This window comes from Brucella pituitosa, from assembly GCF_965577835.1.
Lineage (GTDB): Bacteria > Pseudomonadota > Alphaproteobacteria > Rhizobiales > Rhizobiaceae > Brucella > Brucella pituitosa.
The window spans coordinates 1,698,541-1,756,211 of sequence record NZ_OZ264092.1 but is presented as its reverse complement, the minus strand read 5'-3'; the positions used below and the strand labels follow the sequence as shown (position 1 = coordinate 1,756,211).

The following is a 57,671-nucleotide window of genomic DNA, read 5'->3' as shown; positions in this document are numbered from 1 at the left end:
CCGCTCGATTTGCCTGAAGGCGAATTCGCAAGTCTCGTGCCGAATGCCAGATTGCAGCAGCAGTTCCAGTTTATTCTTGAAGTCGAAAAACTGAAGCAGGTGATACGACGGACACCTCTTCTGGATGGCTCGCGGCGCGAAAATGATGCCGAGCACACCTGGGAGCTGGTGCTGATGGCGATGGTCTTGCAGGAACATGCGAATGAGAACGTTGACCCGCTGCGTGTGCTCAAGATGCTGATCATCCATGACATCGTTGAGATCGATGCAGGCGATACCTTCATCTATGACGACGCGGGAGCGCTTGATCAGGAAGAGCGCGAAATACAGGCAGCCAGCCGGATATTTGGCATTCTGCCCGACGATCAGGCGTTGGAGTTCCGCGCCCTGTGGGATGAGTTCGAGGCACGCAAAACGGCAGAAGCGCAGTTCGCCCGCGCGATGGATAGGCTACAGCCGCTCCTCCATAACTTCTTCACCAGTGGCGGAACCTGGCACACGCCGGGCGTAAACGCATCAGACGTACTGGATAGAAAAGCGCCTATTTCGCAGGCATCGGACACACTTTGGGAAGCCGCTCAGCGGATAATCGCAGAAGGCGTAGAACGCGGATATCTCAAACAGGGTTGAACTAAACTTTTTAGTTTTGGCTGGATATCGCGAAGCTCTGGTTGCCTTCTCGGACGACCGGAAGGGGCTGCTACGTCCCTAATATTAGTGATTAATAATATTAGAAAGCCTCCAAATAGTTTTTATCAAAATAGGACAATATTGTTGTCCTTTTCTCTTTTCTTTTATTGCGTGAAGCGCTACTCAAGCGTTCATAAACGCCTCTTTATAGAGGGATAAAAGCAAGAAAGGTGATTTCGTGACTAGGGAAAATCTACTTGAAAGTGCGCTCGTTCGTCTTGATGAAGCCGCAAGCCATATCAATATCGATCCGGATGTTATCGAAAAGCTGAAATACGCCCGCGAAACCATGAAAGTGCGGTTGATGATCCGCATGGACGACGGCTCGCGTAAATCCTTTCTTGCATGGCGTTGCCGCTATGACGACACCCGCGGACCAACCAAGGGCGGCATCCGTTATCACCCCGAATCAACGGCTGAAGAAGTCGAAACCCTCGCTTTCTGGATGACCTTCAAATGCGCCGTCATGAACCTGCCTTACGGCGGCGGCAAGGGTGCAATCCAGGTTGATCCACGCAAGCTTTCCAAGGCTGAGCTTGAGCGTCTCTCACGCGCCTATATTCAGGCTTTCTCCGGCATTATCGGCCCGGATCGCGATATTCCAGCACCGGATGTCTATACCAATTCCATGATCATGGGCTGGATGGCAGACGAATATTCGCAGATCGTCGGCCAGTCTTCGCCTGCGGTTATCACCGGCAAGCCATTGGCGCTAGGCGGCTCGCTGGGCCGTAACGATGCAACTGCACGCGGCGGCTTCTATCTGGTTCGCCATTTGGCTCACGACCTCGGCCTCGCTGCACAGCTCCGCGTCACAGTTCAGGGTTTCGGCAATGCCGGTCAGTTCTTTGCGAAGCTTATGGCCAGCGACGGCCACAAGATTGTAGCCGTATCGGATTCGTCGGGTGCTGTTTATTGCGCGAATGGTCTTGATCTCGATCTGCTGCTGGCTGCAAAAGAACAGGGTAAGTCGGTTGTTTCCACCGCCGGCAACAAGGGCCATGAGGCGATCAGCGCTGATGAACTGCTTGCTGTTGATTGCGATGTTCTGGCGCCAAGCGCCATGGAAAACATGATCCATGTCGACAATGCTGCATCCATCAAGAGCAAACTGATTGTTGAGCTCGCAAACGGTCCTGTGACGCCAGAAGCCGACAAAATCCTTGAGGAAAAGGGCGTTATCGTTCTGCCGGATATTCTGGCCAATGCCGGTGGCGTGACGGTTTCCTATTTTGAATGGGTTCAGAACCGCCAGGGCTATTACTGGACGCTTGAAGAAATCCATGAACGCCTGAAAACCATCATGGAACGCGAAGGCCGTGCCATCTGGAACCATGCCAAGCAGCACAAGGTTACTGTCCGCTCAGCAGCTTATGTGCATGCGCTGGAACGCCTTGCACAGGCCATCGAAGCCCACGGTACGCAGAACTATTTCTCTGCTTGATTGCGTATTTTGAAACTGCCCTCCTGTCAGATAGCTGACAGGAGGGCATTTCATCGGCAAGCGTCTTTTGCCAGACGGCTATGGTCCCGTCCCTTAACATAACAATCGTATAATACTTGGCCGTAAGGCTCTTTGAATGACGTCTTGCCGTCCCTATATCCTGTGAAATCACGATACAGCGAGGAACGGGATGAATATCGGGCAGGCCGCCAAAGCATCGGGCATATCGGCGAAGATGATCCGCCATTATGAAACCATCGGGCTTATCGAGGCTGCCGACAGAACCAGCTCGGGCTATCGCGTCTATACGCAGAATGATGTCGAAACGCTGCGTTTCATCCGATCAAGCCGCGATCTCGGATTTCAGGTCGAACAGATCAAGGAACTGCTGGCGCTCTGGCGCGACCGCAACCGCGCGTCTGCCGATGTGAAGAAGGTCGCACTTCAGCATGTCGAAGACCTCGAAGCAAAGATGAAGCAGTTACAGAACATGGCCGAGACGCTGCGCCACCTCGCCCATAATTGCCAGGGCAATAACCGTCCCGACTGTCCGATTATTCAGGAACTGGCCACCCATAGCGTACAAAAGCCTGTGCGCCCCGCGCCTCGGAAGGGCGAGTTGCTGCACGGAAAAGTTTAAAACGCTCTTTGGACAAGAGACATATCAAAAAGGCAAAACGCCGGGAATTTCCCGGCGTTTTTGTTTGATGTGCTCTGTCGGTTTATTTTTACGCGCATCTTGTTCCGAAAACCGCTTCACACTTTTCGGGATGCGCTTTATTTCGGCAGTGTATAGGCAATCACGTAGTCGCCCGGCTTGGTGCCGACAGAACCATGACCACCTGCAACCATCAGCACGAATTGCTGATCATCGACCGTATAAGTCATAGGTGTGGATTGCCCGCCTGCAGGAAGACGTGCTTCCCACAGAACCTCACCATTGGTGAGATTATAGGCGCGGAGATAATCATCCACCGCAGCACCCAGGAAGGCTACGCCACCTGCCGTAATCATCGGCCCGCCAATACCCGGCACACCAACCTTGAATGGCAGTGGGACCGGAGCCATGTCGCGGATGGTGCCATTGCGGTGTTTGTAAACCGTCTTACCAGTTCGCAGATCAACACCGGCAACATAGCCCCATGGTGGCGACTGACACGGAATGCCGAGCGGGCTTAAGAATGGTCCCATGAAGACGCCATAAGGCGCGCCGTCATTGCGGTTCAGCCCCTGTTCGCTGCCCTTCTCGTCCTGACCTTTCGGCGGAATATCCGCACGCGGCACAAGGCGGGAAGTGAAGGCTAGATAGGTCGGCATGCCGAACATCACCTGACGCACCGGATCGACTGCTACACTGCCCCAGTTGAAGACGCCGAAGTTGCCCGGATAGACAATCGTTCCTTTGAGCGAAGGCGGCGTATAGCGCCCTTCATAGAAATGCTTGTGGAATGAGATGCGGCAGGCCAGCTGATCAAACAGTGTGACGCCCCACATGTCGCTTTCTTTAAGCGGTGGCGGGCTGAATGTCAGATCGGAGATCGGCTGTGTTGGTGATGTATGATCTTCCGGAATTGCGCCTGTCGGGGCTGCAATCTCACTGATCGGAATGATCGGCTCGCCCGTGCGGCGATCAAGCACATAGATATCACCCTGCTTGGTCGGCCCAACCAGCGCGGGAACACCGTTGATGTCAAGAAGGACCGGCTGGGCTGGAACATCCATATCCCAAAGGTCGTGATGCACTGTCTGGCGCACCCATTTGATCTGCCCCGTATTCACATCGAGCGCGACGATGGAAGAGGAATATTTTTCGACATTCTCGCTACGGCCCATACCGAGCTGATCAGGCACCTGATTGCCGAGCGGGATATAAACAAGGTTGAGCTTGTCATCAACGCTGAAGACAGACCAGCTGTTAGGCGAATTGGTCGTGTAGTGCTCACCTTCGGGCAGCGGCGTCGTAACGTCCGGATTGCCCGAATCCCAGTTCCAAAGCAGCTCACCCGTGCGGATATCGAACGCGCGGATAACACCCGACTGTTCTTCAGTCGAATAGTTGTCATTGACTGCACCGCCGACGATAATCTTGTCGCCGACGACTGCCGGTGGCGAGGTCGAGTAATAATAGCCCGCCGGGTTATATTTCATCCCATGGCTGAGATCGAGCGTACCACCATTGGCAAAGTCAGTGCATATTTCGCCGGTAGCAGTATCAAGCGCGATCAGACGGGCATCCGAAGTCGGCAGATAAACGCGCTCAGAGCATTTAGCACCAGCACTCGCGGTTGTATCCTTCCAGTAGCTTACGCCACGGCAGGTCTGATGCTGACGGTCTGTATTGAAACCAACCTTCGGGTCGAACTTCCACTTTTCCTTGCCCGTAGCCGCATCAAGCGCAATCGCCCAATTATGCGGCGTGCAAAGGAAAAGCGAGTCGCCAATTTTGAGCGGTGTCACCTGATAGGTGGTTTCACCCACATCCTGTGGCTGCTTCACATCGCCGGTCTGATATTGCCAGGCGACCTGAAGCTTGGCGACATTTTCAGGCGTTATCTGAGCAAGCGGCGAATAGCGCTGTCCGTAAGGCGTCCGCCCATATTGATGCCACTCGCCATCAGGCACATTGCCACCAAGATCAGGCGTTGCAGCGACCTTTTCCGTCGGCAGGTCGCCCTTGATGTTGGTCGGGTCCTGCGTCATCGAATAGCCCGCCACAACGAGCGCTGCGAGCGTCGCAATGGTCAATGGCAATCCCCCGCCATTAAGCGGTTTCCGGATCCATGGTGTCAGCAGCCACAGGCCAAGCAGCACAATGATGCCGCCAGTGGAACCCAGTCGCCACCAATCAAAGCTGACTTCATAAACGGCCCAGCCAAGCGTTCCGAGAATGACCAGCGCATAAATCCAGAGCGCCAGAGCATTTCGTTTGAGAAGGAAGAAGCCTGTCAGCAGAAAACCGACAGCGATGATGATGAAGGCCCAGCTGCCACCCAGCGTGGCGAGATAAATCCCGGCTACACCGAGCGCAAGACCAATCAGTATCAATACAATAGACGTAAGAGAAACAAGCAAGACATTACCCCCTTCAAGTAGTGACTGCAGTCCCGCCGTGCATGACTGTTAATCTATTGAAAGCTGCACGGATTAAACCGAATTCGAGGTATTCCTGATTTGGGTGGAAGTGTCGCAGCAAATCCTTTGCCACGCAACACCAGCTGCCTGTTCATCCACATAGGCTGTAAAATGAAAAATCCAGAGGCGCGTATCTAAAAATTCACATTAATGAATCGGCAGCCTTTACGACTGCCGATGTAACTACTCCAATATTTCTTTTATCAACTCGCCATCGGACTCTTAAAGCCTTTCAATCGCAGAGCATTGCTCAAGACGAAGATGCTTGAAAGCGCCATGGCTCCTGCAGCCAAAACAGGCGACAGCAACGTGCCGGTGAACGGATAAAGGATACCGGCTGCAACCGGGATCAGCGCCACATTATAGGCAAAGGCCCAGAACAGGTTTTCGCTGATATTGCGGATCGTTGCCTTCGAGATCGCAATCGCATTCACCACACCACGCAGATCACCCGACATCAGCACAACGTCTGCACTTTCAATCGCAATATCCGTGCCCGTACCAATGGCAATGCCGACATCGGCCGCAGCAAGGGCTGGCGCATCGTTGATGCCATCACCAACAAAGGCAATACGCTTGCCACCTGCCGAGAGGCGCTTCAAGGCTTCGACCTTGCCGTCAGGCAATACTTCGGCCACCACCTCATCAATGCCCAGACGCTTGGCAATGGCTTGCGCCGTGCGACGGTTGTCGCCCGTAATCATAGCCACTTTCAAACCCTGTTCATGCATCGCAGCAATGGCTGCAGGCGTGGTTTCCTTCATTGGATCGGCAACGGTGATGATCGCGGCAAGCTTGCCATCAATTGCTGCATAAAGCGGTGTCTGGCCTTCATCGCCAAGGCGACTTGCATCATCGGCAAAAACAGCCACGTCAAAGCCAAGCTTTGCCATATAACGATCGGCACCGATCGCAACTTCATGACCGGCAACACTGGCTTTCAGGCCAAAGCCCGGGACAGATTCAAAGGCTGAGACATCGGCAAGCTTAAGGCCTTTTTCCTTTGCTGCGGTAACAATGGCATCGGCAATCGGATGCTCAGAACGAGCCTCAACAGCCGCAACCAGCGCCAGGGCTTCATCCTTGTCAACACCATCGACAACAGCAAAATGTGCAAGTGCAGGTTTGCCTTGTGTGAGTGTGCCGGTCTTATCGACAGCGATCACCGAGGCATCACGCAGCGTTTGCAGTGCATCGCCACGACGGAACAGCACACCGAACTCGGCTGCACGACCCGTTCCGACCATGATCGAGGTCGGCGTTGCAAGGCCCATGGCACATGGGCATGCGATGATGACCACGGCGATGGCATTGACCAGCGCAAAGCCCATCATGCCTGTGCCACCGATCACCAGCCAGACCACGAAGGTCAGTGCCGCAGCCGCCAGAACCGCAGGCACAAACCAGCCCGTCACCTTATCGACTTTTGCCTGAATAGGCAGCTTGTCGGCCTGTGCATCCTCGACCATGCGCACAATCTGCGAGATCACCATATCGCGGCCAACCTTGGTCGCGCGGAACGTGAAAGCGCCAGTCTTGTTGATCGTACCACCGACGACTTCTGCGCCTTCTTCCTTGGCGACAGGTACTGGCTCGCCGGTAATCATCGATTCATCCACATAGGACGCCCCCTCAATCACCTCGCCATCCACGGGCACCTTTTCGCCCGGACGCACCTGCACGATATCGCCGACCAGCACATCGTCGAGCGGCACATCGACCGTCTCACCATCGCGCACGACGCGCGCAGATTTTGCCTGCAAACCGACCAGACGACTGATTGCAGCCGAGGTGCGACCCTTGGCACGCGCCTCCAGATAACGACCGATCAGGATCAGCGTGACAATGACTGCCGCTGCCTCGAAGTAAACATTCACTGTGCCTTCGGGCAGAATATCAGACCAGAAGGTTGCAACGACCGAGAAGCCCCATGCAGCTGCCGTTCCGACCACCACCAGAGAATTCATGTCCGGTGTGCCACGCAGCAATGCGGGAATGCCTTTCTTGAAAAAGCGCATTCCGGGGCCGAACAGCACCAGTGTGGTGAGAACGAACTGGAAATACCAGCTGTTCTGCATTCCGATTGTGTTCATGACGAACATGTGCATAGCGGGAACGATATGCGATCCCATTTCAAGAATGAAAACCGGCAGCGTCAGAACTGCGGCAAGGATCACGTTCTTCTTCAGCTCGAGCGCTTCGGCATCGCGCTTGTCAGATTGCGTTTCCTGCTTCGCATCGCTGCGCACTTCATCAAGCGAACGAGCCTCATAGCCTGCAGTTTTGACAGCCTTGATAAGGTCGCTGAGTGGCACCTGACCCGCAAGCTCTACATGTGCACGCTCGGTCGCAAGATTGACACTGGCGCGGGTAACACCCGGAACGGCGTTCAATGCCTTTTCAACTTTGCTGACACAGGACGCACAGGTCATGCCTTCGATAGCGAGATCGGCGCTCCTGGATGGTACGTCGTAACCGGCCTTGCGGATGGCATCGATGACCGCAGGCATATCGGGGGCTGCTTTAAAGGTTACATCAGCGCGTTCGGTCGCAAGATTGACCAGAACCTTTTCAACGCCCGGCACTTTCGCAACGGCTTTCTCAATGGAAGACACACAGGACGCGCAGCTCATGCCCTCAACGGGAATGGCAAAACTTGTGTTTTCGGGTTTGACTGGCTTGTTCATGGCAATCCCTTTCAGCCCCTGTTGTGAGGAGCGATATTACGAGTTGCACAATAAATAACCCTTCCCACCGTTGGAAGGTCAAGCCTTAATATGGAATGATTTTCAGACTGCCATTTCGTTCTGTGGCTGCATCGTCGCGAGGATCGATCCGCAACGGGTCTGGATGAATTCCAGCACGTCGGCTGCAGGCATCGGGCGTCCCATGAGGAAGCCCTGCACTTCACCGAAATTCTGTTTACGCAGACATTCAAGCTGTTGTGTTGTTTCAACCCCTTCGGCGGTTGTGACAATCTTGAAGCCCGCTCCAAGCGTTGCGACAGCCTGAATAATCGCCAGATCACGGCTATCAATTTCAATGCCGGAAACGAAGCTCCGGTCAACCTTGATCTTGTCAAAAGGAAAAGAACGCAGATAGCTCAGAGATGAATAACCGGTGCCAAAATCATCCATGGCAATGCGTACACCCAATCGGCGTAACTCGAACAGCAGCTCAGTATTGTGCTTGCTGTTTTGCAGAAAGACCGATTCCGTAATTTCCAGCTCGAGACGATCCGGTGAAAGCCGCGCTGTAAGCAATGCGTCCTTCACGGAATCAAGCAGCGTGCATTGATTGAACTGGACCGGAGAAAGATTGACCGAGACCTTGATGTCGTCGGGCCATGAAGCTGCCTCCCGACATGCCTCGCCAAGAACCCAATCACCGATGGGGCCGATTAGTCCTGCCTCTTCGGCAATCGGAATAAATTCAACCGGGGAGACCATGCCCAATACGGGATGATACCAACGTAGCAAGGCTTCAAAACCGGATATACGTCCGGTTTCAAGATTGAATATCGGCTGATAATGCAACTCGAACTGCTGCGCTGCCAAAGCCAGCCGCAAGTCGGTCGTCATGGCATGACGTTTCTCAACGGCAAGGCGCAGGGAATGCTGATAAAAGCAGAAGGTCCGTCTGCCATCTGCCTTGGCCGCATAAAGTGCAAGATCGACATTCCGCATCAACACATCGGGATCGTCACCATGCATAGGCGCCTGCGCAATACCGATGCTACATGTCACAAATTCCGAGATATCGCCCAGATCGAATGGATCCTGAAATGCCGAAAGGAGACGGTCGGCAAACATGGCAATCTGTTCAACCGTATCGCAGTGATAAATGATGGCGAATTCATCGCCTCCAAGCCGCGCGATAAACTGATCACTGATGATATTCTTGAGACGAACCGCAACCTGTTGGAGAAGCAGATCGCCAATCTGGTGACCTCTGCTGTCGTTGATGGTCTTGAAATGATCAATGTCGAGATAAAACAGCGCGAATGCAGGAGCGCGGTCTCTCTTTTTCAACACCCCGGCCATATGCTGCGAGAAATAGGCACGGTTAGGCAAATCCGTCAGACTGTCATGCATGGCAACATGGGCCATGCGTTCCTCAATCTGCCGCTGCTCTGTTGTATCCTCTATCAATCCAATGAGATAACGCGGCTGATCGCCCTCTATCGGAGGGATCGAGCGTTTTATAATCCGCATCCGGCGCGGCTTACCATCCGCGCAACGGATATCGCGTTCAACCGTCAATACATTGCCGCGGCGCATGGCCCGACGATCCTGCTGGGTCAGAAGCTTTGCTTCCTCAATCGGAAAGATTTCTGCGTCAATCGAACCGATAACTCGATCAATATCGTGCCCGCTGATGCTGGACGCCGCCTGATTGTAGAGGAGGTAACGCCCCTGATCCTTCATGTCCTTGACGAACACGCCAAGCGGCAAATTATTGATGAGACTGTCGAGCAGGGACTGCACATGATTTGCCTGCCGGTTAGCTTCTTCCAGCTCGGTAATATCCTGCACAATTGCCAGGATCGCCTGCTTTCCATCAAAAATAACCTGACGCCCGTAAGTCAGAACATCGATGGTCTGGCCGTTGGCTTTCAAATGCTGCCAGCGCTCGGGGCGTTCCAGATCACTCCTGTCGCGCACTGCGGCAAACATTCTGTCACGTTCGGTCTGTGGGCGGATGTCCAGCACCGTCATGCCGGGTATTTCGTCAACGGAATAACCATAGAGCCCATGGGCCGCTTCATTCATGACAATGAAATGCAGCGTTTCAGGATCATAGACCCACATCGGCGTCGGATGGGTTGTAAAAAGAACGCGGAAATCTTCTTCGGAGGTGCGCGTCATGGCACCATCCGAGCGAGCCTGACCGGCTTCCCGCTTCCTCATCATTGTCCCCTCATCAGACTAATCCTGACTGGATGTTCTCTGTTCTCGTGTCTGGAGAATCAGACCAAACTGTCTGTAGCAGGACGAAACAATCCCGTGGATAGCTTACTGCGTATAATTTTAACAAATTATATACAAATTATAGGAATCGCTAAATTAGCACCTGTGATTTTGAATTTTTGAGAGCTTTGCTCTGTCTCTTGACCGGCCTGCCGTTCCGGCCTATGCCTTAAAGCGCAAAATTCGTTGGGGTGCCTTCGAAGCAATATCAGGAAAAGTGCTTAGCGGTTTTCCGTCCGATATTGCGACACAAAAGGCTGAGAGACGCTGATCGCGTTAACCCATTGAACCTGATCCGGGTAATACCTGCGTAGGGAACGGAGTTTGACGCGTCGCGACCGAGGGAGTTCCCTCATCGGAGTTCAAGCTCCAAACAGGTTCATGACGTCTCATTTTTCCGTTCGGAATGAGAGACGTCATGATGGACCAAAAAAACAGTTTCTCCCGAACTACACCAAACAGCAGTGCGGCATCCGTGCCCATATGCGTGACTATTGCGGGCTCTGACAGCAGCGGAGGCGCGGGCATTCAGGCCGATCTGAAAACATTCTCGGCACTCGGCGTCTATGGCGCCAGCGTCATTGCCGCCGTCACGGTGCAGAATACACGTGCTGTAACAGCGGTGCATGATGTGCCACCGGAAATTGTCGCCGGACAAATCGATGCGGTTTTCAGCGATCTCAATGTCGCTGCGGTCAAGATTGGCATGGTCTCGGTTCCCCGGACCATTCAGGCAATTGCGCGAGGCCTCGAGCATTTTTCCGGCCCTATCGTTCTTGATCCGGTGATGATCGCCAAATCAGGTGATCGCTTGTTGAGTGAAGATGCTATTTCGATCCTGCGCGAAAAGCTGATCCCGCTTGCAGCCATTTTAACCCCCAACAGACCGGAAGCTGCCTGCCTTCTCGATGGACCAATGGCAAGCAATGAAGACGAGGCAGAGGAACAGGGCCGTGCTTTGCTAAAGCTTGGCGCCAAAGCCGTCTTGATGAAAGGCGGACATGCGGAAGGCGCAATCTGTACGGACCTTTTGATCCGCAGTGACCAGCCAACGATCCGGCTTGAAGCACCGCGCATCTACACGCAAAACACGCATGGAACGGGTTGTACACTATCTTCCGCAATTACAGCCGGACTTGGTAAGTATCTCCCTCTTGAGCAAGCACTCCGCGAGGCCCACGCCTATCTGCAAGGGGCGATCCAGAACGCAGACAAGCTTAAAGTCGGCAGCGGGCATGGTCCTGTGCATCACTTCCATAATTTGTGGGAGACAGTCTGATGCGTGTCTCCATCATTGGCGCAGGTGTTGCTGGCCTTGCCTGCGCTACAGAATTCAGCGATCAGGGACATGCAGTCACTATCATTGCCAAAAGCACTGAGATCGGTTCCGACAGCTGCTCCTGGTTTGCCGGTGGAATGCTCGCCCCATGGTGCGAAGGCGAAAGTGCGGAAGAACCAGTCGTGCGGCTTGGGAAGCAAGCAATTGACTGGTGGGAACGGCATGTTTCAACCGTCCACCGCAAGGGAACGCTCGTCATATCCCACACACGCGATGCAACCGAACTTCGCCGCTTTGCCCGTCGGACGGAGGCCTTTGATACCATTGATCAGGAACAGATCGAGGCGCTGGAACCGGACCTCGCAGGCCGTTTCCGGCAGGGGCTCTTCTTTGCTGAAGAAGGCCACCTCAACCCACGCAACACGCTGATTGAACTTGCCGAGAATCTTCAGAAAAAAGGCGTGGTATTTCATATGGGACAGGATGCGAAAGACGTAAAGATCGACACCGATATCACCGTCGATGCGCGTGGTCTTGCGGCGCGTGATCAGTTGCAGGATCTGCGCGGCGTGAAGGGCGAAATGCTTATTGTTCGCTCCCGCGACATCAATCTTTCGCGCCCTGTGCGCCTACTGCATCCACGCATTCCGCTTTATATCGTGCCGCGTGGCGACGGCATCCACATGATCGGCGCAACCATGATCGAAAGCGATGAGCGGGGCGGCATCAGCATCCGCTCGACGCTGGAAATGCTGAGCGCCGCCTATGCGCTGCATCCGGCATTTGGCGAGGCGGAAATTCTGGAAACCGGTGTCGATGCCCGCCCGGCCTTCCCCAACAATCTGCCGCGTGTGCGCAAACGTGGCCAAACCATCTATGTCAATGGGCTTTATCGGCACGGCTTTCTGCTCTCGCCTGCGGTCGCACGCATGGCGGTTGCGGCTGCAACTGAAGCCGAACATAGGCCTGAATTTTTAGAGGAACTGGCATGACCATCGTTTTAAACGGCGCGGTCTTTGAAACCACGAGCACCAATCTTTCAGCCCTGCTTGCAGAAATCGAACTTGATGAAGCGGTGGTGGCAACCGCGCTCAATGGCGAATTCATCCCAGGCGACGAACGCGAAGCCACCCTGATCGGTGAAGGCGACCGCATCGAAGTGCTCGCACCCATGCAGGGAGGCTAGGATGCTGGAATTTTACGGAAAAACATTTGAAAGCCGCCTGCTATTGGGAACGGCACAATATCCATCCCCCTCTATTCTTGCTGACAGCGTTCGCTCGTCAAAGACTGAAATCGTGACGGTTTCGCTTCGGCGCGAGAGCGGCAACATGCGTGCGGGTCAGGATTTCTGGACGCTCATCAAAGATTTGGGTGTTTCGGTTTTGCCCAATACTGCCGGGTGCCATACCGCACGCGAAGCTGTGACCACGGCAAAAATGGCGCGTGACGTTTTCGGCACCAACTGGATCAAGCTTGAAGTCATCGGCGATCACGACACGTTGCAGCCCGATCCTTTCGGGCTGGTCGAAGCAGCACGAATTCTCTGCGATGAAGGCTTTGAGGTCTTTCCCTATATGAATGACGATCTTGTAGTTGCGGAAAAGCTGCTCGAAGCAGGCTGCAAGGTGTTGATGCCATGGGGCGCACCGATTGGTTCAGGTCGCGGCCTCAACAATCCTTATGCGCTTAAAACCATGCGCGCGCATTTCCCCGATATTCCACTGGTCGTGGATGCCGGTATTGGCGTGCCATCGCACGCTGCAACCGCAATGGAACTTGGCTTTGATGCCGTGCTGATCAACACCGCCGTTGCCAAAGCGGGCGATCCTTGCGCTATCGCCCGCGCTTTTGCGCTCGCTGTTGAAGCTGGTCGTATCGCCTATGAAGCCGATCCGATTGAGGCCCGCGACATGGCAGCCCCCTCCACTCCCCTCATCGGAAAGGCGTTTTTGTAATGCTCCTCGATCCGTTCTACCCGATCTTTGACAGCGCCAGTTGGTGTGAGCGCATGGTACCGCTTGGCATCAAACTCGTGCAGCTGCGCATCAAGGATAAGAACGACACGCAACTGCGCGCAGAAATCCGCGCAGCACGCGAAATTTGCGCGCAATATGATTGCCAGCTCATCGTCAATGACTACTGGAAACTGGCTATTGAGGAAGGCTGCGACTTCATACATCTCGGTCAGGAAGACCTTGATGACGCCGATCTCGATGCTATCCGTGCGGGCGGCTTGAAGCTCGGTGTATCCAGCCATGATGAGGCGGAGCTTGATCGCGCATTAGCGCTAAAGCCAGCCTATATCGCGCTCGGTCCGGTCTATCCCACCATTCTCAAAAAGATGAAATGGCATGAACAAGGACTGGACCGCGTCAGTCAATGGAAAGCCAAACTTGGCGATATTCCGCTTGTTGGCATTGGCGGTATGAATGTGGAGCGCGCGCCGGGCGTCTTTAAAGCCGGAGCTGACATAATTTCAGTCGTCACTGACATCACTCTCAACCCCGATCCCGAAGCCCGAGTACGGCAATGGATCGAAGTTACTCGACCTTACGTAAAACAGACCCAAACGGTTTAACCGGAGGAATTATGAAAAAACTAGCTCTTGCTGCGCTTTTCAGCGCCACGGCTTCGTTTGCCCTGATGTCAGCTCAGGCAGCTCACGCGAACGATAAATTCAAACTCATACTCGACTGGTATGTGAACCCGGATCATGGGCCGATCATCGTGGCCGACAAACTCGGTTACTTCAAGGATGCGGGTCTTGATGTGGAAATCATCGCCCCTGCGGATGCATCCGTACCACCCAAAATGGTTGCGGCTGGACAGGCTGATCTGGCAATCTCCTATCAGCAGCAGGTGCATCTCGATGTTCATGCCGATATTCCCCTGATCCGCGTCGGCACTCTGGTCGATTCTCCACTCAATTGCCTGATGGTGCGTGACGATGGTTCGGTCAATTCAATTCCCGACCTCAAAGGCAAGAAGATCGGCTTCTCGGTCGCTGGTGTTGAAGAAACGGTGCTTGGCACCATTCTCAAAAAGCACGATATTCAGTTGTCCGATGTTGAACTCATCAATGTGAATTTCTCGCTCGCGCCATCGCTGATGTCGAAGCAGGTTGATGCCGTGATGGGTGCCTATCGCAATGTTGAACTCAACCAGATGGCGGTTGAAGGGGTCGCGGGCAAATGCTTCTTCGTCGAGGAAGAAGGCGTGCCGGTCTATGACGAGCTGGTTTATGTCGCCAATTCCAACAAGCTTGATGCGAGCGAAAAAGAGCGGATTTCGCGCTTCCTCGCAGCCACCGAAAAGGCCGCGCAATATATCGTCAATCATCCAGAGCAAAGCTACGACCTGTTTGCGTCTTACAGTTCTGAACTCAAAGACGAGCTGAACCAGCGCGCGTGGAAAGACACGGTTGCGCGTTTCTCGCGCTCGCCTGCAAGCCTCGATTATGGACGCTGGAGCCGCTACGAGGCCTATCTCAAGGAAAATGGTCTTGTGCCTTCGATCCTGCCTGTCGAAAAATTAGCCATTGATGTGAATGCAGAAGGTGACAAACCATGAGTGCCACGCTTTATTCATCCGAACTGTTCACCCGCCTGCGTGCTGCAACACTTGATGACTGGACGCCCTATATTGATCATGAATTCGTGCGCGGATTAGGCGATGGCACATTGCCGAAATCGGCGTTCCTGCATTATCTCAAACAGGATTATGTCTATCTGCATCACTATGCCCGCGCCTTTGCGCTCGGTGTCGTGAAGGCAGGCAGTCTTCAGGAAACACGGCTTTGCGCCGAAATCATGCATGGGCTTGCGGTTACGGAATTGCCACTGCATATCGGCATCTGCGCCCGCGAAGGCATCAGTGAAGACGAGCTTTACAACACAAAAGAAGAGCCGGAGAACCTCGCCTATACGCGTTATGTACTCGATTGCGGGCAGGCTGGCGATTTTCTCGATCTGCTGACCGCACTGGTTCCCTGCGCACATGGCTATGGCGAAATCGGGGTTAATCTCGCAGCCACGGCAAAAGCCGGTACGCCTTATCAGGAGTGGATCGACACCTATGCGGGCGCTGATTATCAGGAGATGTGCCACACGGTTGGCAAGCTCTTTGATCAGGCCGCGAAAGATCGCATTGGTACGGATTTCGAGAGCAGCCCACGCTGGCCAAAGCTCTGCCAGATTTTTGCAACGGCCAGCAGGCTCGAAGCGAACTTCTGGAGCATGGGTCTCAAAGAAGCATGACGAGCATCGCTCCTCGCTCGCGCAAAAAACGCATCGCCGACGGGTTTCTGTCGGCGGTTGCTGTGCTGGCACTGTGGCAGGCTGTGGTGAGCATCTGGCAAATGCCGCGCTTCATCCTGCCCGGCCCGCTCGACGTCGTGCAATCGCTCATTACCAATGCGCAGCTGATTGCCGACAATGCCGTCGTGACATTTGGCGAAGTGCTGGGCGGGCTTTTTTTCGGCTCTGCCATTGGCGTGCTGACAGCCATCGGCCTGATGATGTCGCCTCTTGCACAACGGCTGGTCATGCCAGTGATGGTGTTCTCTCAGGCTATCCCGATATTTGCGCTTGCGCCCATCCTGACACTCTGGCTCGGCTACGGCCCTGCATCCAAAATCGCTGTCACCATTCTGATGATCTTCTTTCCGGTCGTCTCGACCTTTCTGGATGGAATGCAGCGTACCGATCAGACGCTGATCAATGCCGCCGAAAATCTCGGTGCGAAACGGATGCAAATTCTGTTTCGCATTCGCATCCCGGCAGCTTTCCCGTCACTTGCCTCGGGTTTAAGCTTGGCTGCCGTCTATGCACCCATCGGCGCCGTGGTCGGCGAATGGGTGGGCGCATCCAAAGGGCTTGGCTATCTGATGCTGCTCGCCAATGGGCGCGCCAAGGTCGATCTGATGTTCGCAAGCCTTTTCGTTCTGGCAGCTTTCACTATGCTCTTGCATGCAACGATCTCACATTTTGCGCGCAAGCTCGCCGCGTGGCCTCGAAAGCTGTAAGGCAGCATTTTTGCCACACTCAATAGATTGAAATAAAATTTCTGCATTTTGCCACTTGGCAAATAGATTTGCTCATTTATTGTGCAGCCATCTGAAACACTGGCAAGAGGTATGAGATGCGTGCTTATCCATTTCCGTCGGTGCCCGGTGTTAATGCGGGCGCTTCCAAGCTTTAAGTCTTTGGCCCGTGTTGCAGGCTAAGGCCTGACCGCCCTCCCTAAAAGGGCACATTCCTAACAACTCCCAAATTTGCCGCAGCTATTTTCAGCTGTTTGTTTTGTCTTCGTTTTCACGCATTGTCCGGCGCATAACCGCATCGCACCTTTGCTGAAAATGATTTTAAAGGAACCAGAATCCGTCTTCGCGGCCTGGTATTATTCACATGACTCGGTTTCGTATAGATTTCCGGGGACCTGCCTTCCGCAATGTCCTCGGCTACACATTTGGCCACTGGCGAAGTCAGCCTCTGCGGCTGACGCTGATTATCATCAGCATGCTGCTTGCAACGGCCGCAGATGTTCTCACACCGCTTTATTCCGGGCGGCTCGTTGACGCCCTTTCTCTTGGCAAGGACAGCGCATGGAATGGTGCGGTTCATGCGCTGATTATCCTGCTTGCACTGGGTGCACTGGCGCTGATCACACGTCAGCTGACCTTCTATGTCATCACCGACTTCACGCTGAAGATCATGAGCGACATGGCAGCCAGTTCGTTTCGCAAGCTACAGCGGTTTTCGACCGACTGGCATGCAAATGCTTTTGCCGGATCAACCGTGCGCAAAGTCTCGCGCGGCATGTGGGCGCTCGATCTGCTCAATGACACGCTGCTCATTGCTTTGCTGCCATCAATCCTGATGCTGCTTGGCTCGGTAGCGCTGCTCTCATGGTACTGGCCAATGATGGGCTTGCTGGTTGCAATCGGCTCGGTGCTTTTCATCGTCTGCACGATCGTGATTTCACTGGGCTTCGTTGCGCCCGCAGCAACGCTCGCCAATAGCTGGGACACACGTATGGGCGGCGCTTTGGCCGATGCCATTTCGTGCAATGCCGTTGTTAAGGCATTCGGTGCGGAAGGTCGTGAAGATGGACGTCTCGCAAAGGTCGTCACCAAGTGGCGCGGTCGTACACGCCGCACATGGCTGATCGGCACGCTGAACGGCTTCATTCAGGGGGTAAACCTGCTGGTGATGCGTGGCGTGGTCATTGCCTTTGCGCTCTATCTGTGGAGCCAGGGCAAGGCAACGGCCGGTGATATCACCTTCGTTCTGACTGCTTTCTTCATGTTGCAGGGCTATCTGCGCGACGTTGGCATGCATATCCGCAACCTGCAGCGTTCGGTTAACGATATGGAAGAACTGGTTCAGATTGAAGCCGAGCCTTATGGCATTGCCGACAGGCCGGGTGCTGGTGCAATCAAGATTGGAAATGGTGAGATCACGTTCGATCACGTCACGTTCCATTACGGCAGTCACGACACAGCTCTTTATCGCGACTTCTCGGTCAGGATCGAGGCTGGTGAACGGGTTGGTCTGGTCGGTCATTCGGGTTCGGGCAAGACGACATTCGTCAAGCTCATCCAGCGTCTTTATGATGTCAGTGGCGGCGCCATCAAGATTGACGGTCAGAACATTGCCGAAGTCACGCAAGGGTCGCTGCGTTCGCAGATTGCTATCGTGCAGCAGGAACCGATCCTGTTTCACCGGACGCTGGCTGAGAACATTGCTTATGCTCGCCCCGGCGCAACTCAGGCCGAGATCGAGCATGCAGCAATGCTTGCCAGTGCGCATGACTTCATCATGCGTCTGCCAAAGGGCTATGCGACGCTCGTTGGCGAACGTGGTGTGAAGCTTTCGGGTGGCGAACGTCAGCGTGTGGCGATTGCCCGTGCGTTTCTGGCAGATGCACCAATCCTTATTCTGGATGAGGCAACGTCGAGCCTTGATTCAGAATCGGAAGTGCTGATCCAGCAGGCCATGGAGCGGCTGATGATCGGTCGTACAACACTTGTCATTGCACACCGGCTTTCGACGGTTCGTGCGCTTGATCGGTTGCTGGTCTTCGACAAGGGCAAGATTTTGGAAGAAGGCGATCATGATGCGCTTATCCGTAAGCCGGGCGGCATCTATCGCCGCATGTTCGAACGGCAGGCGCTGGAACTGACCAAGGGACTGGAAGATGTTCTTCCGTCATAGTAAGAGATGAAACGGGGCCGGGATTACCGGCCCCTTTTTTATTCTGCTGCCTTGCCGGAAGACTGGCGAATAATCAGCTTATATTCGACATGGCGCGACGGCGATGCATCGCCACTCTCGATCTGCTGCAAAAGCATATCCACGGCATCACGGGTCATCTCGCGTATGGGCTGACGAACGGTCGTAATCTGCGGGGAGACCATGCTGGCGATAGCACTGTCATCGAAGCCGACAATGGTCAGATCGCCGGGCACGTCCAGCTTATAATCATAGGCAATCTGCAAAACAGCAGCCGCCATATCATCATTGGAAGCGAAAATGGCCGTTGGCCGCTTTTGCAGCTCCATCAGTTTTCTGCCTGCCGTCAATCCGCTGGCGAAACTGAACCCGCCCCCAACCTCATAATCGGGATTATGCTCAATGCCCGCATCGTCAAGCATCCGGCGATAGCCCTCAAGACGCAATTGCGCAGAACGATGCGTCAGATCACCAATGACAATGGCAATCCTTGTGTGGCCTTGCTTGAGAAGATAATCCATCAGGTCAACGGTGGCGGCGGCGTCATCGATTGCCACACTGTCCGTCGGATGCACGTTAAAATCACCCGCCACCCGTGAAAATGGCATGGCGGAAGCAATCAATTCCTGCAAGATCTCTGGATCATCAGACATGGGTGGCGTGACGATTATGCCATCAAGCCCGGAAGCATGGGCCGTTTCAATCAAGGATCCACGAATATCGGCGCGATTTTCGACCGGAAAGATCAAAAGCCGATAGCGGGTGCCGCGCAGGCGATCAAGCGCACCGTTCTGCAATTCCGTGACATAGCTGTGGCTCGGATTTTCAAAGAAAAGCCCAATGAGATGCGAGCGTCTTTCAACCAGATTGCGCGCTGCCGCATTCGGGCGATAGCGCAACTCGGCCCCCGCTTCTCTCACACGCTCGCGGATCGTGTCGCGCACATTGGGTTCGTCATTATAAACCCGTGATACTGTCTTGATAGACACGCCAGCAAGACGCGCCACATCATGTATTGTCGCTCTTTTATTGGATGCGGCCATGGCCGATATGTACTCTCTCCCCGGTATTCCCGATAATTTAACTAGCTGCTTTGCCTATCGAGGCAAAGCCCTAAAGCGCGACGCGCTTTAACTATTTGTTTTATCGCATTATCCTACGCAAATAGCTCACGTGCTTTTTGGTTCAAATGCTTTAAATAGAACATATCTTGGAGCGGGTGAGAAAGCGCTTTTCACGGCCATTGTCGAGCGAGAACATACCGCCTCGCCCCGGCACGACATCGATGATGAGTTCGGTATGCTTCCAGGCTTCGTATTGCGAGCCGCTGATGTAAAATGGCGCACCACCGATCTCGCCAAGCTTCACATCTGCATCAGACAAAAGCAAATCGCCCTGCGGGTAACACATCGGCGAAGAACCGTCGCAGCAACCACCGGACTGATGAAACATGATCGGCCCATACTCGGCCTGCAATTCCTTTATGAGCTCAAGCGCTGCATCAGTCGCAGTAACCTGCTGTTCTTGTGCGAGCTGGGTCATGGTTTCCTCCTCCCATAGAGCGCGTTTCGATCTGATTGAATCAGATCGGCGCTCTAAACGCTTTTATTCAAAGCATAATCTTATCGATCCTCGTTTCACTCCGGTCGGATTATGCTCTAAAAAAGCCGCCGCATCACTACGGCGGCTCTATTTGAACTATGAACCGATTACTGCGTGAGGTCCATCACGACACGGCCTTCAATCTGACCGGCGCGCATTTCATCAAAAATTGCATTGATGTTGTCGATCTTGTCTGTGCGGATGGTCGCCTTAACCTTGCCGTCGGCGGCAAAATCGATGGATTCCTGCAAATCGAGACGCGTACCGACAATGGAGCCGCGCACGGTGACGCCGTTCAACACCATATTGAAAATCGACAGTGGAAATTCGCCCGCCGGAAGGCCATTGAGCGCAATCGTGCCACCGCGCGCAGCCATGCCGATTGCCTGTTCAAAAGCCTTCGGCGAAACGGCCGTGACAAGCACGCCCTGTGCACCGCCATCAGTTTCTTTTTTGATATAAGCAGCCGGATCATTATGCGTCTTCGCATTGACTGTAACGGTCGCACCAAGCCTGCGGGCAAGGTCGAGCTTCTTGTCATCGATATCGACGGCGGCGACATTGAGCCCCATCGCTTTGGCATATTGCACCGCCATATGGCCAAGACCACCAATGCCGGAAATCACCACCCAATCGCCCGGCTTCGTGTCCGTGACCTTAAGGCCTTTATAGACCGTCACACCGGCACAGAGGATAGGTGCAATCTCATTGAACTCGATGTTCTTCGGCAGATGCCCAACGAAATTGGGGTCGGCGACCACATAGTCAGCAAAGCCGCCATTGACGGAATAGCCAGTATTCAGTTGCTCTTCGCAGAGTGTTTCCCAGCCGCCAAGGCAATGCACGCAATGACCACAAGCCGTGTAGAGCCATGGAATGCCGACGCGGTCGCCTTCCTTGACGTGTTTGACCCCTTTACCCACTGCAGAAACAAAGCCAACGCCTTCATGTCCAGGGATAAATGGAGGGTTAGGCTTTACAGGCCAATCGCCTTCGGCGGCATGAAGATCAGTGTGACAGACGCCGGATGCCTGAATGGCCACCTGTATCTGACCGTCGCCCGGCTGCGGAATTGGGACTTCGTCAATTGTCAGTGGTTTGCCGAACTCGCGGACAACAGCCGCTTTCATTGTCTTTGCCATTGGAAGTTCCTTCTGTTTTTGGGCGGGCCGGCAGGAGTATAGATCCTGCCGACCCACCCCTTTCCTGGGAGGAAACAGGGGGGGACAGCCTCAGATCGATAGTGCAAGTGAGGCCGTACTGTACCGATGAAACTGCGAGGAGAGGGGGCGGCCCGAGGCGCGAAAGCCACGAACCGCCTTTGCTTTTTAGAAGAAGCCGAGCTTCTTCGGGCTGTAACTCACCAGCATGTTTTTGGTCTGCTGGTAGTGGTCGAGCATCTTGAGGTGGTTTTCACGACCGATACCCGACTGCTTATAGCCACCGAACGCCGCATGGGCCGGATAGGCGTGGTAGCAGTTTGTCCAGACGCGGCCTGCCTGAATGGCACGACCAAAGCGATAAGCGCGCGTGCCGTCACGCGTCCATACACCTGCGCCAAGACCATAAAGTGTGTCATTTGCAATCGCGAGCGCTTCGGCATCGTCCTTAAAGGTCGTGACCGAAACAACAGGGCCAAAGATTTCCTCCTGGAAAATCCGCATCTTGTTGGTGCCCTTGAAGACAGTTGGCTTGACGTAATAGCCTCCCGCCAGATCACCAGCCAATTCATTGCGCCCACCGCCGGTCAGCACTTCTGCGCCTTCCTGTTTGCCGATATCGATATAGCTCAGGATTTTTTCGAGCTGTTCGCTGGATGCCTGCGCACCGATCATGGTTGCCGGATCAAGAGGATCGCCCTGTACAATAGCTTCCACGCGCTTCAATGCACGTTCCATGAACTCGTCATAGATCTTTTCATGGATCAGCGCGCGGCTTGGACAGGTGCAGACTTCCCCCTGATTGAGCGCAAACATGACAAAGCCTTCAATGGCCTTGTCGAAGAAATCGTCATCTTCTGCCGTGACGTCAGAGAAGAAGATATTTGGCGATTTGCCGCCCAGTTCCAGCGTTACCGGGATGAGGTTCTGGCTGGCATATTGCATGATGAGACGACCAGTCGTCGTTTCACCGGTAAAGGCGATCTTGGCAATGCGTGGGCTCGATGCCAGCGGCTTGCCAGCTTCCAGACCAAAACCATTGACCACGTTGAGCACGCCTGCAGGCAGCAGATCACCTATGATCTCCATCAGTACAAGAATGGATGCAGGTGTCTGTTCAGCAGGCTTCAGCACAACGCAGTTACCGGCAGCAAGGGCTGGTGCCAGTTTCCATACTGCCATCAGCAGCGGGAAGTTCCAGGGGATGATCTGGCCGACAACACCGAGCGGTTCGTGGAAATGATACGCAACCGTATCGTGGTCGATTTCCGAAATACCACCTTCCTGCGCACGGATTGCACCGGCAAAATAACGGAAGTGGTCAATAGCAAGTGGCAGATCGGCATTTGTGGTTTCGCGGATCGGCTTGCCGTTGTCCCATGTTTCAGCGGCTGCGAGTTTCGGCAGATTTGCTTCCATCCGGTCTGCAATCTTATTGAGGATCACAGCGCGTTCGGCAGGGCTGGTTCTGCCCCATGCATCCTTGGCAGCGTGTGCCGCATCAAGTGCCGCATCAACATCAGCTGCATCAGAACGCGCGACTTCGCACAGAACCTGACCATTGACCGGGGATGTGTTTTCGAAATAGCGGCCAGACTTGGGTTCAACCCATTTGCCGCCAATGAAATTGCCATAGCGCTTGGCAAACTCCGGCTTTACGGAGCGATGAAATTCTACCTTGTTCATGACATTCCTCCCAAAGACAACGCCGCTCCTACGGCGTTTCTTGATCCAAGATGGCGCGGCTCTTGGGAGGAGTCATCCACACCAATGACTATACAGTATTAATGTGTCTCAATAATGAGACAGTTTGGAAAACCGAATGCAAAATCTAGTTCGGACGAATGATTTTCAGCCGATTGAGCTTGCGGTGAAGCGTGGCGCGGCTGATACCGAGAAGCTTGGCAGCGGAAGAAACATTGCCGTCTGAACGCGCAATGGCCCGCAGGATAACGCTTCTTTCAGACTCCGCCATGTCCTCTCGCGGATCGGCATGCCAACCCAACAGGTCAGCAGCCGGGAGTGCTGTCGAAAGCGCTTCATCGGTAAGACCGAGTGAAAGCCTTGCAGCTCGTGTCGCACCAACCACCAGATCATCCTTGTCGACAGCGATCAGCGCGCCACCAGTGCGATCAGCACTTGGAGCCAGCATGATGCGTGCTTGCGGAAAAGCCTGACGGAAATTTTCAGCCTCTATCCGGCGAGCTGCATCAATAACCGCCACGGAAATCAGCTGAACAAAGGCTTCAGTCAGATCGCTGCGGCATGAGGAGACATCGAGTGCAGCCATCAATCGACCCTGATGATCGTGGATCGGTGCAACCGTACAGGAAAGGCCTATGTTTCGAGTATGAAAATGCTGATCGCGGTGGATGGTCAGCGCCCGTTGTTCGGCGATACAGGTCCCAATTCCGTTGGTGCCTTCGACAGCTTCACTCCACACGGCACCGGTCCACAGACCCCATTCGTAGAATGTATCGTCATCGCCCGCAGCACCTCGTCGCTCGACCGGCACGCCGTTGCTGTCAGCCAGAAGCACACAGCAACCAACGCCACCAACCGCCATATAAAGACGATCCATGCTCGCTTGCGCTATGTTGACCACACGCTCCATACGCTGGCGTACATTGCGAAACTCGCCGTCAGAGAGCGTTTGAACTGAACCAAGCTCTGCCGGGTCCAGCCCATGCAGCTGCGCAGAACGTCGCCATGACGCGACGAGAGCCGAGCGGGCCGCACCACCCGTATCGATAGCGGAATGGATGCGGTCAGCATGAATTCTGTCTTGCGGTGCACCCATGTTTTCCTCCCAGAAAGGCTGGAAACCGCCTGCTGGAAGGATAATGACTTTTTATATCGAGGGTTGCAAGTGAGGGATTAAGCAGCCTTCACCGGCTTCAGAAAAGCTTGCAGCGCAGAGACCTCAGAGCTATTCAAACGAAGGCCAAGCTTTGTACGGCGCCACAGAATATCTTCTGCCGTATGTGCCCATTCATTTTCAATGAGATAGCGCACTTCTGCCTCATAGAGATCGGCACCAAAATGCCGTCCGAGATCAGCAAGCGAACTGGTCTCACCGAGCAAAGCGCGTGCCCGTGTCCCATAGAGCCGGAACAGACGACGGGCATGGATAGGAGAAAGGAACGGATAAGCCGCTTTCAGCTTTTCAAGCTCACGATCAAAGGCTACTTCCTGAAAATCACCACCCGGCAAAGGTGCGGCATGGGTCCAAGGAGCACCTTTTTTGCCCAGGTGATGCTCAATCTTCTCAAGCATGTGCTCAGCCAGCCTGCGTGCGGTCGTCAGCTTGCCACCAAACACATTGATCAGCGGTGCTGCACCCTGCGACGCATCTTCTTTCAACACGTAATCGCGGGTTGCTTCCTGCGCCTTGCTCGCACCGTCATCATAAAGCGGACGCACGCCGGAATAGGTCCATACAATATCCTCGAGGCGCACCGACTCCTTGAAATATTCACTGGCACAAGCGCAAAGATAATCGGTTTCCTTGTCGCTGATCGCGACCTTGGCCGGATCTCCCTGATAATCCTGATCGGTTGTACCGATCAGCGTAAAATCGTCCTCATAGGGAATGGCGAAGATGATACGTCCGTCATTATTCTGGAAGAAATAGGACCGCGGATCAGAGAATTTTTTGCGCACCACAATATGGCTGCCCTGAACCAGGCGCACATTATGCAGTTGGCGATCACCCTCAACACCTTGCAAAACCTTGTCGGCCCATGGACCTGCTGCATTGACGAGAAGCCGGGCACGAACCTCTTCACGCGCACCCGTGTCAATGTTTTCCAGCGTTACCGTCCAAGCTTCATGGTCACGGCGAGCGGATACGACTTTGGTGCGTGTGCGGATCATTGCACCACGATCTGCTGCGTCACGCGCGGTTAGCGCAGTGAAACGAGCATCATCCACCCAGCAATCGGAATATTCGAAAGCCTTGGTGAAAAGCGGCTTCAAGGGCGCAGCAGAAGGGTCGGTTCGCATATCGAGCGTGCGCGTCGCAGGCAGTTTCTTGCGGCCACCGAGATGATCGTACAGAAACAAGCCAAGGCGCAAAAGCCAGGCCGGACGCACACCACCCTTATGAAAAGGCAGCACAAATCGCATCGGATGGATGAGATGCGGCGCGTTGGCCCACAGCACTTCCCGCTCCATCAGCGCCTCACGCACTAGACGGAATTCGTAATGCTCCAAATAGCGCAAACCGCCATGAATGAGTTTGGTGGCCCGCGACGAGGTGCCGCTTGCCAAATCGTTCATCTCGGCAAGACCTACGGAGAAACCACGTCCCACCGCATCTCTTGCAATGCCGCATCCATTGATGCCGCCACCGATTACGAAAATGTCAAATATTTTATTCTGCACCATGGCGAACCCTGAAGACCTTCTCCAACCACCAAAGCGAATATAATTCATTTCATACGAAAGCAAAACGAAAATGAAACGAAACTGCGATTCTTTCTGTCCATTAGAACCTCATAGGCCCTACAGGGCGCACAGACGTTGCTGTAACAGTTTAAATTCGCTGCATAATTTTACCTTGATCCGATTTCGGCTTAAAGAATTAAGCAGCAGGCAAGTCAACCGCCGTTTCAATGAGCTCAACCTCATTCTCCCGGCATAAATCGCGCAGTTGCTGCGACGGACAGCGATCAGTGATGAAAGTATGGACCTGCGATATATGACCCAGACGCACCGGTGCTGTTCGTTCCAGCTTGGTTGAGTCGGACACGAGAATCACGTGCCGTGCATTGGCGATGATGGCCTGAGCGACCTTCACTTCGCGGAAATCGAAATCGAGCAGTGCACCATCTTCATCCATCGCTGAGGCGCCAATGACTGCGTAGTCGACCTTAAACTGACGGATGAAGTCAACCGCAGCTTCACCGACAATACCGCCATCAGAGGCGCGCACGACACCGCCAGCAATAACCACCTCTATTTCAGGATAGACACGCAGCGTATTGGCGACATTGATATTGTTGGTGATGACCATCAGATGATTATGGTCAATGAGCGCGTGGCTGACCGCCTCGGTCGTCGTGCCAATATTGATAAAAAGCGATGCACCATCGGGGATCATTTCAGCAGCAGCCCGCCCGATCAGCTCCTTCTCATACGCTGCGATCCGGCGGCGCGCCTCATATTCCATGTTCTCGACGCCAGATGGATAGAGTGCACCGCCATGAATGCGCCGCAGCAAGCGCGCCTTGCAGAGATCATTCAGATCCTTGCGCACGGTTTGCGGCGTCACATCGAATGCGGCTGCCAGATCATCGACCAGCACCTGCCCCTGTCGGCGGGCGATATCCAGAATTGCATTGTGGCGAGGAGTAAGCTGCATTTTGTGTCCGGCAATGAATTGTTCTAACCAGAGCGAGTCGCATTTAATCGTACCCACCGCGCACGCTCTGTCTCTTTATTTTCGGGTATGTCGTTATCGGAAAACCGGTGCCCACTTTTCCGCAACATGCCTTAAGTTCGTAATTTCGCTGTTTTGCAAGAGAAAGCAACCGCTTGATGACAAATCAATTGGAAAGTGACGCCATCCGCCTGTGATTTTCGCGTTACATTTGAAGCCTGCCAGCGTCCTCAGCCCCTTCACCCTCCGACGAGGCGCTTCTGACAAGATCAAGCGATATAAACTTTCGTGTAGAAGCAAAACTAAGGTAATAATGACTGATCCTGGAACATCCAAACGATAGCTTTAAATCTTAATAATAACCAACACCTTACACATTGTATGTACAAAATATCATAACATTCATATTCATAGATTTTAAAATTTTTATAATATCAGAATAATCCTTTTCGTACGTAAAATGGAAACAACAAAATAAATGATACTGGCGCTTTTATCATAATAAAAAAATAAGAGACCAACTAAAACTCGAAAGACTGTAGCGGGAGGCCATCGCGTTTACTCTCGCTCAGAAAAGAATGAGAGACCCCTCAAAGGATACCCACTCTCATTCTTTAGGGGCAGGTGAAAATCTGCCCCTACCCTTCTATTTAAACGCAGAACAAGCTCTGCGTTATACATGGCATACAGGGCTCCGAAAGCTATGAAGCGCCGGCTGAGCTTGTCAGTCCGGCGCTTCATAGTTTCCAGAATATATATGTATGCATGCGAATAACTTCATTCCTCGCTGAATTTATTGCCGTACATTTTATGCAGCTTGCAAGCGACCTCAGTGCGGTTAGCAGCACCGATCTTTCTCATAATGTTATGTACATGCGCCTTTACCGTGCCTTCACTCATACCAAGTTCGAATGCAATAATCTTATTGGACTTACCCACCCGGATCGCGTGAACAACTTCGATCTCGCGTACCGTCAATAGCTCGCCCAACACATCATCGTTCAAATCCTGCGACGGCGGCTTCATCAGCATCGAAGCCGGCACATACATACCACCTGCCAGGGCAAGATGAATTGCTTCCACACAGATCTTGATGTCAACCGATGTCGGAATATAGCCGCGTGCTCCTATTTCCATCGCACGCAAAACCTGCGACCACTCTTCGCGTTCGGCAAGAAGCACAAGCGGTATCGGATGCCATGCTTTGACCGCAGCCTCTACCTCATCGGAAAAAAATGGATCGGCGAGGCGCTTTGAGCCGATATGCATGAGGATAACGATTGCACCATTCAATGACATGTTCTTATCGATAGATGCATAGCTGACGACCGGAAGTTTAAGTCCGTTCATCATTAGTCCGTTGAAAAGACACTCCCGCTCCAGATTGCTTTTACAAACGAGCATCAGATGTGGTTCGTTCTGCAAAGGCAAACCGGTCGAGTGTCCCGCTTCTCTTGTTCGCCCACCTACAGCAATAGAAACTCCGTCACTACTGCCATCAGGTGCTGCCCATAAGTATTGTTCTCTGACTTCCAACATTGCTTAGTTTCCCCTGTTACTCAGGTTTGCATTCAACGCAAAACACTAGTCATGCCAAAAACTGCGCTAGTTTATTAGGATTTTTATTGCCAACCCCGATGAAGACTGGTCTAAATATTGCTATCGTCAAATAAACGTGTCATTAACTTATGTTAGCAATTTATAAAAAAATGTAGTCGCCATAAGAACGACTTCGGGAACAGAAAGTTACAAATTCTATAACTTTCGTTGGGCATAGGCAGAAGATGCATAGTGGTAACCAGAACACCACCGCCCTGATGATCGACGGATTGGTTAGTTTATTGGAATCCCCTCCAATTCTGGCCAAATTGAACACGCAGGAAAGAGAAGCGTTGCAGTCTCTCGTCATTTCCGAGAGCAGTTACGCTGCCGATACCGTCATCATTGATCAGGGCGCTTGTATCAGAAGCGTTCACCTGGTCCGTTCAGGCTGGGGATGCGTTTATCGCGACCTTTCGAGTGGCGAGCGTCAGATCATCGATTTTCCCATGCGATGTGACTTTGTTGGGCTGAGAACCGCGGACGGTTACAGCTACAATACGATCAAGACGATCACACCGATGTCTGTTTATGAAATACCGCTGACGTCGCTGGAGAAGACAGTCCGGCAGATTCCCAAGCTGAGCATGATCTTCATTGAACTTCTCTCGCGTCAGCGCTCAATGCTCATTGAACATCTGACGAATGTCGGCTGCCGAAGCGCTTTTGTCCGCACCGCGCATCTTTTGCTGGAGCTTTCGGATCGCGTCAAATCCTGCGGAATGGGTGAGCCGGACTCATTTTATTGCCCACTCACACAGTATCAGCTCGCAGATGCCCTCGGCCTGACCCCCATTCACCTCAATCGCATGATGCGTGAGTTACGAGAAGAAGGGCTCGTTTTGTTCAGATCTTACAAGGTTGAAATTCTCGACAGGCAAAGACTGGTCGAAATTGCTGAATATGATGGAGAATTTATGCGAATGTCAGTCTTTGGCAGAACGAAGTAACGTCGCCTGCTGACAAATACGGATAATTTTATAACATCGTGGGGAGAAAATGGTCGGAGCGAGAGGATTCGAACCTCCGACCCCCTGATCCCAAATCAGGTGCGCTACCAGGCTGCGCTACGCTCCGTGACCATCTGATCGTGACTCTCACAAGCCCGACCGTGAAGCGGCTTATAGCGCTGCCGTTTTCAAGTCGCAAGGGGCGTGTCGGGCTTTTTTTCAATCATTTGAGTGCATATCCCGATTAGCTGGCTTATCAGTTCCAGAGAGGGCCTTTTACACCCTGTTTTTAAGCAAAAACCGGTGCCGCTCCTGCACCATAGGCGACAAAATCGGGATTTGCGAAGCTTTGCACTGTGCCATCGGACCGTTGGCCATAAGTCAGTGGACGCGCATCAAACGTGGTGGTCATCCCACCAGCGGCGCGAAGCACTGCGTCACCTGCCGCTGTATCCCACTCCATCGTCGGGCCAAATCGCGGATATAAATCAGCCTCGCCGCGCGCAATCATACAAAACTTGAGTGAAGACCCCACAGAAACACTATCGCCGATCTGGTTAGCTTTCAGAAACTGCTCTGTTTCCGTTGTAATATGGGAACGACTACACACTACGATGCGCTTGGGTGGAGCAATGCGCGCCTTAATCGATCGCTGGCTTTTAGCGGCATGATCGGCTGTCGTCACGATTTCAACAGCACCATCAGGGCTCCCCACATAAAGGAGATTGCGCACCGGTGCATAGACCAGACCAACCACGGGCGCACCGTCTTCTATCAGCGCGATATTCACTGTGAAGTCGCCATTGCGCAGCAGAAACTCCCGCGTTCCATCAAGCGGATCGATCAGGAAGAACCGCCGGCCCAGATGAGCAGGCAATCGACCGGCAGCCGCTTCTTCTTCCGCAACAACCGGAATATCAGGAGCAACAGAGGCGAGAGCCGACAGGATTACGGCTTCTGCGGCGTGGTCAGCTTCCGTAACCGGCGACTGATCTTTCTTAGAATGAACCGCGCAACCGTTAGCATAATGCTTCATGATCACGCGCCCCGCCTCAAGCGTTGCGTCCTGCAAAGCGGCAAGAAGTGTCTGACCGTCAGGATCGGCTTTTGGTGAGGCGGATATTTTCATTTTCTCAAATCGACCAGGTATCACTGCCATAGCTGCCGATAACACCACGTTCGGCCAGATACTTTTCTACTTCCGCGACAAGTTCGTCAATGTCACGGCCTGCGGTGTTGAGATGCAGCTCTGGCGAAAGCGGTGCTTCATAGGGTGAATCTATGCCGGTGAAAGCCTTGATCTCACCGCGAAGCGCTTGCGCATAAAGCCCTTTCGGATCACGCGCCATGCATTCTTCAATCGGCGTATCGACAAAGATTTCGATGAATTCACCCTCTGGCAGACGAGATCGCACGCGGTCCCGTTCGGAACGGAACGGCGAAATGAACGAGACCAGCGTAATCAACCCGGCATCAGCCATTAGCCCCGCCACCTCGCCAACACGACGAATATTCTCGGCCCGGTCCTCATCAGAGAAGCCAAGATCGCTGTTGAGACCATGACGCACATTATCGCCATCCAGCAGATAGGTGTGCTTACCCAGCGCATGAAGCCGCTGTTCCAGCCTGTTGGCGATGGTGGATTTGCCAGAAGCGGACAGACCTGTGAACCAGAGCACGGCCGGTTTCTGGAATTTTTGCGATGCCCGTGCCTGCTTATCGAGATCGAAAGCCTGCAAATGCACATTGGTTGCCTGACGCAACGTGCTATCGATCATACCAGCGCCGACGGTTGCATTGGTGAGACGATCAATCAGCACGAAAGCGCCGGTCACGCGGTTGTCCGAATAGGGATCAAACACGATCTGATCCGCCGTCTGAAGATGGCAGAGCCCCACTTCATTGAGATCCAGATGCGCCGCATCTTCGCGGGCAAATGTATTGACGTCAGTGCGGTATTTGATCTCGCTGATCGTCACCGGCGTCTGATCGGTTTCGGTGCGCAGCAGATAGGAGCGCCCCGGCTGCAAAGCTTCTTCACCGAACCAGACGATGTCGGCCGCAAAGCGATCTGCCACTTCAGGCCGCGCTTCTGCACCCACCAGCATGTTGCCGCGAGAGACTTCAATCTCGTCGTCGAGAACCAGCGTAACCGCCTGCCCTTCCGTTGCACGCGGTAGGTCACCGTCATAGGTGGCGATGCGTTTAACCTTCGATTGCTTGCCCGACTTTGCGACCACGACCGTATCGCCTTCGGCAATCGATCCAGACGCAACGGTGCCGGAAAAACCCCGGAAATCGAGGTTTGGCCGGTTCACATATTGCACAGGAAAGCGGAAAGGCTTGCCGATAGCGTCTGTATCAAGACGCACCGTTTCAAGATGCTCCAGAAGATACGGCCCCTGATACCAGCCAATACGCGGTGAAAGGCTGCTGACATTATCGCCAAAGCGTGCCGACAGCGGGATGGCCTGAATACTGGCAAAGCCCAGGTCTTTGGCGAAGCTCATATAATCCGCAACTATGCGATCAAACGTACTTTGCGAGAAATCGACCAGATCGATCTTGTTGACAGCCACGACAATGTGCCGGATGCCCAAAAGCGAAGCGATAAAGCTGTGACGGCGCGTCTGTGTGAGCACACCCTGACGCGCATCAATCAGCACCACTGCGAGATCGGCGGTGGAAGCCCCCGTCGCCATGTTGCGGGTATATTGCGCATGGCCGGGCGTATCAGCCACGATAAACTTGCGGCGCGGTGTCGAGAAAAAGCGATAGGCCACATCAATAGTGATGCCCTGCTCGCGTTCGGCTTCCAGACCATCGACCAGCAGCGCAAAGTCGAAATCGTCATCCGTGGTGCCGAATTTTCGGCTGTCGTTCTTCAGCGTCGCAAGCTGATCCTCAAAGATCAGTTTGGTGTCATAGAGAAGTCGCCCGATCAGCGTTGACTTACCGTCATCGACCGAACCGCAGGTGAGAAACCGGAGCAGCGTCTTGCGTTCCTGATCGGCGAGAAAGTCACTGACCGCCGCACTTGTTACAGAAGGCTTCAATACGGCGTTCATCAAAAATAGCCCTCACGCTTCTTCTTTTCCATTGAGCCCGCCTCATCGCGATCAATGGCGCGGCCCTGACGCTCGGATGTGCGGGCGATCAGCATTTCTTCCACAATATCGGAAAGATTGGTGGCGCTTGATTCAATCGCACCCGTCAGCGGATAGCAGCCGAGCGTGCGGAAACGCACCAGCCGTTCCTCCACCTTCTCGCCGGGCAGCAAAGTCATGCGGTCATCATCGAGTTTGATCAGCATGCCATCGCGCTCAACCACCTGGCGAGGCGCCGCGAAATAGAGCGGCACAATCGGGATATTTTCCTGCAGGATGTACTGCCAGATATCGAGCTCGGTCCAGTTGGAGAGCGGAAAGACGCGGATCGATTCACCAGCAGAAACGCGCGTATTATAGACCTTCCACATTTCCGGTCTCTGGTTCTTCGGATCCCAGCCATGCTGTGCATTGCGGAACGAAAAAATGCGCTCCTTGGCGCGTGATTTTTCCTCATCACGACGTGCGCCGCCAAAGGCGGCATCAAACTTGTATTTATCAAGCGCCTGCCGCAAACCCACTGTCTTCATGACATGGGTATGGACGTTTGAGCCGTGCGTGAACGGACCGACACCATCGCGCACGCCGTCTTCATTGATATGAACCAGCAGCTCAAAGCCCTTTTCTCGGGCTTGCGCATCGCGAAACTCGATCATTTCGCGGAATTTCCAGGTCGTATCGACATGAAGGAACGGAAATGGCGGGGGAGCTGGATAAAAAGCCTTCATCGCCAGATGCAGCATGACGGAGGAATCCTTGCCCACCGAATAAAGCATCACCGGATTGGAGAAGGTCGCGGCAACTTCGCGGAAAATATGAATTGCTTCTGCTTCCAGACGCTCAAGATGCGTCAGGTTTTTGGTCAGGGATGCATGATGCACGTCTGTTTCTCCCGGAAACCGGCTAACTAACTTTACTTTGAAGCGCATCTTGCCCGAAAACCGTTTCACACTTTTCGGGATGCACTCTGATGGTCGCGGGAGGGTGGGCGAATGCCTTGATCCGGCGCAGATGTGGTAAAACCACGTTGTGCGCATTGTCGTGAAAGACAGGGCAAAAGGAAAAGTATGCTATCGCGTATTGCGAGAGGGTTAAGCGAAAACTTGCCTGTTTTAAGCCCGAAGCAGGAAGAAACTTGCGCCGGATCGAAAAGTGCAATTTTCGCCCAAGTTGCGGAAAATACTACTAAATTTGTGGTATTAAGACGGTTTTAAAGGAGTAAATTGTCCTTCGGGCAAGACCGCCGAAGGATTAAGCACCGTTACAGAAGGCCAAAAGTGCGCGCCTTGGCGACAGCCTGCACCTTATTGACCGCAACAAGCTTGATAAGAACATTGCTGATGTGGAAATTGACGGTGCGGGTAGAGATGTTGAGGATTTTTCCGATAATCTCAGCCGTCTTTCCTTCGCTCGTCCACCGCAGTATCTCACGCTCGCGCGCCGTCAGATTAACCTCTGCCACACAATTGATGCTTGGAACATCGACATGTTCGTACATAGCGAGATGCAGAAGGTTGGCTACAATCTGCATCTGGCGACGCAGCAACGAGGTTTCACCTTCTGACAAGGCCGGTTTTTCGCGCAGGAATGTAAGAATTCCAAAAACGCCCTGAGCTGCCCAGCACGGCTGGGAGATTCCAGCCTTCAAACCAAACACTTGTGCATCCGCCCATATTTGTGGGGCCTCCGCAAATTGTCGAGCCGACCAAACCAAAGGCTCGATGCTGTTTATGCCCCGCCTGATAATCGGATCGATATCCACATATTTCTTGGCGGCATAGTGCTTCTGCCAACCGTCCGGCAGGGATTCAAACCGCACCCAGCGAGCAACACTGTTTAAAGACGGCACACACATGGCATATGAAGCATATTGAAAGCCGAGCGCTTCAGCATAAGATCTAACATGTTCAAATAATTGCTCTGCATTGTCGGATGATTGTATCTTTTCGTATAAATCTTCCCATTTCATCGCATAAATCCCAACATTTTCCTTATGAAGCAATATTTACTCTGAAAACGCTGCAAGCAGGCACACTCCGGCATCAGAGCACATTTCGATCTGATTGAATCAGATCGGGCTCTGACATTTTGTTTTGACACGCATCTTTTCCGAAAACCGTTTCACACTTTTCGGGATGCGCTCTAAAACTCTGCCAGACAAACAAATATAAACTGAAGGGATTCTATGGCGCCGGAATCCGCGAATTCAAATCATCGACTACAAAACCGTAAGCCACCTGTATTACATAACACATGATTCCTGAGCCATCTATACAGAATGGTTTCAAGTTCTTACGTCGCTTTCACAAAACCAATATTTATTCTCTATAAATAGAATTTTAGTAAATAAATATAAAAGCCCCGCACTGCGGGGCTTTATCATTATTATTTCATAAATTACTCAAGCAGCAGCTTCAACCGGCTCCGGCGTCTGACCGGGAATGTAGTTAAGGATCGGCCCAAGCCAGCGCTCGACCTCCTCAACGCTCATACCTTTACGCTCGGCATAATCCTCAACCTGATCACGCTCCACCTTGGCGACACCGAAATAATAGCTTTCGGGATGGCCGATATAGAGACCCGACACGGACGAGCCCGGCCACATGGAATAGCTTTCCGTTAGCTCAACGCCAGTCTGTGTGGTTGCATCCAACAATTCAAACAGGGTCTTCTTTTCCGTATGGTCTGGCTGTGCGGGATAGCCCGGTGCCGGGCGGATACCTGCATAACGCTCGTGGATCAGATCATCATTGGACAGTTCTTCACCCGGTGCGTAGCCCCAGAACTCATTACGAACGCGCTGATGCATAAGTTCGGCAAAGGCTTCTGCGAAGCGGTCGGCCAGCGCTTTAACGAGAATGGACGAATAATCGTCATTGGCCCGTTCAAAGCGTTCAGCAATTGCCACTTCCTCGATACCTGCCGTCACGACAAAGCCGCCGACATAATCCGATTTGCCGCTGTCTGCAGGCGCAACAAAGTCAGACATAGCGACATTCGGACGTCCATCGCGCTTCGACAATTGCTGACGCAGCGTGAAGAAGGTTGCGAGCTCTTCCTTCCGGCTTTCATCGGTAAAGAGACGAATATCGTCGCCCACTGTATTGGCAGGCCAGAAGCCAATTATGCCACGCGGCGCAAACCACTTCTCATCGATGATCTTTGCGAGCATAGCCTGCGCATCAGCCCAGAGCTGACGCGCAGCCTCACCCTGCTTTTCATCTTCGAGAATAGCCGGATAACGGCCCTTCATCTCCCATGTCTGGAAGAATGGCGTCCAGTCGATATAACGCGCAATCTCTGCGAGATCGTAGTTCTCGAATGTTTTGGTGCCAAGGAATGTCGGCTTTGGCGGTGTGTAGGCGTCCCAGTCGAGCTTGTGGGCGTTTTCGCGCGCGCGAGCTAGTGGCAGACGCTTCTTTTCTGCCTCATTGCGCGCATGCGCTGCCGCAACCTTGGCATATTCCTCACGAATGCCCTCGACATAGCCCGCCTTGTTTTCAGGCGACAGCAGATTGGAAACAACACCCACCGCACGGCTGGCGTCGATCACATAGACCGCCTGCCCCTGCTCATAACGCGGATGGATTTTCACTGCCGTATGCACACGACTGGTCGTCGCACCACCGATCAGCAGCGGCACGTTGAAGCCTTCGCGTTCCATTTCAGCCGCCACGTGCACCATCTCGTCGAGCGATGGCGTGATAAGACCAGACAGCCCGATGACATCGACATTTTCAGCGCGTGCCGTATCGAGAATTTTCTGCGTCGGCACCATCACGCCGAGATCGATGATCTCGTAATTGTTGCAGGCGAGAACCACGCCGACAATGTTCTTGCCGATGTCGTGCACGTCACCCTTGACGGTGGCCATCAGCACTTTACCGGCGCTCTGACGACCTTCACCACCATTCAGGCGCTTTTCTTCTTCCATGTAAGGCAGAAGCACAGCAACAGCCTGCTTCATCACGCGGGCGGACTTGACCACCTGCGGCAGGAACATTTTGCCTGAGCCAAACAGATCGCCCACCACATTCATGCCAGCCATCAGCGGACCTTCGATGACATGCAGCGGACGCGCTGCCGCCAGACGAGCCTCTTCGGTATCGGCTTCAATATATTCGGTAATGCCGTTGACGAGCGCATGCGAAAGCCGCTTTTCGACCGACCATTCACGCCAGCTCAGATCCTGCGTCTTGGCTTCTTTTGTGCCGCTGTCGCGGAAACGCTCCGCGATTTCGAGCAGTCGTTCCGTCGCGTCATCACGACGGTTCAGCACCACATCTTCGCAGGCTTCGCGCAGTTCCGCGTCAATCGTATCGTAGACCGCGAGCTGACCGGCATTGACGATACCCATATCCATGCCGACCTGAATGGCATGATAAAGGAAGACGGCATGCATCGCTTCGCGCACCGGCTCATTGCCTCGGAACGAAAAGGACAGGTTTGATACACCGCCCGAAATATGGGCGTGCGGCAAGGTCGAGGTGATCTTGCGCGTCGCTTCAATGAAATCGACGCCGTAATTATTGTGCTCATCAATGCCGGTCGCGACCGCAAAGACGTTCGGATCGAAGATGATGTCTTCAGGCGGGAAACCAACCTGCTCGGTCAGAATTTTATAAGCGCGGGTACAGATCTCGACCTTACGCTGTTCGGTATCCGCCTGTCCCGTTTCGTCAAATGCCATGACGACGACCGCCGCACCATAGGCGCGCACCAGACGTGCATGATGCAGGAAGGCCTCTTCGCCTTCTTTCAACGAGATCGAGTTGACGATTGGCTTGCCCTGCACACATTTCAGGCCAGCCTCGATCACCTCCCATTTGGAGCTGTCGATCATCACTGGAACACGCGCAATATCCGGCTCTGCCGCAATCAGGTTGAGGTATTCAACCATGATCTTCTGGCTGTCGATCAGACCTTCATCCATGTTGATGTCGATGATCTGCGCGCCGTTTTCCACCTGGTCGCGCGCCACATCGAGCGCTGTCGAATAATCGCCAGCCTTGATCAGCTTGCGAAAACGAGCTGAACCCGTGACGTTGGTACGCTCGCCGACATTGACGAAAGGAATATCCTTGGTCAGCGTAAAAGGTTCAAGGCCGGACAGGCGCATCAGTGGCGGCACCTTGACCGGCTTGCGCGGCGGATGCTTGGCGACGGCTGCGGCAATTGCGCGGATATGGTCCGGTGTCGAACCACAGCAGCCGCCAACCACGTTGACGAGGCCTTCACGCGCAAAAGCTTCGATCTGCGCGGCCATGGCTTCCGGGCTTTCGTCATATTGGCCGAATTCGTTCGGAAGGCCCGCATTCGGATAGGCACAGACAAATGTATCGGCAATGCCTGCAATTTCCGCGAGATGTTCGCGCATTGCATTGGCACCGAGCGCGCAATTAAGCCCAATGGTGAAAGGCTTGGCATGGCGCAGCGAATACCAGAATGCCGTTGGCGTCTGGCCGGAAAGCGTGCGGCCTGAAAGATCGGTGATCGTGCCGGAAATCATCACCGGCAGATGCACGCCCTTCTCAAGGAACACTTCTTCGGCGGCAAAAACGGCGGCCTTTGCGTTCAGCGTATCGAAGATGGTTTCAATCAGAATAATGTCGGAGCCGCCATCGATCAGGCCGCGAATCTGGTCGGCATAGGCAATGCGCAGATCATCGAATGTCACCGCACGATAGCCCGGATTGTTGACATCCGGCGACAGCGACGCGGTGCGGTTTGTCGGTCCCAAAGCACCTGCAACAAAGCGGCGGCGACCATCTTTCTGCTGCGCACGGAGAGCCGCGCGACGCGCAAGACGCGCGCCGTCGCGGTTCAGTTCATAGACGGCATCTTCCATGCCGTAGTCGGCCTGCGCGATGGTGGTCGAGGAAAATGTATTGGTTTCGAGAATATCAGCGCCAGCCATTGCATAGGCATAGTGAATTTCTTCAATCGCCTTTGGCTGGGTGAGTGTCAGAAGATCGTTGTTGCCCTGCAACTGGCAATCGCAGGCACCGAAACGCTCGCCGCGAAAATGCTCTTCGTGAAAGCCAAGTCCCTGAATCTGCGTACCCATGGCACCGTCGAGAATCAGAATGCGCTCGCTTGCGGCTTTGGTCAGTGCTGCAAGCACTTCCGAACCGTCCGGCTTTGCCGCCGTTGAACCAAAAAGATTATCGAGGGAAGACGTCATAGGGGATTACCACCTGTATTCAGATACGCTTCATCGCTACAACACCGCCCGAAATCCGCAAAGGATTTTCAGTAAACGCGATGCGTAGATTACTTCATAGCGCGCGCGTTTGACGGTTCTGCATGAACCCACAGCACACGAGGTGCATTTAATGACATAAACATATCTTTATGTCAATTCGAGTGGCTCATTTTGAATCGCTGTTCGTGTCCTCACCAAACTATTGCCGTTGAGAAGAAAAAGTGAGTTTTACCAGCCACCTACCCGCCACATTGCGGGAGCAAAATGGGTTTCAGGGACGTTGATAACAAAGCCTCTATACTAGGGAGAATCCGATGAAGAGATTTGCATCTTCCTTCTTCGCAGCGTGTCTGTCACTCGGCATAGGCGTGCCAGCCGTAACAGCAAGCGCCAATGCGGCACAGCCAACAACGCTCATCGCACCTACAACCTCACCCGGCGCACAAGCTCCGGTCGAGAAGGTGCAATATTACGATTACCGCGGCGATAGACGCCATTGGCGCCATCATCGGCCACGCTATCGGGATGGCTACAGGCATTATCGCCCCCATTATCGGCCATACTATCGAGATTGGGGGCCACCACCGATCTATCGCCATCCACCCCGCTATCGCTCGGCACCGATGTATCGCGGTGGCAACGCGCATGTGCGCTGGTGTTACAATCGCTATCGCTCGTACCGCGCCTATGACAATACGTTTCAGCCCAACTATGGACCACGGCGTCAGTGCTATTCGCCTTATATTTAGAGCGCATCCCGAAAAGTGTGAAACGGTTTTCGGACAAAGATGCGCGTTAAAACAAATATTTAGAGCGCCGATCTGATCCAATCAGATCGAAACGCGCTCTAAACAAAAAAGCCCCGGACAAACCGGGGCTTTTCCATAGTAGTGAATATCTCAAAGATCAGGTTACGAAAGCCCCGATAGATGCTGCGACCAATCCAATCGCAATGGCTATCATAACGCCATAAATGCGAGGTTTATCGAAAAGCACGGCAAAGGCAGAGAACCAGGCCACCACCGCCGCACCCAGCGCAAAAAGAAAACCGGGCTTGTCGCCATGGTAAAGATTGGCCGCCATCAGTGCGCCGACGATCAGCGCGCCAAACACGATCATCAGCCCTGTGGCATAGCGTTCGTAATCGTCCATCTAAAATTCCTCGTCCCGATCACGCCAAACGCGCGCCAGAAGATATCGCTCATTCATTTGGCCATTTAAAGACATAGTCATTTCCCATGTCATTGGCGGGTTATTCTCACACAATCACTATTTGCTTCGTTCTTCAACCATTTCGCAGCATGATCCGCTGCAATTGTTGCGACTTTCACGCAGGTGTTTTCGCAGAAACCCCAACTCATGTTATGATTGCAGCCATGGAATCGTCTGGTCTCAACATCTTTGAAACACCGATAGGCCCTTGCGGCATCGCCTGGCATGCAGACAAAATCGTCGGCGTGGAGATCGGAGATGCAGATGGAAATGAGACGCGTTACAGGCTGAAAAACCGCTTTTCTGATACTGAAGATGAAACGCCACCGCCATTCGTCACAGAAGCTATCGACAAAGTTCGCATACTTCTTAAAGGCGGTGATCCGGATTTCTCCGCGACACCACTCGCGCTTGATTCGGTGCCCGACCTCAATCGCCGGGTCTACGAAGTCCTTCTGGAACTCAAAGCTGGCGAGACTATCACCTATGGCGCAATCGCGCGCAGGCTGGGCGATGTCAGTCTTTCACAGGCGGTGGGCTATGCGCTCGGCAAAAACCCTTTTCCGATTATCGTGCCCTGCCATCGGGTTTTGGGCTCCAATGGCAAGGTCGGCGGTTTTTCGGCTGCGGGAGGTACTGCGACCAAGCTGCGCCTGCTCAACATCGAACGCGCCAGAACATCATCAGAGCCTGATTTGTTCGGTGGCTTGCCGTTGCAGGCACGACCGACACCCGAAGACTAATTACGCAAACTCCGCCAACCCGATTGATGCAGCTGATCTACGATCAATCCGACGGCATCATTGGTTGAGACCGACGCTGTATCGATCACAAGACGTGGTCTATCCCAAGACTCATATTGACGAGACTGAACAGAGCTCCATGTCGGCTGAGATGGGTCTTGAGACTTCTCTCGACGTGTCTCAACGCGTCTTTTGTGCTCCGCTAAATCGGAACAGATGATTTCCACTTCCGTGAGCGGCACTTTCGCGGAAATCGCCACAGACCCGTAGGCATCGCGCGTAATTTTGAGAGGGTTTACAGAATCTGCAATGACCGTGTGCCCAATCGCCAGATTATCCGCAGCAAGCCGGTAGGCGGTCAAATAACCTGCAGTTCCTGGCTGTGAAAGCACATCGGCAGCAACGATTGCATTTTCAATTGTGTCAATTCGCAAATAAAAAGCGGGCAAAATGCCCGCCAGTTTATGTGCAATCGTGCTCTTTCCAACACCCGGCAAACCTGCAAACACGATAAACATATGCCTGTCACCTTCTGTCAAAGCCAGATTGGGTATAAAGCCTGTCAGCTCTTGTCGGTCACGACATCTGCCGAGAAGCGCAGCTCGCGCATAGGACGTACATACTGCGTAGATGCGTCATATGTCGGATGGCTTTTGTACGCGAAAAGCGCTTCCTCATCCTTAAATTCGGCATAGACAACGAGGTCGATCGCGTTGCCCATCGGGTCGACCTTGGAATTCGGCAGGACTTCAAACACGTCGGAATAAGGAATAGTGCCCAACTGCTCCAAACCCTTACGGACAACATCGATGTCCTGATCTGGCTTGACGCTGAAGAAAACAATGTGGCGGATCACGTCTTGTCTCCAAATCCAGAGCGGTTCTGGTCAACATGAAACCATTCGAACCGCTCTATCTTTTTATTTTGACGCATTATCCGATGCAAAACCGCTTCGCACTTTTGCTGGAAATGCTTTGATGGGGCGTATCTACCCCATCAAGCGAACAAGCAAAACTACAAAAAGGTGATTGCTAAGAATTAGCCAGCCTTAATTCGCCGCCAGGCAAATCCACCCTCTTGCTGCACCGAACCACGACCGGGCTGATAGTAGCCCGGTGTGTCTACGAGACGCTGCTCGCCAAGGCGGCTTTGCGCGACCTTGTTGGTCACCTGAAGACTGTCAAAGCCAGTGCGCAGCATAAGCGCTGCCTGATCGATCAGCACGTCGCCTGTCGCACGCAATTCGCCCTCAAAACCTGCACGACGCAGAACTTCGGCTTTTGAATAGGAGCGTCCATCATTGAAAGCTGGAAACTGCAAAGCGATGACTGGCAGACTTGCCAGATGATCGAGCAAAGGCTCGATCTTCTCACCCGGCGTGACCGACACACCGATACGGCGATTGGAAGAACGGCGCTTCTCCTCATCAAGCCCCAGCCAGACGGCCAAAGGGATGATGATCGCAGGTGCATCACCTGCGGTTTCCAGATCATCCGCAAAAATATAGTCATCTTCACGAAAGCCTTGCTCAGACCAGAGCTTCGTTTCAGGTGTGGTTTCGCTCATTTCTGGTCCAAAGCTCCTAGGTTTTTCAGGCTATCCGTAAGACCGGTCAAGTGGATGCCGCATTCGGTCTTTTCTGATCCTGCCCAGCGCCCTGCGCGCTGATCTTCGTCGTCGCTTACCGGTCGTGTGCAGGGCATGCAGCCGATGGACCGATACCCCTGCTCTGTCAGCGGGTGGACGGGGAGATCGTGCATGCGCGCATAGGCACGCAAATCGTCGGCACTCATACGCGCAAGCGGATTGATACGAATACGCGGGCCAACTGATTCAAAAACCGGCAAAGCATTGCGGGTCGAGGCCTGAAACTGTTTCCGGCCGGTCATCCATGCATCATAAGGCGCGACAGCGCGCGCCATCGGCTCCACCTTGCGAATGAAACAACAGCGATCCTTGTCGGTCATCGACAAGGCACCGAACGGATCATCGGCTTTCACGTTTTCCTCTAGCGGCAAAATATCCTGCACATCGAGAAGACCCAACCGATCCACGAGATCATGCCGATAATCGAGCGTTGCGCGGAAATGCTTGCCCGTATCGAGAAACAGAACCGGTGTTGCCGGATCGATCTCAGAAATCATGTGCAGCAGCACAGCCGATTCAGCACCGAATGATGAAACGACTGCAATGCGCCCATCAAAGAGTTCGCGCGTGCTGAGCGCAATCACCTCTTGCGGAGAGGAAGCCCCATGGCTCCCCTCCAGCAGACGGGCTTGCGCCTCTGCTATCTGATCTGAATTGGGATCAAGGTCAGGCCGCACGGCTCACTTCTCCATAAAGCGCGCGTTTGAACGGCTCCATACCCACCCGGCGATAGGCAGCAAGGAAAGTCTCTTCGTTGTTTTCGCGCAAACCGAGATAGGTATCGACCACGGTTTCAATGGCATCGACCACTTCTTCGGATGAAAATCCGCGTCCGGTAATGTCGCCAATCGACGAATGCTCGTCCGCCGAGCCGCCAAGCGTGATCTGGTAAAGCTCTTCGCCCTTTTTCTCGACGCCAAGAATACCGATATGGCCGACATGGTGATGACCGCAGGCATTGATGCAACCGGAAATCTTGATCTTGAGATCACCGATTTCAAGCTGGCGCTGCTGGTCGCCGAAGCGCTCTGAAATGCGCTGTGCAACCGGGATCGAACGCGCATTGGCCAGCGCGCAATAGTCAAGGCCGGGGCATGCGATGATGTCGGTGATCAGCCCGGCATTGGCTGTAACCAGACCATCCGACTGAAGTAGATCGTAGACAGCAGGAAGATCCGCTTTCGCCACATGCGGCAGGACCAGATTCTGCTCGTGGCTGACGCGAATTTCATCAAAAGAATAGGTTTCGGCAATATCCGCCACCAGTTCCATCTGCTCCGCACTCGCATCGCCCGGAATCCCGCCAATAGGTTTCAGCGAAATCGTGACGACGGCATAGTCCGGGTTCTTGTGTGGCGTAACATTGCGCTTGGTCCATGCCGCAAAATCAGCGTCGGATTTCTGCGTGACCGCCAGAATTTCCCAGCCTTCGGGACGCTGTGGTAAATCCGGCATCCGGAAATAGCTTTCAATCGCATCAATATCACGCTGCGGCAGTTTCAGATCACCGTAACGGATCTGTTCCCACTCGGCATCGATCTCTTCCACCAGCGGCTCCACGCCAGTTTCATGAACGAGGATTTTGATGCGCGCCTTATATTTGTTATCGCGGCGTCCATAGAGATTATAGACGCGGACGATAGCCGTCACATAGGTCAGCATGTCCTCAAGCGGCAGAAAATCACGGATTTTCTTGGCGACCATCGGCGTACGCCCCTGTCCGCCACCGATATAGACGGCAAGGCCCAGTTCGCCTGCTTCGTTCTTCTTAAGCTGCAGGCCGATGTCATGCACCTGAATGGCTGCACGATCATGTTCAGAACCGACAATCGCGATCTTGAACTTGCGTGGCAGATAGGAAAACTCCGGATGCAGCGACGACCACTGGCGTAGAATTTCTGCCAGCGGGCGCGGATCGGCTACTTCATCATGAGCTGCACCTGCAAAATGATCTGCCGTCACATTGCGAATGCAATTGCCCGAAGTCTGGATCGCATGCATTTCGACTTCGGCCAGTTCTTCCAGAATTTGCGGCACATCTTTCAGTGCTGGCCAGTTATACTGGATGTTCTGACGCGTTGTGAAATGCGCGAAACCGCGATCATAATCGCGCGCAATGGAGCCAAGCCTGCGCAGCTGGCGGCTCGACAATGTGCCGTAAGGGATCGCAACACGCAGCATATAGGCATGTAATTGCAGATAAAGACCGTTCATCAGCCGCAAAGGCTTGAACTGGTCTTCCGTCAATTCGCCAGAAAGGCGACGCCCAACCTGATCCTTGAACTGTGCAACACGGGCCGCAACAAAGTCGCGGTCAAATTCATCATAACGATACATATTTACTTCCGATATTCAGATCAGGAGGCTTTTTTCAGGGCCGGTTGACCAAGCGTAATGATGGTGGGACCGGAGAGCCGGATGCGCTCGCGGAGGCGAATGGGATAAAGCCCTTCGTCACGCTCTTCGACATCAATCACATTCACATCGACAACCAGATTGGCCTTCGCTGCAATTTTCCCGGCTTCTTCTAGTGCGCTGACTGCTTCCACATGACGGGCAACCAGCGCACCATCAATCGTTTCCTGCCATGATCCGTCAGCGCCAAGCCACACAGCCTGTCCATCGATGAGCCGGTTTGCAGTGAGAACTTTTACAACCATTTTTCCGACTCCTGATTTAAGCTGCGACTGCAACGGGTCTAACCGCCAGCGCCTGCGCTTTGTCGATAGCGGCGCCTGCAACAGCATCGCCGATGATGACCATGACCGGACCGGAGAGTTCTTTGCGCTCTTCCAGAGACGGCAGATCTTTCAATATTCCATGGAACAGCCGCTTATCCTTGCGGCTGGCATTCTCAATAACTGCGACGGCTGTATCTTCGTGCAGACCGGCAGAGATCAGGCGGCTTGCAACCGAGGCTGCAACGCTTGAGCCCATATAGACAGCAATTGTTGCGCCCGAGACTGCAAGCTTGGCCCAGCCGGGCAGCACATCGCCCGCCATGTCGTGGCCAGTCGTGAACACAAGAGAGGAGGCCACACCGCGCAAGGTGAGCGGCAGTTCCATGTCGGCTGCAGCAGCGAAAGCGGACGTAATACCCGGCACGATCTCAAAGCCGATACCGGCTGAACGCAATGCAGCCATTTCTTCACCAGCGCGACCAAAGACCAGCGGGTCGCCTGCTTTCAGGCGCACCACGCGCTTGCCCTCGCGACCAAGACTGACCAGCAGATCATTGATCTCGTTCTGGCTCTTGGAATGGCAACCCTTGCGCTTGCCCACAGAAAGGCGTTCGGCGTCGCGACGCCCCATGGCAATCACGCCTTCCGGCACCAGCGCGTCATGCACGATCACATCGGCTTCCATCAGCACGCGATGCGCACGCAGGGTCAGCAGGTCTTCAGCACCCGGACCAGCACCGACCAGCCAGACATAACCGGCAGCATTCTGCGGTTCTGCGATTAATTCATTTGCTGCTCTATAAGCTTCCTCGCGGTCGCCATTTTCAACAGCACGCGCAACGGAGCCGGAGAAGAACCCGCGCCAGAAACTGCGGCGCGCCAAACCTTTTGGCAAAAGCTTTTCGACCAGCGGACGCCAGCTTTCGGCATAATGTGCAAGCTCACCAAGGCGTGGCGAGAAGGCTGCATCAATGCGCGCGCGCACCATCTGCGCCAGCACAGGGGCCGAGCCTTCCGTGCCAATCGCAATTGCAATCGGAGCGCGATTCACGAGGGCAGGTGTCAGGAAATCGCAGAGCGCCGGACGGTCGACAACATTGACTGGAATTTTCTGCGCTTTGGCCGATGCTGCAATGGCGTGATCCTGATCTTCATCACCCGTGGCAACAAAAACCAGCTTCGCACCTTCAAGAAGATCGGCGCTAAAAGCTTGAGAAACATGTTCCGCCCCATGGCTTTTAATGTGGCTCTCGATGAAGCTCGCCAGGGCTGGTTCAAGCTCTTCCGCAATGATGCGCAAACGCGCAGAGGTCTGCGCCACAAGACGCGCTTTGTTGAGCGCTTCCTCGCCACCGCCGACAACAACCACCACCTCTTCCGAAACACGGAAGAAAGCAGGAAAATCAGCCAGAAGACGTTGAGACGTAAGAGCCACGGAGCTATCCTTTTTTAGATAGCCGCCATTATTCCCGTACTGGTGAAATTTTATAAGAAACGGGCTTGCGTGCGCAAATCGCGCCGAGCATCACTTTTTCTCAGAAAAGGTATTTTGAGGATTTTAATTCCTGATTGCCTCAAATTATATCCCATAATTTTTGTAGGATTAGCATTTGAGCGCCGTGCGTCCTATTGGACGCACAAAGGACGCTCAAACACTAAAAATACGCATCGAGCTTTCCAAAAATCGATTTCGATTTTTGGGCCGATGCGTGGCTAGCGGTAATTGCCCGACGTAAAAAATGCTGGCACGTGCTTTGGCCAGCGTCGTGGCAAGACAGCCACGAGATCAAAGCGCAGCGATAATTGCGCATAATCTTTTTGGTGTTGAAGCCATAAATCGGCAGCTGCCTCGATCCGGCGCATGGCTTGCGGGGTGACTGCGAGTTGTGCGGCTTCCACGCTTGTCCGTGCTTTGACCTCAACAATGAGAACAAGATTGCCGCGCCGGGCAATGAGATCGATTTCGCCAAGCCGTGTGCGATAGCGGCGTGCGACGATACGAAAACCTTTGAGCATGAGTGTGAAAGCCGCCAGACGCTCGGCGCTGTGTCCGCGAAAGAAAGCAATGCGCTTTTTCTCGCGGAAATCACTCATCAGCCTTGCGCCTTCAACTGCATCAGACGCTGATACAGCACCGATTTCTGCCCGCCAGTCATCTTTGCTGCCTCGCCTGCGGCTTTGGATGGCGGCAGTTCTTGCGCTAGCGACAGCAGCAGCTTGTCTATGTCTTCCTCGCTTTGCGGGCCGGCTTCCCCTGTTGGCGGGCCAACCAGCAGCACGACTTCACCGCGAATACGATCTTCGCCATCGAATTGCTGTTTCAACTCACCCAGAGTAGCGGTGACAATGGTTTCATAGGCCTTGGTCAGCTCCCGGCAAAGGGCTGCTTCACGCCCATCGCCAAACACATCCGCCATATCGGCGAGCGTTGTCGCCGTGCGGTTGGGCGATTCATAGAACACAAGCGTTGCTTCGATATTCTTGAGGCTTTCGAGCTTGGAGGTTTTCTGGCCATGCTTGACCGGCAAAAAGCCACAGAACATGAAAGCATCAGTCGGAAGCCCGGAAGCAGCCAGCGCTGCGAGAAGTGCCGAGGCACCCGGAATTGGCACCACGCGAATGCCTGCCTCGCGTGCCTCGCCAACAAGCCGGAAGCCCGGATCAGAAACAAGTGGCGTGCCTGCATCGGAAACCAGCGCCACGCTTTTACCAGCCTGCAAGGCGGCAATCAGCTTTGCGCCTGCCTCGGCAGCATTATGCTCATGATAGCTGATTGGGCGACGCGCAATGCCATAACGATCCAGCAACACGCGGGTCACGCGGGTATCTTCACAGGCAACAATGTCAGCACTTGCAAGCACTTCCAGCCCGCGCAGTGTCATGTCACCGAGATTGCCGATAGGGGTCGAGACAATATAGAGCGCAGGTTCGATCGGGCGCGCACGCTGGGCGGTGCCACCGACAACAAATTCGCGTCTCTGCTCGTCCAAAAATTCGGTCATTACGTGTCCTTATTGACGCATGTCGTTATCGGGTCGTAGCGGGAATAAGAAATCAGTCCAGTGGACTGATTTCCCCGCGAAGGCGGTTTCCACTTTCCCGCGACATGCGCTAAGCCGCCAGATCAGCCACCAGCGCATCAAGCACCAGCGACCCATCCGGCGTTGCACGGATGAAAGTTCCATCCATCTTTTCAATCATGCCTGATGCAATCAGCCGTTCAAGGCGCTTGCGATCAATATCATGTCCGGTCAGGCGCTGATAACGCGCAAGATCAATGCCTTCGCGCAACCGCAGCCCCATCATCAGGAACTCATCGCCTTCCTGATTGCCATTGAGATATTCTTCTTCGATGATGCCGTGACCATTGGTCTCGACCTTTTCGAGCCAGGTTTCCGGGTGCTTTTCGGTCATTGTGACCGTGCGCGTGCCATTCTCAACAAAGCGGCCGTGCGCGCCGGGACCAATGCCGACATATTGCCCATAACGCCAGTAAACCAGATTGTGCTGCGACTCCCGCCCAGGCACCGCATGGTTTGAAATCTCATAGGCCGGAAGACCGTGTTCCGCTGTAATCTTCTGCGTTTCCTCATAAAGAGCCGCCGCATGATCAGGCTCGGGCGTGGTGAGCTTGCCAGCCTTCCAGAGATTATAGAACTGCGTGCCTTCTTCAATCGTCAGCTGATAGAGCGAGAGGTGATCGGCAGCCAGATCAATGGCTTCTTTCAGCTCTTCACGCCAGGCTTCAATGGTCTGATCGGGCCGCGCATAGATGAGATCAAAGGAAAGACGCGGGAAGATTTCACGTGCCAGCCGGATTGCAGCCTTGGCTTCATCGACCGAATGCATACGGCCCAGACGACGCAGATCAGGAGCATTCAGTGCCTGAATACCAAGCGAGACGCGGTTGACGCCCGCCGCACGATAGCCTCGAAAACGTTCTGCTTCCACGCTCGTCGGATTGGCTTCCAACGTGACTTCGATGTCAGGTGCCACCGACCAGCGCGATGCAATGCCGTCTAGCAGGCTGCCAACAGTCGACGGCTGCATCAGCGATGGTGTACCGCCGCCCAAAAAGATGCTGGTGACCGTGCGTGGGCCTGTGCGGGCGCGCAATGTGTCCATCTCGCGGTTGAAGGCTGCGGCAAAGCGATCCTGATCAACCGGCTGATGACGCACATGGCTGTTGAAGTCACAATAAGGGCACTTGGCCAGACAAAACGGCCAGTGCACATAGACCCCAAACGCACTCTCTCCATCTGTACGCGCGATTGAAATCGCGTTGGCTCCATCCGCTCGTGCAATCGGCAGAATATCAACACTTTCGGCGGGTGGAGAAAAATGATGGTTCATTCGAGCCCATCCGAAACAACATCGAGTGCCTTTTCAGCAAACAGCTTGAAGGCGCGCGCACGATGCGAAAGCGCGGACGCATCGCCCGGCGTCCAGCCGTGCTTCTCGTCGGCAGTCATTTCGCCAAAAGTCTTTTCATAGCCAGCGGGCTTAAACACCGGATCATAACCAAAACCAATATCGCCCCGAGGAGGCCAAATGAGAGTGCCTTCCACTTCACCACGATAATATTGTGCTTCACCATCCGGCCATGCAAGACAGATCACCGAAACAAAACGCGCCTTGCGCTGATCCGGGGTGGTCGCAGCTTTAGCCTGCAAAAGATCTTCGACCTTCTGCATCGCCATGTTGAAATCACGCGTGCCGTCTTCGGTTTCAGCCCAGTCAGCAGTGTAAACACCCGGATCGCCATCAAGCGCGTCAACCATCATGCCGGAATCGTCAGACAGAGAAGGCAAACCAGTCGCTTTCGCCGCAGCGAGCGCCTTGATATAAGCATTCTGCTCGAAAGTCGTGCCGGTTTCTTCAGGCTCAGGCAGGCCGAGAGCGGCAACAGAACTGACCTCAAAGCCAAACGGGGCGATAAGCCCATCGAATTCGCGCAATTTGCCTGCATTGTGCGATGCGACGATCAGTTTGCCTTTTTCAAGCGCTCTCATTGTTCAATCCTGCTTTTAAAACGCATGATCTTATCCGAAATTGGCTTCCCACTTTTCGGGATCATGCTTAACTCCAAAGTTTAGGCTCGGCGAATTCCAGCGAGTTGCCGGAAGGATCGCGAAAATAAATCGAACGTGCGCCATTAGGCCATTCGAAATCAGACTCGATAGCAATGTCATGCGTTTCGAGATAGGTGCGCCAGTCGTCAATTTCATGACGTGTGGCTGCAAAACAGACATGCCCTGCCCCCGTCGTACCATGCGGCGGCACCGGCAGCGATCCGGGCGCAGGTGGCTTCAAAGTTTCTTCCGCTTTAAACAGCAGCAAAATGCCGTTGCCACAGCGGAAGAATGCATTGCGTTCACTGACCTTGCCTACCGGCTCAAGCCCGATGATGTCGCGATAAAACGCAATCGCCTCGGCAACATCACGGACATAGAGCGCGGTTTCAAGAATGCGTGCTGCTTGCATTTCGGGCCACCTCTTAAATCAGAGAAGGCCTTAACTATCAGGCAAGTGCTGCCTTCTGCAACTCGACGAGCTGGTTGATGCCGCCGCGTGCGAGCTTCATGAGCGCCGCAAACTCTTCTTCCGAAAACGGTGCGCCCTCAGCTGTGCCCTGAATTTCGACAATGCCACCCTGACCGGTCATCACGAAATTGCTGTCGGTTTCAGCAGCCGAATCCTCAACATAATCGAGATCAAGCACAGGCTGGCCTTCATGGATACCACAGGAAATAGCTGCGATATGATCTTTAAGCACCTTCTCAAAGCGGATCATCTGACGTGCTTCCATCCAGCGCAGGCAATCATGCAGCGCTATCCAGCCGCCGGTAATCGCAGCTGTACGGGTGCCGCCATCGGCCTGAATAACGTCGCAGTCAACGGTGATCTGGAATTCGCCCAGTGCCTGAAGATCAACGACAGCCCGCAGCGAACGGCCGATCAGACGCTGGATTTCCTGCGTGCGGCCACCCTGCTTGCCGCTGGCTGCTTCACGGCGCATACGGTCGCCCGTCGAGCGTGGCAACATGCCATATTCGGCCGTAACCCAACCCTTGCCCGAATTGCGCATCCAGCCCGGGACCTTTTCCTCTAAGCTTGCCGTGCATAAAACATGGGTGTCGCCAAACTTGACGAGGCACGAGCCTTCCGCATGTTTGGAAACGCCGCGCTCGAAAGAGACGGCGCGCATTTCATCAGCAGCGCGCTTGGATGGACGCATTGTATTTCCTCAATTCATTTATCGTTGCGGCTTTTTAGGCTTGTCGCGCCCGAATGGAAAGGAATTTCGCGTGATCATTCAAGAGAGATGTTGAGAGAACTGTCATTACTGGCGCAAAGCCTTTGACGCCTTCAATACCAGTCTTATATTTATGGCATGCAATTCAGAGGGTTCGCTCTAAGACCATGATCAAATCACCGGAACATCAGCTGCTTAATTCGCTCGACCAGCGGTCGCGCGATATTTTTCGGCTGATCGTCGATAGCTACCTCAATGATGGTGATCCGGTCGGCTCACGCAATCTGTCGCGCCTTCTGCCGCATAGTCTTTCGCCTGCCACCATTCGCAATGTGATGAGCGATCTTGAGCAACTCGGCCTCATTTATGCACCGCATATTTCTGCCGGACGTCTGCCGACGCAGATCGGTTTGCGTTTCTTCGTCGATGCGTTCATGGAAGTGGGCGATCTGCGACCTGACGAACGTTCATCCATCGAAGCACAGGTGCGCTCGGCGGGCATGAACAACTCGGTTGAAAGTGTGCTGACCGAAGCCAGTCAGGTTCTCTCCGGCCTGTCGCGCGGCGCAGGTCTTGTGCTTGCGACCAAAGCCGAAGGCGCGCTTAAACATATCGAATTCGTACGGCTTGAGCCGACCCGTGCGCTTGCCGTCCTTGTGATGCAGAATGGCGATGTTGAAAACCGCGTCATCAATCTGCCCGCAGGCATTTCTGCGTCGCAGCTCGTTGAAGCATCGAACTTTCTCAATGCGCATATTCACGGCCATACGCTGTCGGAAGCAAAATCAGAGCTGGAAAAACTTTCGGAAGAAACCAGACAAGAGCTTGATCAGCTCTCGCAGGAATTGGTGGCACAGGGCATAGCCGTCTGGAGCGGCGCGGGTTCAGATCAGCCCGCACGCCTTATCGTACGCGGTCGCGCCAATCTGCTCGAAAACATTCATGCACAGGAAGATATCGAGCGCCTGCGCCACCTCTTTGATGATCTCGAAACCAAGGACGGGATGATCCAGCTGCTTGATCTTGCTGAATCGGGCTCTGGTGTGCGAATTTTCATCGGCTCGGAAAATAAGCTGTTCTCGCTCTCGGGATCTTCACTGGTGGTGGCCCCTTATCGGGATAGTGAACAGCGCGTTGTCGGTGCTCTCGGCGTCATCGGCCCGACCCGGCTTAACTATGCCCGTATCGTACCGATGGTCGATTACACTGCCCAAATTGTCTCGCGGTTGCTGCGTTAAGTTGTCAGACTTAACAAGGCCGGGAAATTAGACCTTGATTTTAACGCCGTGAAACTCGATATCCGGCCCAAACACTATTCAAGACGGAAGAAGCATTATGGCTGATGAAAAGAATACACCTGAAAACCCCGATCTTGAGCAGCGCGATATCAACAATCCTCGCGATCGTGATGCGCTGAAGCGTGCTGCCGACGATTTTCTGAAAAGCCGCAAGGCTGAGGCACGCGCTGAAGCCGAAGAGGAAGCCGTTGATGCCGAGAGCCTGGCTGCAAATACGATTGCAGCGCTTGAAGCGGACAATGCTGAGCTCAAGGATCAGATGCTGCGTCTCGTTGCTGAGATGGAAAACCTGCGCAAGCGCACCCAGCGCGATGTTCAGGACGCCCGCACCTATGCCGTGACAAATTTCGCTCGTGACATGCTGTCGGTTTCCGACAACCTGAGCCGTGCGCACGAAGCCATCCCCGCCGATGCATTGGAAACCGATGCAAACCTCAAGTCACTGGCTGACGGCGTGGAAATGACTGAACGTGCCATGCTGCAGGCCTTGGAACGTCATGGCGTGACCAAGCTTAATCCTGAAGGTGAAAAGTTCGATCCGAACTTCCATCAGGCTATTTTTGAAGTGCCAAACCCTGAACTGCCAGCCAACACCGTCGTACAGGTTATGCAGGCAGGCTATGCCATCGGCGATCGCGTGCTGCGTCCGGCAATGGTCGGCGTTTCAAAGGGCGGCCCGAAGGTTGCTGCAGACAGCGGCACAACTGAAGCAGCGGGCGATGCCTAGGGCGCATTTTGATCTGATTGATTGATCGATTGAGAGCGGCGAGATACATCGCCGCTCTTTCTTTTTGTCCTTATCCGTTGGAATATCGACATACTAGAGCGTTTCGCCGTTAATTGTATCCGCTGCACTCGCTCTATCTCTTTATTTTTGCGCATGTCGTTATCGGAAAACCGGCCCCCACTTTTCCGCGACATGCTTTATCAGCTGGGAGGTCGTGCGTGACGATTTTTGATTTTGCAAATTTTGCAGGGGTTTTCGTCTTCGCTGCCACCGGCGCACTTGCTGCCTCACGCCGCCAGCTCGACATTATCGGCTTCATCTTTCTCGCCAACATTACTGGCATTGGCGGCGGCACGATGCGCGATCTGGTGTTGGGCGCTCCGGTTTTCTGGGTCGTCCAACCCTTTTATCTTTTGGCAGGGACATCGGCTGCAATCATCGTCTATTTCACCGCCCATCTGTTCGAATCACGCTACCGGCTTCTGCTCTGGTGTGACGCTATTGGTATGTCTGCCTATACGGTTGTGGGTGCCGCCAAAGGGCTGGCGCTCGGCTTTGGGCCATCGGTCGCGATTGTAACCGGCATCTTCACCGCAACACTTGGCGGCATTTTGCGCGATATGGTGGCAGGCGAGCCATCCGTCCTGATGCGCAGGGAGATCTATGTGACCGCGGCCCTTGCAGGCGCTTGTCTTTATGTGGTGCTGGAGCGTTTCGGGATCGACCCATTGTTTGCAGCACTTGCTGCTGCGCTAACCGCATTCATCGTGCGCGGAGGTGCGCTCTATTTCGGCTGGAATCTGCCTGTTTATAAAAGCCGTCCCGGCCGCACAGAGGAAGAACTCAAGCGCGACCGGATTGTTCGAATCGATCAATAATCAGATAAGTTTGGCCTGGCTTGCAACAGCTTGAAGATCGATCAGTGGACGCGGTCCCATCTGCTGAATGATCATGCCAGCGGCAAGCGAACCCAGACGTGCGCAATCCTCAAGCGAACGATCTTTGGTATAGCCATAGAGGAACCCTGCTGCGTAGAGATCACCAGCACCCGTCGTGTCGACCAGTTCTTCAATCTCAATCGCTGGCACATGCAGCGTCTGATCGGCAGTGATGACGATTGCGCCCTTTTCCGAACGTGTGATGATCGCAAGAGGGCAATCCTTACGAATGGCTTCCACAGCTTCATCAAGCGACTTGGTCTGATAGAGCGACTTTGCCTCGTCTTCGTTCGCAAAAACGATATCGACGGTGCGTTTGCGCATCAGATCCAGGAACTCTTCGCGATAACGGTCGACGCAGAACGGATCGGACAAGGTCATGGCGACCTGACGACCATGTTCATGTGCAATTTTTGATGCGAGAACAATGGCTTCCTTGGCGCGCGGCGGATCCCACAGATAACCTTCGAAATAGGTAATGCGGGCATCGGCAACCTTGGAGGTTTCGACATCTTCCGGTCCGAGCTCGACGCACGCCCCCAGATAGGTGTTCATTGAACGCTCGCCATCCGCTGTAACGAAGATCATCGAACGAGCCGTCGGCGAACCTTTTTCCAAAGCGCGCGTATCAAAGGCGACGCCCTGTGCGCGGATGTCATGAGCAAATACCCGGCCAAGATGGTCGGTCGCGACCTTGCCGAAATAGGCGGAACGTCCGCCGAGGCTTGCAACGCCCGCAGCCGTATTGCCTGCACTGCCACCGGACATTTCCGTGAACTGGCCTTTAATGCGGCTATAGAGCAGTTCTGCCCGGTCGCCATCAATCAGGTTCATGGCACCTTTTATGATGCCGTTGGCTTCGAGAAACGCATCTTCCGTGCGCGAAAGAATATCGACAATGGCGTTACCAATGCAAAGAACGTCGAATGTAGCCATGAGCTGGTCTGGGGCTCCCCTTCTTGTCTGCCGCCCGTCTTCGATTGAAGACTTGTGGCAGTGATCTAGCGGCATTCATTTGGGGTCGGTTTAGCCTTTTGAAAAGTTTTTGGCTAGTCCGTCAGTGTTGGCACTTGTGGGCAGACCGTCTTGTGCAGGTCGAACAGCCTTCCTATTTTGATCGTATGAGATTGCGGAGAGTGAACCCAAAATGATCATTGATGCTGCGCTGAAGGCGCTGAAACGTCTTCCAACTCCGGAATTTCGCTCGGTTTTATGGAAAACGCTTGGCTTGACGCTTTTGCTTCTTCTCGGGTTTTGGGTCGCCATAAGGCAAGTATTTTTTACTTTCGCATGGCCCTGGATGGAGCAATTGCTGCCCGGAATGCCCGAATGGGCAGGTTGGCTCGGTATCATTGCGGCAATCGTGGCAGGTCTTGGACTGGCGCTCGCTCTCGCTTTGATGATCGCGCCCGTTACAGCACTTGTCGCCGGTATTTTCCTTGATGATGTCGCAGATGTTGTCGAACGCGAGGATTATCCCGGCGCCCCCGCAGGCACACCCCTGCCGCTGGGCCGTTCCATTGTCGTGTCACTCAAGTTTCTAGGCGTGGTCATTCTCGGTAACATTGTGGCGCTGTTTCTGCTCTTCGTACCCGGCATCAATCTGATCGCCTTCTTCGTGATCAACGCCTATCTGCTCGGCCGGGAATTCTTTGAGTTTGCGGCCATGCGCTATCGAACAGAGCGTGAGGCCAAGGCACTCCGCTCGCAATATGGTGTGACGGTGTTTCTTGCAGGACTGCTAATCGCTGGCTTCATGGCAATTCCGATTGTCAATCTTCTGACACCTCTCTTTGCAGCCGCAATGATGATCCATCTGCATAAGGCTATATCTGAGAAGGAAACTTTAAAACTGCGGCGGTAGCGGAATGAGCGCTGCCGGAACATCACAAGTCTTGCCGGGGAACTTACAGATATCGGCAATCACGCAGTTCTCGCACTCAGGCTTGCGTGCCTTACAGGTATAGCGTCCGTGCAGGATCAGCCAGTGATGCGCGTGGAACAGATATTCTTTCGGAATGACCCGCATGAGAATAGCTTCCACCGCATCCGGTGTCTTGGCCGGTGCAAGCCCGATCCGGTTGCCTATGCGCAGAATATGCGTATCCACAGCCATGGTCGAATGACCGAAAGCCATGCTCAGCACAACATTGGCGGTCTTGCGCCCGACACCCGGCAGTTTCACCAGCTCGTCGCGATCATCGGGAACTTCACCGCCATAATCACGGATAAGCGCTTCAGACAGCAGAATGACGTTCTTGGCCTTGTTGCGCCAAAGACCAATGGTGCGGATATAATTGCCAACCGTGTCTTCGCCCAGCGCCAGCATTTTTTGCGGCCTATCGGCAATCGCAAAAAGCGCGCGCGTTGCCTTGTTTACACCCGCATCCGTTGCCTGCGCCGACAAGACGACAGCCACCAGCAGCGTGAAAGCGTTCACATGCTCAAGTTCGCCTTTGGGCTCGGGGCGCAGAATGGAGAAACGACGGAAAATCTCGTGGATTTCATCAGCCGTATAAAGCGTGCCAGAAACCCGGCGCGGACGACGGGCAGGTGTCGCAACAGGCGTGTTCACGGGCGATTTGATTTTGGCGTTTTCCATTTTGTCTCTATACTTGCGTCTATCTTCGGAAAACAGTTCACAGCTTGACGCAGCCCGGAGGGAACTTTGCATGCAGCATCCAGACGGCGCAAATCCAGACAGGTTTGATACTCCCATTTTTGAAGCTCTGCTGACGCCCTATCGCTCATTGGGGAAAACGGGGTTTCGTGTGCTGATGGGGGCCATGATCTGCTGCTGGCTGTTTGTCTGCATATTGTTCTGGTCAATCGGAGCATGGCCGATCATCGGCTTTTTTGGCCTTGATGTGCTGGCGATCTATCTGGCTTTTCGCTGGAACTATCGTTCGGCAAATGCTCGCGAGGAGATATCTGTTTCGCGTGCGGCACTGTCCATCCGCAAATATGAAGCATCCGGTAAACTGACCACCCACCTGTTTCACCCCTTCTGGACAAGATTCAATGTTGCCAGAAAGCCAGATATTGGCATCACGACCATGCGTGTCGAAAGCCGCAACAACAGCGTTCTCGTCGGCGGCTTCCTCAATCCCGATGATCGCGAAAGCTTCGCCACGGCTTTTGGCAACGCGCTGAGCGAAGCCCGGCGCTAAAGAAGCGCCAAAACTTTTCCACATATGTTGACGGCTTATGCCCCGAAAGCATCAGTTTTAGGATGCCATGACAGGAATCCGATTTCGGCCCTTGAAGTCGTGCTTTTCACAAGCCATATCAGTTGAGCGAAAGATACGCCGAAAGGGTGCTTTCCATGACGGTCGCTTCGATAAGGACTGATACAATGACAAGAATGACACCGTTTTCGAGCCCGCTATTGCTCGGATTCGACACAATGGAAA

Annotated in this window: 53 protein-coding genes, 1 tRNA gene and 1 riboswitch (2 of these 55 only partly in view); of the genes, 21 read left to right on the top strand and 33 right to left on the bottom strand. The window is 53.8% G+C overall.

Annotated elements, in window-relative coordinates; all coding sequences use genetic code 11:
* From ACSME1_RS08395 to cueR, 3 genes are all read left to right on the top strand, one after another.
* Positions 1-630 carry the 3' portion of an HD domain-containing protein gene (locus tag ACSME1_RS08395; RefSeq protein WP_435654910.1) on the top strand. 24 nt of this gene lie to the left of the window's left edge, so only the last 630 of its 654 coding nucleotides appear in the window; the start codon falls outside the window, past its left edge; the stop codon is at positions 628-630.
* 238 nt (positions 631-868) lie between these two features.
* Positions 869-2,134 carry a Glu/Leu/Phe/Val family dehydrogenase gene (locus ACSME1_RS08390; protein ID WP_024898108.1) on the top strand — a complete coding sequence of 422 codons (1,266 nt, stop codon included), beginning with the start codon at positions 869-871 and terminating at the stop codon, positions 2,132-2,134.
* A gap of 190 nt (positions 2,135-2,324) precedes the next feature.
* Positions 2,325-2,774: a Cu(I)-responsive transcriptional regulator gene (gene cueR / locus ACSME1_RS08385; protein ID WP_024898109.1), complete on the top strand. Its 450-nt coding sequence runs from the start codon at positions 2,325-2,327 to the stop codon at positions 2,772-2,774.
* Positions 2,775-2,911: 137 nt separating this feature from the next.
* On the opposite strand, the gene ACSME1_RS08380 is transcribed toward cueR, so the two are convergent.
* The 3 genes from ACSME1_RS08380 to ACSME1_RS08370 form a co-directional block, all read right to left on the bottom strand.
* Positions 2,912-5,206, bottom strand: coding sequence for a glucose/quinate/shikimate family membrane-bound PQQ-dependent dehydrogenase (locus tag ACSME1_RS08380; RefSeq protein WP_105705456.1), 2,295 nt, complete (start codon positions 5,204-5,206; stop codon positions 2,912-2,914).
* A gap of 263 nt (positions 5,207-5,469) precedes the next feature.
* A complete protein-coding gene (locus tag ACSME1_RS08375; RefSeq protein WP_024898111.1) occupies positions 5,470-7,953 on the bottom strand; it encodes a heavy metal translocating P-type ATPase in 2,484 nt (827 codons plus the stop codon).
* 102 nt (positions 7,954-8,055) lie between these two features.
* Positions 8,056-10,176: a putative bifunctional diguanylate cyclase/phosphodiesterase gene (locus tag ACSME1_RS08370; RefSeq protein ID WP_105534772.1), complete on the bottom strand. Its 2,121-nt coding sequence runs from the start codon at positions 10,174-10,176 to the stop codon at positions 8,056-8,058.
* A 237-nt stretch (positions 10,177-10,413) separates the two neighbouring features.
* A riboswitch (TPP riboswitch) is annotated at positions 10,414-10,570 on the top strand.
* 87 nt (positions 10,571-10,657) lie between these two features.
* Here ACSME1_RS08370 and thiD point away from each other — a divergent pair.
* The 9 genes from thiD (at position 10,658) to ACSME1_RS08325 (ending at position 18,732) form a co-directional block, all read left to right on the top strand.
* The gene (gene thiD / locus ACSME1_RS08365; RefSeq protein ID WP_024898113.1) at positions 10,658-11,515 is read left to right on the top strand and encodes a bifunctional hydroxymethylpyrimidine kinase/phosphomethylpyrimidine kinase; all 858 of its coding nucleotides are present in this window, start codon (positions 10,658-10,660) and stop codon (positions 11,513-11,515) included.
* On the top strand, positions 11,515-12,507 hold the full coding sequence (gene thiO, locus ACSME1_RS08360; protein WP_024898114.1) for a glycine oxidase ThiO: 993 nt from the start codon (positions 11,515-11,517) through the stop codon (positions 12,505-12,507). Before thiD ends, thiO begins: the two co-directional genes overlap by 1 nt.
* Complete coding sequence (gene thiS, locus ACSME1_RS08355) at positions 12,504-12,701, top strand: sulfur carrier protein ThiS (RefSeq protein ID WP_024898115.1); 198 nt, start codon at positions 12,504-12,506, stop codon at positions 12,699-12,701. The genes thiO and thiS overlap by 4 nt, the downstream gene beginning before the upstream one ends.
* A gap of 1 nt (position 12,702) precedes the next feature.
* Positions 12,703-13,473 (top strand): thiazole synthase, encoded by a 771-nt coding sequence (locus tag ACSME1_RS08350; RefSeq protein ID WP_024898116.1) that lies wholly within the window; start codon positions 12,703-12,705, stop codon positions 13,471-13,473.
* Complete coding sequence (locus ACSME1_RS08345; protein WP_435654909.1) at positions 13,473-14,096, top strand: thiamine phosphate synthase; 624 nt, start codon at positions 13,473-13,475, stop codon at positions 14,094-14,096. Before ACSME1_RS08350 ends, ACSME1_RS08345 begins: the two co-directional genes overlap by 1 nt.
* A gap of 11 nt (positions 14,097-14,107) precedes the next feature.
* Positions 14,108-15,088: an ABC transporter substrate-binding protein gene (locus ACSME1_RS08340; RefSeq protein ID WP_105705457.1), complete on the top strand. Its 981-nt coding sequence runs from the start codon at positions 14,108-14,110 to the stop codon at positions 15,086-15,088.
* Positions 15,085-15,774: a thiaminase II gene (tenA, locus tag ACSME1_RS08335; RefSeq protein WP_105705459.1), complete on the top strand. Its 690-nt coding sequence runs from the start codon at positions 15,085-15,087 to the stop codon at positions 15,772-15,774. The genes ACSME1_RS08340 and tenA overlap by 4 nt, the downstream gene beginning before the upstream one ends.
* Positions 15,771-16,541 carry an ABC transporter permease gene (locus tag ACSME1_RS08330; protein ID WP_105705460.1) on the top strand — a complete coding sequence of 257 codons (771 nt, stop codon included), beginning with the start codon at positions 15,771-15,773 and terminating at the stop codon, positions 16,539-16,541. The genes tenA and ACSME1_RS08330 overlap by 4 nt, the downstream gene beginning before the upstream one ends.
* A gap of 382 nt (positions 16,542-16,923) precedes the next feature.
* Positions 16,924-18,732 (top strand): ABC transporter ATP-binding protein, encoded by a 1,809-nt coding sequence (locus tag ACSME1_RS08325; RefSeq protein ID WP_105705461.1) that lies wholly within the window; start codon positions 16,924-16,926, stop codon positions 18,730-18,732.
* A 38-nt stretch (positions 18,733-18,770) separates the two neighbouring features.
* Here ACSME1_RS08325 and ACSME1_RS08320 read toward each other — a convergent pair whose 3' ends face one another.
* The 8 genes from ACSME1_RS08320 to ACSME1_RS08285 all read right to left on the bottom strand — a co-directional run bounded on the left by ACSME1_RS08320 (position 18,771) and on the right by ACSME1_RS08285 (position 28,434).
* Positions 18,771-19,793: a LacI family DNA-binding transcriptional regulator gene (locus ACSME1_RS08320; RefSeq protein ID WP_024898122.1), complete on the bottom strand. Its 1,023-nt coding sequence runs from the start codon at positions 19,791-19,793 to the stop codon at positions 18,771-18,773.
* 151 nt (positions 19,794-19,944) lie between these two features.
* Positions 19,945-20,292 (bottom strand): DUF779 domain-containing protein, encoded by a 348-nt coding sequence (locus ACSME1_RS08315; RefSeq protein ID WP_024898123.1) that lies wholly within the window; start codon positions 20,290-20,292, stop codon positions 19,945-19,947.
* A gap of 167 nt (positions 20,293-20,459) precedes the next feature.
* On the bottom strand, positions 20,460-21,494 hold the full coding sequence (gene adhP, locus ACSME1_RS08310; RefSeq protein ID WP_024898124.1) for an alcohol dehydrogenase AdhP: 1,035 nt from the start codon (positions 21,492-21,494) through the stop codon (positions 20,460-20,462).
* Positions 21,495-21,680: 186 nt separating this feature from the next.
* Positions 21,681-23,198, bottom strand: a complete 1,518-nt coding sequence (adh, locus tag ACSME1_RS08305; protein ID WP_024898125.1) for an aldehyde dehydrogenase — start codon at positions 23,196-23,198, stop codon at positions 21,681-21,683.
* A gap of 145 nt (positions 23,199-23,343) precedes the next feature.
* A complete protein-coding gene (locus ACSME1_RS08300) occupies positions 23,344-24,312 on the bottom strand; it encodes a GAF domain-containing protein (protein ID WP_024898126.1) in 969 nt (322 codons plus the stop codon).
* A 77-nt stretch (positions 24,313-24,389) separates the two neighbouring features.
* A complete protein-coding gene (gene glpD, locus ACSME1_RS08295; protein ID WP_105705463.1) occupies positions 24,390-25,901 on the bottom strand; it encodes a glycerol-3-phosphate dehydrogenase in 1,512 nt (503 codons plus the stop codon).
* A 196-nt stretch (positions 25,902-26,097) separates the two neighbouring features.
* Complete coding sequence (locus ACSME1_RS08290; protein ID WP_100559952.1) at positions 26,098-26,877, bottom strand: DeoR/GlpR family DNA-binding transcription regulator; 780 nt, start codon at positions 26,875-26,877, stop codon at positions 26,098-26,100.
* A gap of 795 nt (positions 26,878-27,672) precedes the next feature.
* Positions 27,673-28,434, bottom strand: coding sequence for a helix-turn-helix transcriptional regulator (locus ACSME1_RS08285; protein WP_024898130.1), 762 nt, complete (start codon positions 28,432-28,434; stop codon positions 27,673-27,675).
* Positions 28,435-28,679: 245 nt separating this feature from the next.
* Between ACSME1_RS08285 and ACSME1_RS08280 the strand changes: the two genes are divergently transcribed.
* Entirely contained in the window at positions 28,680-29,444 is a 765-nt protein-coding gene (locus ACSME1_RS08280) for a Crp/Fnr family transcriptional regulator (RefSeq protein WP_024898131.1), read from the top strand.
* 50 nt (positions 29,445-29,494) lie between these two features.
* On the opposite strand, the gene ACSME1_RS08275 is transcribed toward ACSME1_RS08280, so the two are convergent.
* From ACSME1_RS08275 to metH, 6 genes are all read right to left on the bottom strand, one after another.
* Positions 29,495-29,571: transfer RNA gene (locus tag ACSME1_RS08275), tRNA-Pro, on the bottom strand.
* 162 nt (positions 29,572-29,733) lie between these two features.
* Complete coding sequence (cysQ, locus tag ACSME1_RS08270; RefSeq protein ID WP_105705466.1) at positions 29,734-30,573, bottom strand: 3'(2'),5'-bisphosphate nucleotidase CysQ; 840 nt, start codon at positions 30,571-30,573, stop codon at positions 29,734-29,736.
* 4 nt (positions 30,574-30,577) lie between these two features.
* Positions 30,578-32,512 carry a sulfate adenylyltransferase subunit CysN gene (gene cysN / locus ACSME1_RS08265; RefSeq protein WP_024898133.1) on the bottom strand — a complete coding sequence of 645 codons (1,935 nt, stop codon included), beginning with the start codon at positions 32,510-32,512 and terminating at the stop codon, positions 30,578-30,580.
* The gene (gene cysD / locus ACSME1_RS08260; protein WP_024898134.1) at positions 32,512-33,432 is read right to left on the bottom strand and encodes a sulfate adenylyltransferase subunit CysD; all 921 of its coding nucleotides are present in this window, start codon (positions 33,430-33,432) and stop codon (positions 32,512-32,514) included. Before cysD ends, cysN begins: the two co-directional genes overlap by 1 nt.
* Positions 33,433-33,812: 380 nt before the next feature.
* Positions 33,813-34,520, bottom strand: a complete 708-nt coding sequence (locus ACSME1_RS08255) for a LuxR family transcriptional regulator (RefSeq protein ID WP_024898135.1) — start codon at positions 34,518-34,520, stop codon at positions 33,813-33,815.
* Positions 34,521-34,952: 432 nt separating this feature from the next.
* Positions 34,953-38,735 carry a methionine synthase gene (metH, locus tag ACSME1_RS08250; protein ID WP_105534754.1) on the bottom strand — a complete coding sequence of 1,261 codons (3,783 nt, stop codon included), beginning with the start codon at positions 38,733-38,735 and terminating at the stop codon, positions 34,953-34,955.
* A 335-nt stretch (positions 38,736-39,070) separates the two neighbouring features.
* On the opposite strand from metH, the gene ACSME1_RS08245 reads away from it, so the two are divergent.
* Positions 39,071-39,505, top strand: a complete 435-nt coding sequence (locus ACSME1_RS08245; RefSeq protein WP_084486824.1) for a BA14K family protein — start codon at positions 39,071-39,073, stop codon at positions 39,503-39,505.
* A 157-nt stretch (positions 39,506-39,662) separates the two neighbouring features.
* Here ACSME1_RS08245 and ACSME1_RS08240 read toward each other — a convergent pair whose 3' ends face one another.
* The gene (locus ACSME1_RS08240; RefSeq protein WP_024898138.1) at positions 39,663-39,908 is read right to left on the bottom strand and encodes a hypothetical protein; all 246 of its coding nucleotides are present in this window, start codon (positions 39,906-39,908) and stop codon (positions 39,663-39,665) included.
* Positions 39,909-40,132: 224 nt separating this feature from the next.
* Here ACSME1_RS08240 and ACSME1_RS08235 point away from each other — a divergent pair, with 224 nt between their 5' ends.
* Positions 40,133-40,711 carry a methylated-DNA--[protein]-cysteine S-methyltransferase gene (locus tag ACSME1_RS08235; RefSeq protein ID WP_024898139.1) on the top strand — a complete coding sequence of 193 codons (579 nt, stop codon included), beginning with the start codon at positions 40,133-40,135 and terminating at the stop codon, positions 40,709-40,711.
* On the opposite strand, the gene ACSME1_RS08230 is transcribed toward ACSME1_RS08235, so the two are convergent.
* The 13 genes from ACSME1_RS08230 to rph form a co-directional block, all read right to left on the bottom strand.
* On the bottom strand, positions 40,708-41,229 hold the full coding sequence (locus ACSME1_RS08230) for an AAA family ATPase (protein ID WP_024898140.1): 522 nt from the start codon (positions 41,227-41,229) through the stop codon (positions 40,708-40,710). The genes ACSME1_RS08235 and ACSME1_RS08230 overlap by 4 nt on opposite strands.
* Positions 41,230-41,273: 44 nt before the next feature.
* Entirely contained in the window at positions 41,274-41,567 is a 294-nt protein-coding gene (locus ACSME1_RS08225; protein ID WP_024898141.1) for a Dabb family protein, read from the bottom strand.
* Positions 41,568-41,749: 182 nt separating this feature from the next.
* Positions 41,750-42,277 (bottom strand): DUF934 domain-containing protein, encoded by a 528-nt coding sequence (locus ACSME1_RS08220; protein ID WP_024898142.1) that lies wholly within the window; start codon positions 42,275-42,277, stop codon positions 41,750-41,752.
* Complete coding sequence (locus ACSME1_RS08215) at positions 42,274-43,035, bottom strand: phosphoadenylyl-sulfate reductase (RefSeq protein WP_024898143.1); 762 nt, start codon at positions 43,033-43,035, stop codon at positions 42,274-42,276. The genes ACSME1_RS08220 and ACSME1_RS08215 overlap by 4 nt, the downstream gene beginning before the upstream one ends.
* Entirely contained in the window at positions 43,025-44,695 is a 1,671-nt protein-coding gene (locus ACSME1_RS08210) for a nitrite/sulfite reductase (RefSeq protein WP_024898144.1), read from the bottom strand. The genes ACSME1_RS08215 and ACSME1_RS08210 overlap by 11 nt, the downstream gene beginning before the upstream one ends.
* Before the next feature lie 20 nt (positions 44,696-44,715).
* Positions 44,716-45,018, bottom strand: coding sequence for a DUF2849 domain-containing protein (locus tag ACSME1_RS08205; RefSeq protein ID WP_024898145.1), 303 nt, complete (start codon positions 45,016-45,018; stop codon positions 44,716-44,718).
* A 16-nt stretch (positions 45,019-45,034) separates the two neighbouring features.
* The gene (gene cysG, locus ACSME1_RS08200; protein WP_024898146.1) at positions 45,035-46,474 is read right to left on the bottom strand and encodes a siroheme synthase CysG; all 1,440 of its coding nucleotides are present in this window, start codon (positions 46,472-46,474) and stop codon (positions 45,035-45,037) included.
* A 278-nt stretch (positions 46,475-46,752) separates the two neighbouring features.
* The gene (locus tag ACSME1_RS08195; RefSeq protein ID WP_105705467.1) at positions 46,753-47,133 is read right to left on the bottom strand and encodes a YraN family protein; all 381 of its coding nucleotides are present in this window, start codon (positions 47,131-47,133) and stop codon (positions 46,753-46,755) included.
* The gene (gene rsmI, locus ACSME1_RS08190) at positions 47,133-48,041 is read right to left on the bottom strand and encodes a 16S rRNA (cytidine(1402)-2'-O)-methyltransferase (RefSeq protein ID WP_024898148.1); all 909 of its coding nucleotides are present in this window, start codon (positions 48,039-48,041) and stop codon (positions 47,133-47,135) included. The genes ACSME1_RS08195 and rsmI overlap by 1 nt, the downstream gene beginning before the upstream one ends.
* A 109-nt stretch (positions 48,042-48,150) precedes the next feature.
* A complete protein-coding gene (hemW, locus tag ACSME1_RS08185; RefSeq protein ID WP_024898149.1) occupies positions 48,151-49,392 on the bottom strand; it encodes a radical SAM family heme chaperone HemW in 1,242 nt (413 codons plus the stop codon).
* Positions 49,389-50,051 carry an RdgB/HAM1 family non-canonical purine NTP pyrophosphatase gene (gene rdgB / locus ACSME1_RS08180; RefSeq protein WP_024898150.1) on the bottom strand — a complete coding sequence of 221 codons (663 nt, stop codon included), beginning with the start codon at positions 50,049-50,051 and terminating at the stop codon, positions 49,389-49,391. Before rdgB ends, hemW begins: the two co-directional genes overlap by 4 nt.
* 67 nt (positions 50,052-50,118) lie before the next feature.
* Positions 50,119-50,523: a VOC family protein gene (locus ACSME1_RS08175; RefSeq protein ID WP_024898151.1), complete on the bottom strand. Its 405-nt coding sequence runs from the start codon at positions 50,521-50,523 to the stop codon at positions 50,119-50,121.
* A gap of 37 nt (positions 50,524-50,560) precedes the next feature.
* Positions 50,561-51,277 (bottom strand): ribonuclease PH, encoded by a 717-nt coding sequence (gene rph, locus ACSME1_RS08170; RefSeq protein WP_024898152.1) that lies wholly within the window; start codon positions 51,275-51,277, stop codon positions 50,561-50,563.
* A gap of 185 nt (positions 51,278-51,462) precedes the next feature.
* On the opposite strand from rph, the gene hrcA reads away from it, so the two are divergent.
* From hrcA to ACSME1_RS08155, 3 genes are all read left to right on the top strand, one after another.
* Positions 51,463-52,533 (top strand): heat-inducible transcriptional repressor HrcA, encoded by a 1,071-nt coding sequence (gene hrcA, locus ACSME1_RS08165; protein WP_024898153.1) that lies wholly within the window; start codon positions 51,463-51,465, stop codon positions 52,531-52,533.
* Between the two features lie 97 nt (positions 52,534-52,630).
* On the top strand, positions 52,631-53,320 hold the full coding sequence (gene grpE / locus ACSME1_RS08160; RefSeq protein ID WP_024898154.1) for a nucleotide exchange factor GrpE: 690 nt from the start codon (positions 52,631-52,633) through the stop codon (positions 53,318-53,320).
* 218 nt (positions 53,321-53,538) lie between these two features.
* Positions 53,539-54,198: a trimeric intracellular cation channel family protein gene (locus ACSME1_RS08155; protein WP_024898155.1), complete on the top strand. Its 660-nt coding sequence runs from the start codon at positions 53,539-53,541 to the stop codon at positions 54,196-54,198.
* Here ACSME1_RS08155 and ACSME1_RS08150 read toward each other — a convergent pair whose 3' ends face one another.
* Positions 54,199-55,194, bottom strand: a complete 996-nt coding sequence (locus tag ACSME1_RS08150; RefSeq protein WP_024898156.1) for an adenosine kinase — start codon at positions 55,192-55,194, stop codon at positions 54,199-54,201.
* Between the two features lie 211 nt (positions 55,195-55,405).
* Between ACSME1_RS08150 and ACSME1_RS08145 the strand changes: the two genes are divergently transcribed.
* On the top strand, positions 55,406-56,122 hold the full coding sequence (locus tag ACSME1_RS08145; RefSeq protein WP_024898157.1) for a sulfate transporter family protein: 717 nt from the start codon (positions 55,406-55,408) through the stop codon (positions 56,120-56,122).
* Here the strand turns inward: ACSME1_RS08145 and nth are convergent.
* Entirely contained in the window at positions 56,105-56,860 is a 756-nt protein-coding gene (nth, locus tag ACSME1_RS08140; RefSeq protein WP_024898158.1) for an endonuclease III, read from the bottom strand. The two genes, ACSME1_RS08145 and nth, sit on opposite strands and share 18 nt — an antisense overlap.
* A 70-nt stretch (positions 56,861-56,930) precedes the next feature.
* Between nth and ACSME1_RS08135 the strand changes: the two genes are divergently transcribed.
* Positions 56,931-57,428 (top strand): DUF2244 domain-containing protein, encoded by a 498-nt coding sequence (locus tag ACSME1_RS08135; protein WP_024898159.1) that lies wholly within the window; start codon positions 56,931-56,933, stop codon positions 57,426-57,428.
* A gap of 185 nt (positions 57,429-57,613) precedes the next feature.
* Positions 57,614-57,671 carry the start of an Hsp20 family protein gene (locus tag ACSME1_RS08130; protein WP_024898160.1) on the top strand. The gene runs 365 nt beyond the window's last position, so the window shows 58 of its 423 coding nt (coding positions 1-58); it begins with the start codon at positions 57,614-57,616; the stop codon falls past the right edge of the window.

Bases quoted from the DNA above. Each gene is read 5' to 3' on its own strand.
- ACSME1_RS08235 (WP_024898139.1), top strand. From the start codon at position 40,133: ATGGAATCGTCTGGTCTCAACATCTTTGAAACACCGATAGGCCCTTGC.
- ACSME1_RS08175 (WP_024898151.1), bottom strand. From the start codon at position 50,523: ATGCAAGCAGCACGCATTCTTGAAACCGCGCTCTATGTCCGTGATGTT.
- ACSME1_RS08230 (WP_024898140.1), bottom strand. From the start codon at position 41,229: ATGTTTATCGTGTTTGCAGGTTTGCCGGGTGTTGGAAAGAGCACGATT.
- thiD (WP_024898113.1), top strand. From the start codon at position 10,658: ATGGACCAAAAAAACAGTTTCTCCCGAACTACACCAAACAGCAGTGCG.
- thiO (WP_024898114.1), top strand. From the start codon at position 11,515: ATGCGTGTCTCCATCATTGGCGCAGGTGTTGCTGGCCTTGCCTGCGCT.
- rdgB (WP_024898150.1), bottom strand. From the start codon at position 50,051: ATGAGAGCGCTTGAAAAAGGCAAACTGATCGTCGCATCGCACAATGCA.
- ACSME1_RS08145 (WP_024898157.1), top strand. From the start codon at position 55,406: ATGATCATTGATGCTGCGCTGAAGGCGCTGAAACGTCTTCCAACTCCG.
- nth (WP_024898158.1), bottom strand. From the start codon at position 56,860: ATGGAAAACGCCAAAATCAAATCGCCCGTGAACACGCCTGTTGCGACA.
- ACSME1_RS08320 (WP_024898122.1), bottom strand. From the start codon at position 19,793: ATGGCCGCATCCAATAAAAGAGCGACAATACATGATGTGGCGCGTCTT.
- ACSME1_RS08220 (WP_024898142.1), bottom strand. From the start codon at position 42,277: ATGAGCGAAACCACACCTGAAACGAAGCTCTGGTCTGAGCAAGGCTTT.
- ACSME1_RS08240 (WP_024898138.1), bottom strand. From the start codon at position 39,908: ATGGACGATTACGAACGCTATGCCACAGGGCTGATGATCGTGTTTGGC.
- ACSME1_RS08195 (WP_105705467.1), bottom strand. From the start codon at position 47,133: ATGAGTGATTTCCGCGAGAAAAAGCGCATTGCTTTCTTTCGCGGACAC.
- ACSME1_RS08150 (WP_024898156.1), bottom strand. From the start codon at position 55,194: ATGGCTACATTCGACGTTCTTTGCATTGGTAACGCCATTGTCGATATT.
- rsmI (WP_024898148.1), bottom strand. From the start codon at position 48,041: ATGACCGAATTTTTGGACGAGCAGAGACGCGAATTTGTTGTCGGTGGC.
- cueR (WP_024898109.1), top strand. From the start codon at position 2,325: ATGAATATCGGGCAGGCCGCCAAAGCATCGGGCATATCGGCGAAGATG.
- ACSME1_RS08245 (WP_084486824.1), top strand. From the start codon at position 39,071: ATGAAGAGATTTGCATCTTCCTTCTTCGCAGCGTGTCTGTCACTCGGC.
- ACSME1_RS08350 (WP_024898116.1), top strand. From the start codon at position 12,703: ATGCTGGAATTTTACGGAAAAACATTTGAAAGCCGCCTGCTATTGGGA.
- ACSME1_RS08315 (WP_024898123.1), bottom strand. From the start codon at position 20,292: ATGACCCAGCTCGCACAAGAACAGCAGGTTACTGCGACTGATGCAGCG.
- cysN (WP_024898133.1), bottom strand. From the start codon at position 32,512: ATGAACGCCGTATTGAAGCCTTCTGTAACAAGTGCGGCGGTCAGTGAC.
- cysQ (WP_105705466.1), bottom strand. From the start codon at position 30,573: ATGAAAATATCCGCCTCACCAAAAGCCGATCCTGACGGTCAGACACTT.
- ACSME1_RS08345 (WP_435654909.1), top strand. From the start codon at position 13,473: ATGCTCCTCGATCCGTTCTACCCGATCTTTGACAGCGCCAGTTGGTGT.
- rph (WP_024898152.1), bottom strand. From the start codon at position 51,277: ATGCGTCCATCCAAGCGCGCTGCTGATGAAATGCGCGCCGTCTCTTTC.
- ACSME1_RS08135 (WP_024898159.1), top strand. From the start codon at position 56,931: ATGCAGCATCCAGACGGCGCAAATCCAGACAGGTTTGATACTCCCATT.
- ACSME1_RS08300 (WP_024898126.1), bottom strand. From the start codon at position 24,312: ATGGGTGCACCGCAAGACAGAATTCATGCTGACCGCATCCATTCCGCT.
- ACSME1_RS08375 (WP_024898111.1), bottom strand. From the start codon at position 7,953: ATGAACAAGCCAGTCAAACCCGAAAACACAAGTTTTGCCATTCCCGTT.
- ACSME1_RS08370 (WP_105534772.1), bottom strand. From the start codon at position 10,176: ATGAGGAAGCGGGAAGCCGGTCAGGCTCGCTCGGATGGTGCCATGACG.
- adh (WP_024898125.1), bottom strand. From the start codon at position 23,198: ATGAACAAGGTAGAATTTCATCGCTCCGTAAAGCCGGAGTTTGCCAAG.
- hemW (WP_024898149.1), bottom strand. From the start codon at position 49,392: ATGAACCATCATTTTTCTCCACCCGCCGAAAGTGTTGATATTCTGCCG.
- hrcA (WP_024898153.1), top strand. From the start codon at position 51,463: ATGATCAAATCACCGGAACATCAGCTGCTTAATTCGCTCGACCAGCGG.
- ACSME1_RS08340 (WP_105705457.1), top strand. From the start codon at position 14,108: ATGAAAAAACTAGCTCTTGCTGCGCTTTTCAGCGCCACGGCTTCGTTT.
- ACSME1_RS08280 (WP_024898131.1), top strand. From the start codon at position 28,680: ATGCATAGTGGTAACCAGAACACCACCGCCCTGATGATCGACGGATTG.
- ACSME1_RS08255 (WP_024898135.1), bottom strand. From the start codon at position 34,520: ATGAAATGGGAAGATTTATACGAAAAGATACAATCATCCGACAATGCA.
- ACSME1_RS08285 (WP_024898130.1), bottom strand. From the start codon at position 28,434: ATGTTGGAAGTCAGAGAACAATACTTATGGGCAGCACCTGATGGCAGT.
- grpE (WP_024898154.1), top strand. From the start codon at position 52,631: ATGGCTGATGAAAAGAATACACCTGAAAACCCCGATCTTGAGCAGCGC.
- metH (WP_105534754.1), bottom strand. From the start codon at position 38,735: ATGACGTCTTCCCTCGATAATCTTTTTGGTTCAACGGCGGCAAAGCCG.
- ACSME1_RS08290 (WP_100559952.1), bottom strand. From the start codon at position 26,877: ATGCAGCTTACTCCTCGCCACAATGCAATTCTGGATATCGCCCGCCGA.
- ACSME1_RS08210 (WP_024898144.1), bottom strand. From the start codon at position 44,695: ATGTATCGTTATGATGAATTTGACCGCGACTTTGTTGCGGCCCGTGTT.
- glpD (WP_105705463.1), bottom strand. From the start codon at position 25,901: ATGGTGCAGAATAAAATATTTGACATTTTCGTAATCGGTGGCGGCATC.
- ACSME1_RS08330 (WP_105705460.1), top strand. From the start codon at position 15,771: ATGACGAGCATCGCTCCTCGCTCGCGCAAAAAACGCATCGCCGACGGG.
- ACSME1_RS08325 (WP_105705461.1), top strand. From the start codon at position 16,924: ATGACTCGGTTTCGTATAGATTTCCGGGGACCTGCCTTCCGCAATGTC.
- thiS (WP_024898115.1), top strand. From the start codon at position 12,504: ATGACCATCGTTTTAAACGGCGCGGTCTTTGAAACCACGAGCACCAAT.
- adhP (WP_024898124.1), bottom strand. From the start codon at position 21,494: ATGGCAAAGACAATGAAAGCGGCTGTTGTCCGCGAGTTCGGCAAACCA.
- ACSME1_RS08205 (WP_024898145.1), bottom strand. From the start codon at position 45,018: ATGGTTGTAAAAGTTCTCACTGCAAACCGGCTCATCGATGGACAGGCT.
- tenA (WP_105705459.1), top strand. From the start codon at position 15,085: ATGAGTGCCACGCTTTATTCATCCGAACTGTTCACCCGCCTGCGTGCT.